At 40.7% G+C, this 57,671-nt stretch carries 49 protein-coding genes, 19 tRNA genes, 3 rRNA genes and 3 pseudogenes (2 of these 74 cut by a window edge); 13 read left to right on the top strand and 61 right to left on the bottom strand.

The genetic code is table 11. From position 1 onward, the window contains the following. The 4 genes in view from KX728_RS02280 to KX728_RS02265 are tightly spaced (at most 17 nt apart) and all read right to left on the bottom strand, a layout consistent with a single transcriptional unit that may run on beyond the window. Positions 1–1,181, bottom strand: partial view of an endonuclease gene (locus KX728_RS02280; protein WP_215804929.1) — the 5' portion only. Its footprint begins 475 nt before the window's first position; the window shows 1,181 of its 1,656 coding nt (coding positions 1–1,181); the start codon lies at positions 1,179–1,181; the stop codon falls past the left edge of the window. Beyond that, positions 1,174–2,109: a dsDNA nuclease domain-containing protein gene (locus KX728_RS02275; RefSeq protein ID WP_215804930.1), complete on the bottom strand. Its 936-nt coding sequence runs from the start codon at positions 2,107–2,109 to the stop codon at positions 1,174–1,176. The genes KX728_RS02280 and KX728_RS02275 overlap by 8 nt, the downstream gene beginning before the upstream one ends. 17 nt (positions 2,110–2,126) lie before the next feature. Further along, positions 2,127–3,347 (bottom strand): MvaI/BcnI family restriction endonuclease, encoded by a 1,221-nt coding sequence (locus KX728_RS02270; RefSeq protein WP_215804931.1) that lies wholly within the window; start codon positions 3,345–3,347, stop codon positions 2,127–2,129. Beyond that, complete coding sequence (locus tag KX728_RS02265) at positions 3,347–3,808, bottom strand: helix-turn-helix domain-containing protein (protein ID WP_125441198.1); 462 nt, start codon at positions 3,806–3,808, stop codon at positions 3,347–3,349. Before KX728_RS02265 ends, KX728_RS02270 begins: the two co-directional genes overlap by 1 nt. Positions 3,809–3,997: 189 nt before the next feature. Here KX728_RS02265 and KX728_RS02260 point away from each other — a divergent pair, with 189 nt between their 5' ends. Beyond that, positions 3,998–5,545: a DNA cytosine methyltransferase gene (locus KX728_RS02260; protein WP_215804932.1), complete on the top strand. Its 1,548-nt coding sequence runs from the start codon at positions 3,998–4,000 to the stop codon at positions 5,543–5,545. Positions 5,546–5,802: 257 nt separating this feature from the next. Here KX728_RS02260 and KX728_RS02255 read toward each other — a convergent pair whose 3' ends face one another. From KX728_RS02255 to KX728_RS02240, 4 genes are all read right to left on the bottom strand, one after another. Continuing rightward, a complete protein-coding gene (locus tag KX728_RS02255) occupies positions 5,803–6,207 on the bottom strand; it encodes a PaaI family thioesterase (protein WP_000651224.1) in 405 nt (134 codons plus the stop codon). A 69-nt stretch (positions 6,208–6,276) separates the two neighbouring features. Next, entirely contained in the window at positions 6,277–7,764 is a 1,488-nt protein-coding gene (locus KX728_RS02250) for a UDP-glucose--hexose-1-phosphate uridylyltransferase (protein WP_215804933.1), read from the bottom strand. Next, positions 7,761–8,420: an HAD family hydrolase gene (locus KX728_RS02245; RefSeq protein ID WP_042902624.1), complete on the bottom strand. Its 660-nt coding sequence runs from the start codon at positions 8,418–8,420 to the stop codon at positions 7,761–7,763. Before KX728_RS02245 ends, KX728_RS02250 begins: the two co-directional genes overlap by 4 nt. 11 nt (positions 8,421–8,431) lie before the next feature. Beyond that, entirely contained in the window at positions 8,432–9,610 is a 1,179-nt protein-coding gene (locus KX728_RS02240; protein ID WP_042902623.1) for a galactokinase, read from the bottom strand. Positions 9,611–9,775: 165 nt separating this feature from the next. On the opposite strand from KX728_RS02240, the gene galR reads away from it, so the two are divergent. After that, entirely contained in the window at positions 9,776–10,780 is a 1,005-nt protein-coding gene (galR, locus tag KX728_RS02235) for a DNA-binding transcriptional regulator GalR (RefSeq protein ID WP_000212497.1), read from the top strand. A gap of 35 nt (positions 10,781–10,815) precedes the next feature. Here the strand turns inward: galR and KX728_RS02230 are convergent, their stop codons facing one another. Beyond that, positions 10,816–11,706: a cation diffusion facilitator family transporter gene (locus tag KX728_RS02230; RefSeq protein ID WP_215804934.1), complete on the bottom strand. Its 891-nt coding sequence runs from the start codon at positions 11,704–11,706 to the stop codon at positions 10,816–10,818. A 132-nt stretch (positions 11,707–11,838) separates the two neighbouring features. On the opposite strand from KX728_RS02230, the gene KX728_RS02225 reads away from it, so the two are divergent. Beyond that, entirely contained in the window at positions 11,839–12,393 is a 555-nt protein-coding gene (locus KX728_RS02225) for a TetR/AcrR family transcriptional regulator (RefSeq protein WP_219108663.1), read from the top strand. A 26-nt stretch (positions 12,394–12,419) separates the two neighbouring features. Then, the gene (locus KX728_RS02220) at positions 12,420–12,752 is read left to right on the top strand and encodes a glucuronide permease (RefSeq protein WP_215804936.1); all 333 of its coding nucleotides are present in this window, start codon (positions 12,420–12,422) and stop codon (positions 12,750–12,752) included. A 34-nt stretch (positions 12,753–12,786) separates the two neighbouring features. On the opposite strand, the pseudogene pnuC reads toward KX728_RS02220, so the two are convergent. Then, positions 12,787–13,293, bottom strand: a pseudogene (gene pnuC / locus KX728_RS02215) (nicotinamide riboside transporter PnuC); the annotation flags it as partial. Positions 13,294–13,332: 39 nt separating this feature from the next. Between pnuC and KX728_RS02210 the strand changes: the two are divergent. The 5 genes and pseudogenes from KX728_RS02210 to KX728_RS02190 all read left to right on the top strand — a co-directional run. Beyond that, positions 13,333–13,682, top strand: a pseudogene (locus KX728_RS02210) (IS6 family transposase); the annotation flags it as partial. Positions 13,683–13,706: 24 nt separating this feature from the next. Continuing rightward, positions 13,707–14,027 (top strand): annotated as a pseudogene (locus KX728_RS02205) (DNA replication protein); the annotation flags it as partial. Then, the gene (locus KX728_RS02200) at positions 14,020–14,256 is read left to right on the top strand and encodes a hypothetical protein (protein WP_057489284.1); all 237 of its coding nucleotides are present in this window, start codon (positions 14,020–14,022) and stop codon (positions 14,254–14,256) included. The pseudogene KX728_RS02205 and the gene KX728_RS02200, both read left to right, overlap by 8 nt. Positions 14,257–14,268: 12 nt before the next feature. Next, positions 14,269–14,496 carry a hypothetical protein gene (locus KX728_RS02195; protein ID WP_001152920.1) on the top strand — a complete coding sequence of 76 codons (228 nt, stop codon included), beginning with the start codon at positions 14,269–14,271 and terminating at the stop codon, positions 14,494–14,496. Continuing rightward, entirely contained in the window at positions 14,484–14,645 is a 162-nt protein-coding gene (locus KX728_RS02190) for a hypothetical protein (RefSeq protein WP_001062367.1), read from the top strand. The genes KX728_RS02195 and KX728_RS02190 overlap by 13 nt, the downstream gene beginning before the upstream one ends. Before the next feature lie 224 nt (positions 14,646–14,869). On the opposite strand, the gene KX728_RS02185 is transcribed toward KX728_RS02190, so the two are convergent. From KX728_RS02185 to KX728_RS02125, 13 genes are all read right to left on the bottom strand, one after another. Then, positions 14,870–15,670, bottom strand: a complete 801-nt coding sequence (locus KX728_RS02185) for an energy-coupling factor ABC transporter ATP-binding protein (protein WP_215804938.1) — start codon at positions 15,668–15,670, stop codon at positions 14,870–14,872. Next, positions 15,657–16,493 carry an ABC transporter ATP-binding protein gene (locus tag KX728_RS02180; protein ID WP_084852522.1) on the bottom strand — a complete coding sequence of 279 codons (837 nt, stop codon included), beginning with the start codon at positions 16,491–16,493 and terminating at the stop codon, positions 15,657–15,659. Before KX728_RS02180 ends, KX728_RS02185 begins: the two co-directional genes overlap by 14 nt. Further along, positions 16,469–17,203, bottom strand: a complete 735-nt coding sequence (locus KX728_RS02175; RefSeq protein ID WP_012000351.1) for an energy-coupling factor transporter transmembrane component T — start codon at positions 17,201–17,203, stop codon at positions 16,469–16,471. The genes KX728_RS02180 and KX728_RS02175 overlap by 25 nt, the downstream gene beginning before the upstream one ends. A 56-nt stretch (positions 17,204–17,259) precedes the next feature. Next, entirely contained in the window at positions 17,260–17,862 is a 603-nt protein-coding gene (locus KX728_RS02170) for a hypothetical protein (RefSeq protein ID WP_000846130.1), read from the bottom strand. A gap of 443 nt (positions 17,863–18,305) precedes the next feature. Further along, positions 18,306–19,826: an ABC transporter permease/substrate-binding protein gene (locus tag KX728_RS02165; protein WP_084873468.1), complete on the bottom strand. Its 1,521-nt coding sequence runs from the start codon at positions 19,824–19,826 to the stop codon at positions 18,306–18,308. Continuing rightward, positions 19,819–20,547 carry an ATP-binding cassette domain-containing protein gene (locus KX728_RS02160; RefSeq protein WP_084873470.1) on the bottom strand — a complete coding sequence of 243 codons (729 nt, stop codon included), beginning with the start codon at positions 20,545–20,547 and terminating at the stop codon, positions 19,819–19,821. Before KX728_RS02160 ends, KX728_RS02165 begins: the two co-directional genes overlap by 8 nt. Before the next feature lie 78 nt (positions 20,548–20,625). Continuing rightward, positions 20,626–21,063 (bottom strand): MarR family winged helix-turn-helix transcriptional regulator, encoded by a 438-nt coding sequence (locus tag KX728_RS02155; protein ID WP_215804939.1) that lies wholly within the window; start codon positions 21,061–21,063, stop codon positions 20,626–20,628. Positions 21,064–21,205: 142 nt separating this feature from the next. Continuing rightward, entirely contained in the window at positions 21,206–22,399 is a 1,194-nt protein-coding gene (locus KX728_RS02150) for an O-antigen ligase family protein (protein WP_215804975.1), read from the bottom strand. A 131-nt stretch (positions 22,400–22,530) separates the two neighbouring features. Beyond that, complete coding sequence (gene gtfA, locus KX728_RS02145) at positions 22,531–23,973, bottom strand: sucrose phosphorylase (RefSeq protein WP_215804940.1); 1,443 nt, start codon at positions 23,971–23,973, stop codon at positions 22,531–22,533. 206 nt (positions 23,974–24,179) lie between these two features. Further along, positions 24,180–25,013: a carbohydrate ABC transporter permease gene (locus KX728_RS02140; RefSeq protein ID WP_000711267.1), complete on the bottom strand. Its 834-nt coding sequence runs from the start codon at positions 25,011–25,013 to the stop codon at positions 24,180–24,182. Between the two features lie 16 nt (positions 25,014–25,029). Then, positions 25,030–25,902 (bottom strand): carbohydrate ABC transporter permease, encoded by an 873-nt coding sequence (locus KX728_RS02135; protein WP_215804941.1) that lies wholly within the window; start codon positions 25,900–25,902, stop codon positions 25,030–25,032. A gap of 18 nt (positions 25,903–25,920) precedes the next feature. Then, complete coding sequence (locus KX728_RS02130; RefSeq protein ID WP_215804942.1) at positions 25,921–27,171, bottom strand: extracellular solute-binding protein; 1,251 nt, start codon at positions 27,169–27,171, stop codon at positions 25,921–25,923. Between the two features lie 34 nt (positions 27,172–27,205). Then, on the bottom strand, positions 27,206–29,368 hold the full coding sequence (locus KX728_RS02125) for an alpha-galactosidase (RefSeq protein WP_215804976.1): 2,163 nt from the start codon (positions 29,366–29,368) through the stop codon (positions 27,206–27,208). Between the two features lie 107 nt (positions 29,369–29,475). On the opposite strand from KX728_RS02125, the gene KX728_RS02120 reads away from it, so the two are divergent. Both KX728_RS02120 and birA read left to right on the top strand, forming a co-directional pair. Further along, positions 29,476–30,336 (top strand): AraC family transcriptional regulator, encoded by an 861-nt coding sequence (locus KX728_RS02120; RefSeq protein ID WP_215804943.1) that lies wholly within the window; start codon positions 29,476–29,478, stop codon positions 30,334–30,336. Continuing rightward, positions 30,333–31,268 carry a bifunctional biotin--[acetyl-CoA-carboxylase] ligase/biotin operon repressor BirA gene (gene birA / locus KX728_RS02115; RefSeq protein ID WP_215804944.1) on the top strand — a complete coding sequence of 312 codons (936 nt, stop codon included), beginning with the start codon at positions 30,333–30,335 and terminating at the stop codon, positions 31,266–31,268. The genes KX728_RS02120 and birA overlap by 4 nt, the downstream gene beginning before the upstream one ends. A gap of 74 nt (positions 31,269–31,342) precedes the next feature. Here birA and KX728_RS02110 read toward each other — a convergent pair. The 23 genes from KX728_RS02110 to rlmD form a co-directional block, all read right to left on the bottom strand. Beyond that, positions 31,343–31,430, bottom strand: a tRNA-Ser gene (locus tag KX728_RS02110). Between the two features lie 6 nt (positions 31,431–31,436). Then, positions 31,437–31,510, bottom strand: a tRNA-Ile gene (locus KX728_RS02105). Positions 31,511–31,543: 33 nt separating this feature from the next. Further along, positions 31,544–31,614, bottom strand: a tRNA-Gly gene (locus tag KX728_RS02100). A 16-nt stretch (positions 31,615–31,630) separates the two neighbouring features. After that, positions 31,631–31,703, bottom strand: a tRNA-Phe gene (locus KX728_RS02095). 3 nt (positions 31,704–31,706) lie between these two features. After that, positions 31,707–31,780, bottom strand: a tRNA-Met gene (locus tag KX728_RS02090). Positions 31,781–31,791: 11 nt separating this feature from the next. After that, positions 31,792–31,881: transfer RNA gene (locus tag KX728_RS02085), tRNA-Ser, on the bottom strand. Positions 31,882–31,892: 11 nt separating this feature from the next. After that, positions 31,893–31,966: transfer RNA gene (locus tag KX728_RS02080), tRNA-Ile, on the bottom strand. A 13-nt stretch (positions 31,967–31,979) separates the two neighbouring features. After that, a tRNA-Met gene (locus KX728_RS02075) sits at positions 31,980–32,053 on the bottom strand. Between the two features lie 5 nt (positions 32,054–32,058). Continuing rightward, positions 32,059–32,132, bottom strand: a tRNA-Pro gene (locus KX728_RS02070). A 15-nt stretch (positions 32,133–32,147) separates the two neighbouring features. Beyond that, positions 32,148–32,221, bottom strand: a tRNA-Arg gene (locus KX728_RS02065). A gap of 11 nt (positions 32,222–32,232) precedes the next feature. Beyond that, positions 32,233–32,318, bottom strand: a tRNA-Leu gene (locus KX728_RS02060). Between the two features lie 7 nt (positions 32,319–32,325). Continuing rightward, a tRNA-Gly gene (locus KX728_RS02055) sits at positions 32,326–32,397 on the bottom strand. Positions 32,398–32,424: 27 nt separating this feature from the next. Then, positions 32,425–32,497: transfer RNA gene (locus tag KX728_RS02050), tRNA-Thr, on the bottom strand. Between the two features lie 12 nt (positions 32,498–32,509). Continuing rightward, a tRNA-Leu gene (locus tag KX728_RS02045) sits at positions 32,510–32,591 on the bottom strand. Positions 32,592–32,596: 5 nt separating this feature from the next. Then, positions 32,597–32,669 (bottom strand) — tRNA-Lys (locus KX728_RS02040). A gap of 24 nt (positions 32,670–32,693) precedes the next feature. Then, positions 32,694–32,766 (bottom strand) — tRNA-Asp (locus tag KX728_RS02035). A 2-nt stretch (positions 32,767–32,768) separates the two neighbouring features. After that, positions 32,769–32,841 (bottom strand) — tRNA-Val (locus KX728_RS02030). Between the two features lie 29 nt (positions 32,842–32,870). After that, positions 32,871–32,986, bottom strand: a 5S ribosomal RNA gene (rrf, locus tag KX728_RS02025). Between the two features lie 76 nt (positions 32,987–33,062). Continuing rightward, positions 33,063–35,965, bottom strand: a 23S ribosomal RNA gene (locus tag KX728_RS02020). A gap of 122 nt (positions 35,966–36,087) precedes the next feature. Further along, positions 36,088–36,160: transfer RNA gene (locus KX728_RS02015), tRNA-Ala, on the bottom strand. Positions 36,161–36,211: 51 nt separating this feature from the next. Continuing rightward, a 16S ribosomal RNA gene (locus tag KX728_RS02010) occupies positions 36,212–37,758 on the bottom strand. The 16S, 23S and 5S rRNA genes sit together here with 19 tRNA genes alongside, the layout of an rRNA operon. A gap of 228 nt (positions 37,759–37,986) precedes the next feature. Further along, positions 37,987–38,058, bottom strand: a tRNA-Glu gene (locus KX728_RS02005). 45 nt (positions 38,059–38,103) lie between these two features. After that, positions 38,104–39,483: a 23S rRNA (uracil(1939)-C(5))-methyltransferase RlmD gene (gene rlmD / locus KX728_RS02000; RefSeq protein ID WP_219108660.1), complete on the bottom strand. Its 1,380-nt coding sequence runs from the start codon at positions 39,481–39,483 to the stop codon at positions 38,104–38,106. Between the two features lie 37 nt (positions 39,484–39,520). Here rlmD and recX point away from each other — a divergent pair, with 37 nt between their 5' ends. Further along, positions 39,521–40,297 carry a recombination regulator RecX gene (recX, locus tag KX728_RS01995; RefSeq protein ID WP_049519799.1) on the top strand — a complete coding sequence of 259 codons (777 nt, stop codon included), beginning with the start codon at positions 39,521–39,523 and terminating at the stop codon, positions 40,295–40,297. A gap of 88 nt (positions 40,298–40,385) precedes the next feature. Beyond that, the gene (gene ntdP, locus KX728_RS01990) at positions 40,386–40,919 is read left to right on the top strand and encodes a nucleoside tri-diphosphate phosphatase (protein WP_000775318.1); all 534 of its coding nucleotides are present in this window, start codon (positions 40,386–40,388) and stop codon (positions 40,917–40,919) included. Between the two features lie 69 nt (positions 40,920–40,988). On the opposite strand, the gene KX728_RS01985 is transcribed toward ntdP, so the two are convergent. The 15 genes from KX728_RS01985 to KX728_RS01915 form a co-directional block, all read right to left on the bottom strand. Beyond that, on the bottom strand, positions 40,989–41,756 hold the full coding sequence (locus KX728_RS01985) for an epoxyqueuosine reductase QueH (protein WP_049519800.1): 768 nt from the start codon (positions 41,754–41,756) through the stop codon (positions 40,989–40,991). A 124-nt stretch (positions 41,757–41,880) separates the two neighbouring features. Further along, entirely contained in the window at positions 41,881–43,503 is a 1,623-nt protein-coding gene (gene groL, locus KX728_RS01980; protein WP_215804980.1) for a chaperonin GroEL, read from the bottom strand. Between the two features lie 15 nt (positions 43,504–43,518). Next, positions 43,519–43,803, bottom strand: coding sequence for a co-chaperone GroES (gene groES, locus KX728_RS01975; protein WP_000917320.1), 285 nt, complete (start codon positions 43,801–43,803; stop codon positions 43,519–43,521). Positions 43,804–43,959: 156 nt separating this feature from the next. Beyond that, complete coding sequence (locus KX728_RS01970) at positions 43,960–44,355, bottom strand: single-stranded DNA-binding protein (RefSeq protein WP_000282459.1); 396 nt, start codon at positions 44,353–44,355, stop codon at positions 43,960–43,962. A gap of 77 nt (positions 44,356–44,432) precedes the next feature. Next, the gene (locus KX728_RS01965; RefSeq protein WP_215804981.1) at positions 44,433–45,197 is read right to left on the bottom strand and encodes an SDR family NAD(P)-dependent oxidoreductase; all 765 of its coding nucleotides are present in this window, start codon (positions 45,195–45,197) and stop codon (positions 44,433–44,435) included. A gap of 41 nt (positions 45,198–45,238) precedes the next feature. Further along, positions 45,239–45,865 carry a YtpR family tRNA-binding protein gene (gene ytpR / locus KX728_RS01960; protein WP_215804982.1) on the bottom strand — a complete coding sequence of 209 codons (627 nt, stop codon included), beginning with the start codon at positions 45,863–45,865 and terminating at the stop codon, positions 45,239–45,241. A 15-nt stretch (positions 45,866–45,880) separates the two neighbouring features. Further along, on the bottom strand, positions 45,881–46,198 hold the full coding sequence (locus KX728_RS01955; protein ID WP_215804983.1) for a thioredoxin family protein: 318 nt from the start codon (positions 46,196–46,198) through the stop codon (positions 45,881–45,883). Continuing rightward, complete coding sequence (locus KX728_RS01950) at positions 46,195–46,494, bottom strand: DUF4651 domain-containing protein (protein WP_215804984.1); 300 nt, start codon at positions 46,492–46,494, stop codon at positions 46,195–46,197. The genes KX728_RS01955 and KX728_RS01950 overlap by 4 nt, the downstream gene beginning before the upstream one ends. Before the next feature lie 166 nt (positions 46,495–46,660). Further along, entirely contained in the window at positions 46,661–48,268 is a 1,608-nt protein-coding gene (pyrG, locus tag KX728_RS01945; RefSeq protein WP_215804985.1) for a CTP synthase, read from the bottom strand. Positions 48,269–48,585: 317 nt separating this feature from the next. Beyond that, positions 48,586–49,176 carry a DNA-directed RNA polymerase subunit delta gene (rpoE, locus tag KX728_RS01940; protein ID WP_000418415.1) on the bottom strand — a complete coding sequence of 197 codons (591 nt, stop codon included), beginning with the start codon at positions 49,174–49,176 and terminating at the stop codon, positions 48,586–48,588. A 216-nt stretch (positions 49,177–49,392) separates the two neighbouring features. Continuing rightward, on the bottom strand, positions 49,393–50,202 hold the full coding sequence (locus KX728_RS01935) for a hypothetical protein (protein WP_215804986.1): 810 nt from the start codon (positions 50,200–50,202) through the stop codon (positions 49,393–49,395). A 6-nt stretch (positions 50,203–50,208) separates the two neighbouring features. Next, complete coding sequence (locus KX728_RS01930; protein ID WP_215804987.1) at positions 50,209–52,275, bottom strand: ATP-binding protein; 2,067 nt, start codon at positions 52,273–52,275, stop codon at positions 50,209–50,211. Between the two features lie 12 nt (positions 52,276–52,287). After that, positions 52,288–53,451 carry a DNA cytosine methyltransferase gene (locus KX728_RS01925; protein WP_215804988.1) on the bottom strand — a complete coding sequence of 388 codons (1,164 nt, stop codon included), beginning with the start codon at positions 53,449–53,451 and terminating at the stop codon, positions 52,288–52,290. Positions 53,452–53,526: 75 nt separating this feature from the next. Next, entirely contained in the window at positions 53,527–56,178 is a 2,652-nt protein-coding gene (locus KX728_RS01920; protein WP_215804989.1) for a valine--tRNA ligase, read from the bottom strand. 13 nt (positions 56,179–56,191) lie between these two features. Continuing rightward, positions 56,192–57,671, bottom strand: the final stretch of a protein-coding gene (locus KX728_RS01915; protein ID WP_215804990.1) for a DEAD/DEAH box helicase. The gene runs 1,538 nt beyond the window's last position; 1,480 of the gene's 3,018 nt are visible here — the last part of the coding sequence; its start codon lies beyond the right edge, outside the window — the gene reads right to left on this strand; the stop codon is at positions 56,192–56,194.

The raw sequence follows: 57,671 nt of genomic DNA, 5'->3' as shown, positions 1-57,671 counted from the left end.
AATTTGTCAAGATTTGATTTTTCCAAAGTTTCTTGAATCTCTAACTTTTTTAGTTCAGATAAAACATTTTGATTCACATACTCATCAATATCAGATAATTGTCTCAGTTCAGTTAAACGTTCATGATATTGATTAAACTGTTCTTGTAGGTGTTTTATATCTTCTTCTTTTTCTTGAACTATTCTTTTAGATTTCATAATTTGCTGAGAAATACTATCTATTCGACTCTTGATTGCAAGTTCATTGTCTTCCAGTTCTAAACGTGTTAAGGATTGTTGTCTAGTTAAGATAGAATGGCAATAAACACATTCATGTCTAATTTCAGAAAATCTCTCCTTAATCTTACTTGATAACTTTTTGAGCTCTTCTAAATCTTGATTTAATATATCAAGTTTTATCTTTTCTTTAGATAATTCCCCAGTCTTATCGGTAATTTTTATAGAAAACTTATCTGTTTCGGTAATATAAAAATCTAATTCTTTTTGTAGGTCTTTGAAATCTTTAGGAACTGTCTCAGTAATTTTATTTTTAGTACGGTATGTTTTATATACCGATTGAACCTGATTGATTCTTCCATTTACTAACTCTAATTGCCTTAAATACTCATTTTTTTTACTTTCTTTATCAACGATTTGACTATCAGAGATGCCTAAATAATAATCAAAAACATTTTTGGGAAAATCATTTGATTTATACCGTCCTAAACTTTCAAATGAATCTTTAAATAATTTACCATCCCATGCTTTATCCTGATCAATATACATTGGACTAAAAAGGGCTTCAACAGAAGCTAAACTTGCTTTATCGCTGCTTTTGTTGACTAATTCCAGCCTCATTTTAAGTTTCTCTTGAAACCACAAATAGTATTCTGCAAAGTTTTCAAACAGTTTGACTTCATTATTATCTAAAACAGAAATCACTTTATTATGTCTCTTGATCAAAAATTCATTACCATCAATAAAAACTTCTAATTGGAAAATAAAATTGTCCGCATTCCAACCCTTGGGAAATGATTTGAGGTTTGCTCCTAAGGCATAGTAAATTGATTTAACTAGACTAGATTTCCCTTCACCATTCGTACTACTAACTATTAGGTTTGCTGAATCAGAAAATACAAATTTGTTCGCTTTTTCGTTCTCGTAATCTGCTATTAAAAGACTTTTTATGGTCATCTTACTCATTAGCAATTCCCTCCAAAATATCGCAATACGCCGATATTCCTACAGCATATCTACTGTTTTCTGATAATGTTTCCATTTCAGGTAACATAAATGTTTTAGGTATTAATGTTGTTACCGATTCATTTTCTAAACTATTTTCATCACTGTTCAAAAAATTGACGACAGATTTTTTAGCAGTTATATATTCTAATATAATCTTTTTTTCTTCTTTCTTTATTTTCTCATTCTTAATTTCAGTAAAACCAAATTTATCAAGTTCTTTATCAAATCGTGCCTTTGCAGTTACTTTTTGTAAGATTAAATTTAGCTCTTCTGATGTAATCTTTTTGAGTTCTTTATCTGCAATCGTATGCACTTCTTTTTCAGATTTTTGGACAATTTGCTGCAATAATTCGTTAATAATTACATCATCTCTATTATCAATAGAGACCCTTTGATTTGCCATCTCTCCCTTTAAAAATGTTTTAGCATCGATAATGTTATTATCAAAAGCAGTTTTTACCAAAGCAAAATTATCTACCCTCGGATTATTAACTTCCTTCTTTTGATTATCAGATAACAGCCATGAACTAGAAAAAAGTTCTTCTGTATCTATCTGTTCTTGCATTTCATTTAAATCGCTTTCTTTAAAATTATATACTACAATTTTATAAATAGAATCGTTTGTCCCTGAAGAAAGATTCTTTTCAAAGATAGAAGGTCGTTCCTTTGTTTCTTGTAATAACTTTTTGAGACTCATGTTTTTCTGACCTTTGACCTGTATATAAGCATGATAGCTATCATCATAAGTAACTTCAAAATCCTCATCCGTCTCAACATATATTGAAAAATTGGACTTATTATAGTTTCTAATCGCAACTAAAGATATAACGCAATTTTGATAATTAAAGCCTTTTTGCGCAATTGATCCCCCATTATCTTTTACCATAAAATTTCTCCAACTTACTAAATATTTAAGTCAATAATTTCCGTACTACCAAACAACAAACTTCTTTGCTTATTTTTTATCCTCCAAGCATTACCATGATTCTTACCAGCATACTTACCCGATGGAGTCGTATAGCCACGCCAGTCATATGTAATTGCGCCTGATTTTATCAAAGAAAGAAAAGTCATAAATTGTGGTGAGCGAGTTAACTCCGCTTCAATATACTTGAATTGACCTACTTCACCGTCCATTTTAGATTCAACTTTCACCCACAAAGTAGCCGGGTGTTTTTTATGCAATTCTTCCTCTAATGCTTTGAATGTCCAAAAAGCAGCTAAGATAGTCTTCTTATTTTCTTGTTTTCGCAATTCAACAATATTATCTCTATCATTAACTTCCAGATAAAAACCCTGATTATTTTGAGGATTTTCTTCTGAACCTATTGTAATATATAAACTCTTATATCCTAAATGCTTATCTGAATCATAACCATATAAGCGAGAAAATGCTGACACTCTACTTCTATCATTCGTTTCAAACTCTGCAACAGGTGTTCCTTCAAAATCTGGGCGTAGGGTAAATAAGGTATCTAACGTTTTGGAGGATTTTGATTTTAGCTCAATAATTCCTTCAAAATCAGCTTCTTGACTGTTATTGGTTTTAATTCCCAAAAGCGACTCTAGAGTATCCCCGGCATCCTTCGGTGCAATCTTACCTACACCTTTTGAATTTCTATGAAAACCTTGTTTTGCTATGAGTCTGATCCGTGGAATCAATCTATTTAATGAATCTTCGACCTTATCTTGTCCAAATAGCTGTATGATAGTACTGTTTTGAGGAATACTTCTCGTCACATTAAATAGAGTAAGTTCTTTTCGATTGTCTACAGTAATATAGATTAAATCGTTAACATTGATTTGAGATGATCTAATGAACTCTCCCAATCCAGATATCCAAAATCGCTCATCGCCTCTTTTATTGGCTTTATAGAAACTTATTTTCACTTCATGTTGCTGGTCTTCCAATACAAGATTAGCCGTTAAATAAACTTTGTCAGTCAATTTTTCGAAATCCAATAAATCATTATCTAACAACATTTTCCTTAAAAAACCATTTGCATCGATAATACTTTTACTTAACATAGTTTGCGTCAGTCTGATAACAGTATAATCATTAGAATTATACTTATGTATAGCGTTGATAACTTCTAATTCGTCGTCATATGGAATAAATTGCATTAGTTTTCTCCTCTCTTAAATAAATCAGCCAGCGAAACTCCCATTTCATCTGCAAGACTTTCTATTGTTGAAAAATAAATATCTGAATATTTACCATTTACAAGATTGCTTATAGTAGACTCTCTAACTCCATCTGAAGTACTCAATGAAAATTGATTCCATCTTCTCAAATATAGCTTGACATTTTGTATAAGAATATTTTGATATTCCTCCACAGAATTAGAAAAAAATTCTTTGGAAGCACTTATCTTGTCGGTTCTAATCAAAAGTTCTGGAAAATTGATTGATAAAGCATTAGCAATCACTACCAAGGTTGAAAGTTTAGGACTATAATTAGTATTTGGAGATAATAATTTGTTAATCGTCTGCCTGCTAAGTCCTGTCTTTTTCGATAACTCACTTTGCGATAGTTTACTCGAATAAAGTAATCGCTCAATATTTTCTTTGATATAACGCTCCATAACAATTCTCCAATTATCATTTTCTTTATTTTATAACTTCCAACATAAATAAAATTCATTTTAATTTACATTTTTACTGGTTTTATCAAATGTTTAACGAATATCTATTATAGGGGAGTAACTCCTGGACTTTTCAATAATTTTCTGATATACTACTAAGGTAGCAAAAAACAAAATTCGAGGTAAATTATGCCCTATGCAATAGACTTATTCTGTGGCGCTGGAGGATTTAGCGAAGGAATCCTACAAGCTGGATTTGATATTATCTTCTCCAGCGATAAAAGCCCTATGGTAGAAGAAACATATACAAACCGACATCAACAATTAGGCTTAGTTGACGGGGTTGACACTCACTTTGAACTTGCTGATATAAAAGAACTTACTTCTGACAAAATATTTCAATCAATAAACTCATTGAAATATGGAAATATCTTTGAAAGAGGTTCTGTAGATGTTATTTTTGGTGGTCCTCCTTGTCAAGGCTTTAGCCGTCTAGGGAAAAGAGATTCTAAAGACCCTAGAAACATGCTCTTCCATGAATATTTGCGTATCATTAAAGACGTTATGCCGCGTTATGTCGTTATGGAAAACGTAACAGGTATTTTAGATATGCAGATGCTTGACTTTCCAAGCGTACTTGATGATAGAATTTACAAAGGACAGAATTTAGTTCAATCCATTCTTAGAAATGAGTTAGACGAGTTAGGATATACTCTACTTGATGTTCAGGTTCTAAATGCTGCAAACTTCGGTGTTCCACAACAAAGAAATCGAGTTGTATTTTTAGCATACCGTAACGATGTAACTCCTATCGAATATCCAGAAAGTGACAACGATATTCCAAGCGTTACTGTTTATGATGCTTTAGGTGATCTTTATGACGGGGAATTTGATTACGAAACAGATTATTCCGTACAAAGCCGATTAGGAAGAACTCCTAACACTGATGGACAACCTATTATAAATGCTAATCCGTTAAATATGGAATTCTCAAGACATGATGATATTGTCACACAGCGATTTTCACTATATCAGCAAGGTGAGAACAGAGCAAAAGCTGCTAATAGAATCCAATTGGAAGGATTGGAATTACAAAGAGATTGCCCAAATCTATTCACAGAAAGTTTATTTCAACTTAATGGTAAAACAAACCAACCTATCATTCTAAAGCAACTAAAAAAACAAGATTTGCTTCAAGAAAATTTTCAATCTGAAAAATGGCTACAATTTACAAATCGCCAACTAGGTTTATTGTCTATGAATGATAATGACAAATTAAGAAAACACCATATTTTAAAATCACTTGCTCTTAGATTAAAAACATCATTTGAAGATGCAGAACTCTTTTGGAATGAAATCAAAAATCGGTTGAATACAGAAATCACTGAAAATCAATTTTCAAACATGTTGAGAAATGGAGAATTAACTCCTGCAGCAATTGAAGCAATCTTTACTAAAAAGAGTATTCGAGTTCGTCTTAACCAAGATACCGTTTCTCCAACCATGGTAACATTACCAGATGACTATATCCACCCATTTTTTAACCGTGTGTTGACTGTAAGAGAAATGGCGCGTCTACAATCATTTGACGATAGTTTTGTATTTCTAGGAAAGCGTACTACTGGGGGCGATAAGCGAGCAAAAGAAACACCTCAATTTACTCAGGTAGGTAACGCTGTCCCACCGTTGCTAGCTAAAGCAATTGCTGAACAAGTCATGATAGCAATGAATCAATAACAATATAGATAGAGGATTGGGGATTCTCCCAAAAATAAAATAGAACCATTAGTCCAAAAGTGTCATTCTGACCTTTACTGATAGTTCTATTTTTATGATAGTGTGTATACACTATCTGAACTCGCAAAGCCTGAAATCATATTTTTAGGTCAATTCTAAATTTTCCGTGCCAGACACGGTGGATGACATTGTCAGACCACCATTTCATCGGAAGAACACAATAAGAAAAAGAGGTGTAGACCTCTTTTTTTGTTTCTCTATATCCTTACCTGTCTTTCTTCAGACCGCTGGCCTGTGACAAACATGGTAAAGGTGGCTTTGCAGACATTTCTGCCTTCTTGATTGGTAATATCCACATCCACGACACAGGTTGTGCGACCTTGATGGACACATTCTCCTTTAATGGTCAGCACATCGTCGAGTTTTCCTGCTTTGAGGTAGTTGATAGAGGACTGAAGCGTCACTCCATCAAGCCCTAGTGAAATGACCACCAAACCACTGATCTGGTCACAAAGAGTGAAGAGATAGCCACCATGGGCATTGCCATAATAGTTGAGCGACGAGTCCACTACTTTGGTCGTCACCACAACGTGACCATCTCTCATTTGTTCAATTTCGTAATTTTCAAAGGCCGATATAGCGTCAAAATGAAAATCTTTCATCGTTTCCTCCTGATAGTTCAAACGACACTATGATACTACTTTTTATAGGACTGTGCAAGGAGAAAGCTCCTAGTCTGGTAAAATTCCTACCTGTTCTACAAAGCGCATAAAGGCTACCTGTCCTTGTTCCGTCTGCTTGTAAACCCCTGCGTCCTCCAAAACACGCGCAAAAATAGCGCCCACAGAGTCCTTGACGATTTCAAGGGCTTTTTCTTTATCCGCTAGGTCCGGATGTTGATCTTTGAGCTGGTCTGCCCATTCCTGATGATAAGAGGCAACTGCTTCATCATCGCCTACAAGATAGCTGGCAACTTGCTCCACTTCTGCTTTCAGACGTGGTGGTAAGATAGCCAAGCCCATGACCTCAATCAAGCCGATATTTTCCTTCTTGATATGTTGGACATCCTTGTGGGGATGATAGATGCCATCCGGATGCTCTACCGAAGTCTGATTGTCCCGCAAGACCAAGTCCAATTCAAACTGTCCATCTCGTTTACGGGCAATGGGTGTAATGGTGTGATGCGGTGTCCCGTCTGTCTCTGCTAAAATCTGGACTTCAGGGGCTGAATACTGGCGCCATTCCTGCAATATCTTATCAGCCAAGTTGATCAAATCCTCTTTAGAATCCGAGGTCAAACGCAGCACTGACATAGGCCACTTGACAATCCCAGCCTTGACTTGCTCAAATCCAGCAAAACAGAAAGTCTTTTGCATGGGAGCCAATTCCATAGGAAATACGTGACGGCCTCCCTGATAGTGATCATGAGTCAGAATAGAGCCTCCCACGATTGGAAGGTCGGCATTCGAACCTGCAAAATAGCCTGGAAATTGCTCTACAATCGCCAGCAGGCGCTCAAAACTCTGACGACTAATGGCCATGGGACGGTGCTGGCCGTCTAAGAAAATACAGTGCTCATTAAAATAAGCATAGGGCGAATACTGGAAGCCCCACTCCTGACCCACCATTTCGAAACGGATAATGCGGTGATTGCTGCGAGCTGGGTGGTTTATCCGACCATGGTAGCCCTCATTCTCTAGACAAAGCTGACACTGAGGATAATTGCTAGCTTGCACCAACTTAGCTGCCGCAATCTCCTTTGGATCCTTTTCAGGTTTAGAGAGGTTAATGGTAATCTCAAGCTCCCCATAGTCTGATGGAACGCGATAAGCAATATTTTTAGCAATGGCCTTGAGTTTGATGTAGTCATTTTTCTGACTGAGCTGATAAAAATCCCCTATCGCCTGCTCAGGAGAGTGAGCATAGGTTTCCCAAAAGTTACGATTAACCTGACTTGGACAAGGGGTCACCAAGTCCATCAGTTCAGCACCAAGGATTTCACGCGCAGTCTGACTATCCTCAATCGTCTCTAATCGAACCGCCTCCTCGACAAGCTGGTCCTTGAGGTCAATCACTTTATCCAAATCCGTCTCAATTTCCAAAACACCTTCGCCTACTCGTGCTAAAACACGATTGGTCAGGTAGATTCGATCCATTTCTTCGAATGAACTTTCAGAAATGACTTCCGTGATAAATGCATCTAGAACTCCTTGACTCATTGATTCTCCTTCTTACTTTCTAAATAGTCTCTGACAGCATCTAAATCCTGAAAAACTTGTTCTGTTTTATTTAAGAAAGACTGTGCTGGCATTTTCAAGTCTGGAATACAAATAACTGGTATCCCAGCTCTATACGCTGCTTCAATCCCTGCTTCACTATCCTCTAATACTAAGCAATTCTCTGGTAAAACATTCAAATCACTACAGGCCTTTAAAAATATATCAGGGTAAGGTTTGCTTCGCTTTACATCTTTTGCAAAAACTAAATGGTCAAATAGGGACAGTATACCATTACTATCCAAAATCATTCTAGCTCTAGATTCAACACTTGAAGTTGCTAGAGCGATTGGAATACCTTCTCTTTGCAAAAAAGCAAGCAAATTTTTAGCACCTTTTTTTAAATTTACACCTTTGACCAATATTCGAGCTTCCAGTTCATAAACTTTTTCCAAGGTTTGGTCAAAGTTCCAAGGTAAATCATAGGTATCTAAAAATCGTTGAACATTCTCCTCTTCCCTATGTCCACTGTATTCTCTAGAATATGTTTCTTCTGTGAAAGGAATTCCAAAATCTTTAAGCAATTCTTGATAAACTTTTAGAGAAATGATCTCAGTATCAGCTAATAAGCCATCTAAATCAAATATTACAGCGTCCATTTACTTCTCTCCTAGTCTAAAACGCGAGTGCCACCTGCAACTTCAGCGATATAGAAGCTTGGAGCATATCCAACGACTTCCTCGTAGTGCTTGCCTACAGCTTCCTTAAAGGCCTCAACAACATCTTTTTGCACCAAGGCAATGGCACAGCCACCAAATCCTGCCCCTGTCATACGAGCACCAAGAACACCTTCCTGAGTCCAAGCTGTGTGAACGAGGGTATCCAATTCCAAGCCAGTTACTTCATAGTCATGTTCTAGAGAAACGTGAGAAGCATTCATTAAGCGACCAAATGTTTTCAAATCACCTGCTTGAAGTGCTGCTTGAGCTTTAAGAGTACGTTGGTTTTCAAGCACAGCATGGCGAGCACGTTTTAAGCGATTTTCATCTTTAATCAGATAGCTGTATTGGTCAAAGGCCCACTCGTCCAATTCACCCAAGGTCTGAATATCCAAGGCAGCTTGCAATTCTTCCACAGCTTTTTCACACTCAGCACGGCGTTCATTGTACTTAGAGTCCGCCAATTCACGACGTTTATTAGTGTTCATGATAACAACAACATTGTCCTTCAAATCAAGTGGCACCAAGTCATATTCTAACGTATTGGTATCCAGGTAAATGGCACGTTGGTCAGCACCCATACCGATAGCAAACTGGTCCATAATACCAGAATTCACTCCGATAAAGTTATTTTCTGTTTGTTTTCCGATTTTAACCAAATCCAGACGGTCTAGTTTTAAACCAAAGAGATGCTCTGCCACAACACCAGTCAAGAGTTCCAAAGATGCTGAAGAGGACAAGCCTGCACCATTGGGGATATTTCCATAAACATAAAAATCAAACCCTTTGTCAATCACGTGTCCAGCTTCTTGCAAGAAATGAAGAACCCCTTTTGGATAGTTGGTCCAGCTGTGATCTTTTTCAAATTTGAGGTCAGCAAGAGGCACTTCGATGATACCCTTGTCCTCAAAGTTGGCTGAGTAGAAACGCAAGACTTGGTCGTCACGTTTGCGAGCCGCCCCATAAGTTCCCAAGGAAATAGCTGCTGGGAAAACGTGCCCACCATTGTAATCCGTGTGTTCACCAATCAGATTGATACGACCTGGTGAAAAGAAAGTTTGCTCTGCTTCTTGACCAAAAACGGCAAGAAAGTCTTTGCGAAGGGCTTCAGCAGTAAGATCTTGTGTCATATGAATTCTCCTTTGACTGTCCGTTAAGTCACCTTAACGTGTAATCGTTTTCTTCTATTGTATCCAAGGCTTTTACCAAGGTCAATCCTTTTTACTAAAGTTTTACTAAACTATCGGTAAAAAGAAGAAAAATATGATATACTAACTTAAAAAGGAGGAGGATTTATGGCTACCTTAAAAGACATTGCACAGCTAGCCTCTGTCTCTATCGCGACCGTATCTCGTGTCCTCAATCGCGACCAGAGCCTATCTGTTACAGAAGAAACCAGACACCGTATTTTAACTGTCGCTGAAGAGCTGGGCTATACTAAGCATCTAAAGACAGGCGAATCCCACAAACCCAAGCAAAAGATTGCCATTATCCAATGGGTCAGCGAACAAGGGGAGTTGGACGACCTTTACTACTATCAGATTCGTCTCGGTATTGAAAAAAGAGCCCAAGAGTTGGACTATGACATCTTGCGCTATTTTAATGACCATCCTTTTACCCTGAGCGAGGAAGTGATTGGCATTCTCTGTATCGGAAAGTTCAGCCGAGCTCAGATTTCTGCCTTTGAAGAATACCAAAAACCTTTAGTCTTTATAGACAGCGATACCCTCTCATTAGGTCATACCTGTATTATCACGGATTTTTACACTGCTGTGAAACAAGTTGTAGACCATTTCCTCGGTCAGGGACTGGATCGGATTAGCATTCTAACAGGCCTTGAAGAAACAACCGACCAGGAAGAAATTATTCAGGATAAGCGACTAGAAAATTTCAAAGACTATACCCAAGCAAAAGGTATCTACCATGAAGAACTGGTCTTTCAGGGGAGCTTTATTGCCCAGTCTGGCTATGACTTGATGAAGGAGGCCATTCACAAGCTAGGAGAACAACTCCCACCAGCCTTTTTCGCTGCCAGCGATAGTTTAGCCATCGGTGCCCTCCGTGCCCTTCAAGAAGCTGGAATTAGCCTACCAGACCGCGTCAGCCTCATTTCTTTCAACGACACTAGCCTGACCAAGCAGGTCTATCCTCCTCTTTCAAGCATCACTGTCTATACCGAGGAAATGGGCCGAGCAGGTATGGATATTCTTAATAAAGAAGTCCTTCATGGACGAAAAATTCCTAGCCTGACCATGCTGGGAACCAGACTGACTCTGAGAGAAAGTACGAGAAATGAATAAGATATTAAAACGACCTCAACAAGAGGTCGTTTTTTCTAGTGATGATGAGGATGGTTCTGCTCTAAGGCTGTTATCCTCCGTTTATGTTGCGCATGATTGCTTTGACTGCTATCCACTTCAATAGTGATATTCTGCACGCCTCTTTCTTCTAAAAATTGACGCACCACTTCTTTGGTTTCCATCATCTGTTCCCAGTCCTTAATACAAATGTGGACAATAGCATTATTCTCTAGACCGTCCATGGACCAAATGCTAAGTTGATTGACACTTTTGACATTGATCAGAGCCTCCAAATCCTTCTCCAAATCCCCTGTCTCTACTCCTTCTGGCACAGCATCCAAGAAAATCTTGAGTGCACTCCAAAAGCGAGGAATGGCTTTTGTTAGAATGAAGATAGAAATGACAAGAGATAAGAGTGGATCAAGGATATACCAATCTGTAAATTTGAGGATGATCGCCATTAGAATGACAGCCAACCAACCAAGAGTGTCTTCCAAAAAATGCAAGCTCAAAATTGACTCGTTCTTTGTCTTTCCTTTACGAACTACCAGACTAGCTAGCACATTGATACTTACTGCAATGATTCCCAGCCAGAGAATCCCTTCCTGATTAACGGGTTGCGGGTGAGCGATCTTTGTGACATTTTCCAAAATCACTAGGACAGACCCTATCATAAGAATCACAGCCGTTAGCATGGCTCCTAAAAGACTAAAACGTTTGTAACCCAAGGTGTACTGCCTATCTTCTTCACGATTGGAGATTGTTTCTAGGAGGGCAGATAGGCCAATGGCTATAGCATCCCCCAGGTCATGAACAGAATCAGCAAGAACTGCACTCGAACCAAAGATTCCTCCTGCGATAAACTCAACAATCGCATAGCTTAAATTTAAGAAAAAAGCTAACCAGATAGATGTTTTAGAACTCATTTCTCTCCCTCCTTTGGTATAATGGGTATATACATACTTCTTTCATTTGTATTATCTAATAAAATCCAAAGAAAGGATAGAAGCAAACAGTCAGTCCTGTTCAGTTCTGAACAGTTTGTCTCAAGTGTCTATATGCCAAAAAGAGACCGTCGAGTCAGCAAGACGAAAAAAGCCATCTATCAAGCTTTTTTACAACTTTTGAACGATAAAGGCTATGATGCTACTACTGTCCAAGATATCATTGACTTGGCAGATGTTGGGCGTTCAACCTTTTACTGTCACTACGAGAGCAAGGAACTGCTTTTAGATGAACTCTGTCGCTACCTCTTTCATCATCTCTTTGAAAGGGAAGAACACTTTACTACCGAGGACTACCTCGCACATATCTTTTTACATTTTCAGAAAAACCAGGACCATGTCACCAGTCTCCTTTTTTCCAAAAATGACTACTTCCTCCGCCAACTACACAAGGAACTCGAACACCACGTTTATCCCATGGTGGCGGACGACTTACAAGAGGCCTATCCAAACATTCCGGCCTCCTACCTCCAGCATTTTGTTGTGACGAACTTTATCGAGACCCTAACTTGGTGGCTAAAAAAAGGAAAATCCTATACCGAAGACCAAGTGGTGAGATTTTACCTTGATGTAATCGAGATGACCTCTATAACTCCACTTGATAACTAAGCCTGTAACTCAGAAAGGAACCAACTATGTTAACTTCGATGATTCTAGGAATACTAACAATCGTACTAGCTCTCGCCTTCTCACTGCTTCACCTTGCTGCTGCTTTTTCAGCCATGAAACAAAAGAACTACAGTCTGGGAAACACATGCATCTTGGCCGGCAGTTGCCTCACTTCTCTGGCTCTAGCCATCTTTTACTTCGTCCCACTTGCAACCATTCTACTATGGATTGTGGGTTCGAGTATCGTCTGCTATGGTGCCTACTGGAACGGCCAACAGAAAGAAAAACAACATATCTCGCACCACATCGTTCGTATAACGAGCGCTATTGTCATTACGGTATTATTCATTTTGCTATAACACAAAAAAGGATCATCTGATCCTTTTTTACTTTTTAAGCACTCTTTGCTGCCTTGCTCCACTGATACCAACCAACGAGACTATTGATCAAGTAAATCAGGTATTTTCCTTGAATTTGCAAGCTTTCTCCCCACCAGAGATAGATTGAAAAGACATTGGTAGCTGCCCAGAATATCCATTGCTCACGGTAAACAGCTGTCATGAGAATTTGCCCAACCCCATTGGTCGCATCAGTGATGGAATCTCGATAAGGACGGTTGGCTCCGATAGACTGATAAATGAATCCAAATACCAACCACCAAAGAACACTAATGGAAAGATACTTGGTCCAACCTTTACCGTCCAGTTTACGCGCGACAAACTCTTGTTGTTCTTTCTTAAACTGGGCTTGATAAATCCAAACCAAGAGACCAATTGGCTGCATAATTGTAAAATAGAGAGTTGTTAAAACCTCACCATAGAAGCCTTTTTGAAGGGCAAGCACCAGATAAATGATGGAATTAATCAAACCAAATAGGTAGTTACTAGCACGACCTTCAGCTTCTCAAAGAGCAGAAAAAAGGTTAGTAAGGCTTGAGAGATGAATCATTTTAAAAGCAAACAATTCCAACAAGACGTCATCATTGTCGCTGTTGGTTATTACCTACGTTACAATCTGAGCTATCGTGAAGTTCAGGAATTGCTTTATGACCGTGGAATAAATGTTTGCCACACTACGATTTATCGGTGGGTTCAAGAATACAGTAAAATCCTCTATCATCTCTGGAAAAGAAAAATAAACAGTCCTTCTATTCGTGGAAAATGGATGAAACCTATATCAAAATTAAGGGGCGTTGGCATTATCTCTATCGAGCGATTGATGCGGACGGTTTAACATTGGATATCTGGTTACGAAAGAAACGTCGAGCAGACGATAACAGCTATAAGTTAGAAGATACCGCCTATCAAGAAGATAAAGCACGCAAAGCAGAAACCGAAGATAAGCTAGCTATTGAAGCAATGAAAAGCAAGTACACCACGCTATTGCTAGAAAATATGTTGCTAAGTCCGTTTGAAATGCAAGATACAAAAATCATGGCAGGATTGCAAGTCCATGTTTACCCCCTCTATGACGAACTGAAAGAATTAAGAGGGCTAAATAGTGTCAAAGACCACTTGTCTTATGTTGCCAGCAGACGTGAAGAATATTCTAAGCATAATATCGCACGCTACCTCAAAAAAGCCATTGAACAATATCTACAAACGGTTAAAAGGCAGGACTTAAACCATGAGTGAAGACTTAAAAAAGATCAAAGAGCTGGCGGATGAGTTGAGTGTTACAAAACAAAATATTCAATATCACTACCAAAGGTTACCAAAAGAATTACAGCTTAAAAATTCCAATGGGTCTAATCTAATAAATTCTAAAGCAGAAAAAATAATTTTAGGTAAAGTAGAAAGTAGTAGCAAATCAAATACCAAAGACCAACAAATAGAAAAACTAACTAATTTGTTAGACCAGTAACAACGATTAGCCTTGCAAGATAAAAAGTTGCTAGAAGAATACAAGGCGGAAAATGATAACTTAAAAGCCCTCAAAATGCCCTCACAGGAAACAGAATTCAAACACTTAGACAATCAATATAAAGATGAAGTGAACGCTCTTAAAGAGAAGTTGGAAAATTTGCAGGAACAAATCAAAGATCAAAAAAGGATAGAAGAACAAGAAAAACCAATAAAATGGTGGGGACTATGGCGAAAATAGATGATTCAGTTAAAAAGAAAGTTCCAGAATTGCGATTTAAAGGATTCACGGATGAATGGGAACAGCGTAAGTTGGGAGACGAAGTTCGAATAGTGATGGGACAGTCTCCTAATTCAGAAAATTATACTGATGATCCTAATGGCCGCTAAAAATGCGAAGACCTATGAAGACCTATTTTGTATTAGTCAAACAAAAAATCCAAAAGAAATGGTATATGATTATGACCATGAAACAAAGTAAAATCAAACCGAGTGATCTGAGGAAGCACCCGATGATCATGAAACGTTATTAAACACAAAAGTCACCCATGTGAGTTCTTGCCAGAAGCTGAAGTTAATCCTTCAACCTGGAAAACCTGCAGAGGTGACTTTTTCTATACATCTCGATTTTTCTGGCAATAATCATTAACCGATAAATATGTCTGTGAATCACCCAGCGACTCCGCTATGTCCATAATCCGCGGTGGTAGTAATCCCACTCGCTGGACAAGTTCGTGATTGCTGAACAATTCCCGTGGACTGCCGGCGAAGCCAAACTTCCCGTGTTCCATAACATACACCGACTCAAACTCGGCGGCGACCCAATCCATGTCATGGGTGATGGTCACAACTTGGTGGCCCGAATCAGCCAACTGATGGAAAATTGCGGTCAACTTGCGCCGGCTTTCCCAATCAAGCGACATCATCGGCTCATCAAATAAATAAATCGCCGGATCCACTGCCAAAACTGTGGCAACGCTCAACAGCTTGCGTTCCGACAATGACAGGTCATATGGACTTTCAGCTGTTTTATCATCCAAGCCAACTCTTTTTAGAGCCGCTAAAGCCCGCCTCGTAATCGTGTCGTGGTCATCCATGACCTGCGCGACATTCCACTCCACCTCTCGTTGAACGGTCGGGTTGAAAAGCTGATCGTCAGGATTCTGAAAAGTAATCCCAACCTTCAGTAACTTTTCGACTGGTTTAAGATCATTAAAATTTTCTCCATCGATCTTAATCACACCGGTTTGTGGTGTCAGCAAGCCCGTCAACAATTTGAAGAGCGTTGATTTGCCGGCACCATTTTGGCCGACAATCGCCACCATCGGATCGGCGAAGTGTTTGTCTTCAACATCCAAGCTAAAGGACCGTTCCGGATAAGTGAAAGTCAGGTGGCTCAGTTTAATTGTGGACATAACGAACCTCCTTCAGATCAGCGTAATTCACCGGATACCGGCCATCAGCCAAGTGCCAATCCATTTTTTGAGCAAGTTGCTGGATTGTCGGGGCTGGAATCTGCCAGTCAGCTGCCAAATGATTAAACACCTCACCCGGCCTGCCCTGGGCCACCATTTGACCCTCGTGCAGCACCCACACAACGTCGGCGACTTCGCACAAATCGTCAATTTCACTGGTGACAATGAAGACAGTCGTCTCTTTGACTTGGGCCAGCCATTGGAAAAATTGCCGGCGGCCAAGGGGATCCATCTCACTGGTCGGATCATCCATAATCAAAACAGCCGGATTAGCCACAATCGCCGTGGCAATTGCCAACCGCTGGATCTGACCACCGGAAAGGCTCTCGGGACGAAAATTCAGCTGTTCAATCAGCCCCATTTGCGTGGCAACTTCTTCAACCCGTTTTTGAATCAGTCCTTCAGCCATTCCCTGATTAATCAAGTCAAAGGCGATTTCATCGGCAACCGTGTCTGCCAACCCGCTTAGTTGGCCAGCTGGATTTTGCAGTACAACTCCATTCATGGCATTATAAACGGGCCAATTGTCGGACACTCGCTGGCCAAACATGTGCCAATCGCCCTCAATCTCAGCAGACACAATTTTGGGAATGACCCCTGCCAGCACACGGCACAAAGTCGATTTGCCGGAGTGGCTATTCCCGATAATCCCAACCACCTGGCCGGTATGAACCTCCGCGTTAATCTGACGCAGTTGTGGTTGCTCAGTACCCGGATAACGGGTGGTCAAATTTTCAATTACAATCCGTTTATCTTCGTCCATATCTTCCACCCAATCAATAAAATTGCCAATCCAGTCAGACCAATGTGCAGCGTCCGCGACAGGCGATACACTCGCTGGGAGGTTCTGACAGTCCGGTTGAGATTATCAAAACCTCTCAGTTGGAGAGAAATCGACCGCGTCATCGATTGATCCAAGGTCTTAATCACCAATGGAATTAGAACCGGCAGGACTGACTTTAATTTCTGAATCAACGTTTTTTGCGGATTGGTTCCGCGAACTTTTTGTGCCTGCTGGATTTTCCGCATATTGCGCATCATTTCCGGCAAAATATAACACACCGACATCAGAACGTAGACGGTTTTATAAGACAATCCGGACAGTTCCAAATAGGCCGCGTTTTCTGAAATACTCGTGGTCACCATAAAAAAGCCACTGGTCAAAATAATCACCAATACTCGACAACCTAGAGTGGTGGCGTAAATCAGGCCTTCTTTGTAGAACGACACCCCAAGCACAGAAAACAGCACAGTTTGATTCCGACTGTAAAATAACCCTTGGATGATCAGCATGGTGCAAATCAGAAACAGGCTGAATCCCAGCGCCTTAAAGGTGGTAGAACTCAATTTGGAAAATAACAATAGCAGAGTTGCGACAAGAATTAATCCGGCCTGAAGCAATAAATTCATACTGGCAAAGCTCAACAACGTCATGTCCAAGATGAACAAGAGCTTAGTAATCGGATCGATCACCTGGTACTACTTGAGCTTGACCCGTGGCGCTCCAGAAATCAATGTTTGATCAGTCATCATTTATCATCGCTAAAGAAGTGCACCATCCGCTTCGGCAGCTGACGATAGATGAAGAATGCCAGGTAGGCCACGCAGACTTTATCCAAAATATCCAAGACAAACTCATCGGTAAATGAGGCCAGCCACACTGGTGCATGATTGGCGACCATTACCGCAAACAATGAGTCACCCCAAGCGATACCGGTCTGACCACCCCAAAAGATGACGTTGAGTGGCGTTGAAATGACAGCTGAAACGATGGCAATAATAATAGCAGAAACAAATACTCGTCGCGCTGACGAGAACCACCCATTGGCGTGCAAAACTCCTACAGCAATCCCAATTCCGATGCTGGTAATCGCATACACGGTTGAAATTGGCGATAAGGTCAGCCCATAGATCACGTTGTTGATGAAACCACTAATGGCACCGGCAACCGGCCCAGCCAACATGCTGGTAAGAAAGGTTCCCAAAGACCCCAGCCAAACGGGCAACTTTAACCCCTCCGCCAATGCTTTGGCAACATAGTTAATCCCCACGGCAGCGGGAATCAAAGTCATGGTGGCAGCACTTAACTTAAATTTCCACATACTGGTACGATGAATCGGTTCTGTTTTCATAATCTTCTCCTTTTGTTTTTAAAGAGCCGTGTCTGGATAGACTTTCGGACGCAACGCTCTATTATATATCTACTGAACTGTCTATACACAAGATTTCCATCCTTAGTCGACATGAGCTGGAAATCTTTATTTGTTAAGTAGTTCACAACACATTATACACCTATTTTGTGAATAGTCAAGTGTATTTACAGTAAAAATCTAGAAAATCCTGAAAATTTCCTCTTATACTCTTCGAAAATCAAATTCAAACTACGTCAGCGTCGCCTTACCGTACTCAAGTACAGCCTGCGGCTAGCTTCCTAGTTTGCTCTTTGATTTTCATTGAGTATTATTTCCCATTTTAAATGACATTTAGTAACTCTAATACCAAAAAAGCCCAGACAAGATTGTCTGAGCATTTTTCTATATGGTCATTTAAAGAAGTTGAGTTTGACATTTTCAATCTATTTCTTCAACAATCCTTGTTCTTGGAGAAACTCCTTGGCTACTTGTTCTGCTGACTTGCCTTCAACACCGACTTGGTAGTTGAGCTGGCTCATCTGGCTTTCAGTAATTTTACCAGCCAATTTATTGAGAACTGGCTCCAACTCAGGATGTTTCTTGAGAAGAGCTTCTTTCATCAGAGGTGCCCCTTGATAAGGTGGGAAGAGTTGCTTGTCATCTTCCAAGACCTGTAAATCATAACGCGCCAATTCTGCATCCGTCGAATAGGCATCTGTGATTTGAATATCGCTCGACTGAATTGCCTGATAGCGAAGCGCTGGCTCCATGGTCGCTACGTTGAGATTGAGACCATACATTGATTGCAAGCCCTTATTACCATCTTCACGGTCATTAAACTCGAGTGTAAAACCTGCCTTCAGCTGCCCTTCTACCTTTTTCAAGTCAGAGATGGTCTTCAAACCGTATTCTTGAGCAATTTTTCTCGGAACAGCTACAGCGTAGGTATTTTGATAAGACATAGGTTTGAGATAGGCTAGTTGATCCTGTTTGGCAATACCATCACGCGCCACTTGATAAACCTGATCTGGTTCATGACCTACCTTGGGTGATGGCTGAAGCAAACTTTCAGTCACCGTACCGGTAAATTCAGGATAGATGTCAATATCCCCTTTTTTCAGAGCTTCATAGAGGAAGCTTGTTTTCCCAAAATTCGGCTTAACAGTCGCAGTCATACTGGTATTTTCTTCAATCAGCAACTTATACATATTAGCCAAAATTTCTGGTTCCGGTCCCAATTTCCCAGCAATCACCAAGTTTTCTTTCTCTTTTTGAGCCAAAAGGGCTGGACTATAAGACAGACCGAGCAATATGGTCACCAAGGCAAAACCAGAGAAAATCGTCCGCAATTTTGCTTTTTCCATCACTTTTAGTAGGAAGTTAAAGGCAATGGCCAGCACTGCAGAAGAAAGTGCCCCAATCAAAATCAGACTGGTATTATTGCGGTCAATTCCCAAAAGGATAAAGGAACCCAGTCCCCCTGCACCAATCAAGGCAGCCAAGGTCGCCGTACCGATAATCAAGACAGCCGCTGTCCGAATCCCAGACATAATGACGGGCATAGCAAGTGGAATTTCAAACTTCTTGAGACGCTCCCACCTGGTCATCCCAAAGGCAATTCCAGCCTCTTGTAGACTTGGATCAATTCCCTTCAGCCCAGTGATGGTATTTTGTAAAATCGGAAAAATCGCATAAATCACCAGAGCAGTCAAAGCAGGCAAAGTTCCAATTCCCATCAAGGGGATAAAGAGTCCCAACAAGGCCAGAGACGGGATAGTCTGGAAAATTCCTGCAATCTGCAAGACCCAGTCCGCCAACTTCTCATGATAGCGAAGATAAACAGCCAAAGGAATAGCAATAAAAATAGCTAGTAACAAGGTCAAAAGCGACAACTGCAAATGTTGAGATAGAGCTGTTACCCAATCACCAAAACGATCCTGAAAAGTTGATATCAAATTAGTCATGAACACTACCTCCAAACAAGTCTGCTACAAACTCTGTGGCAGGAGCTTTTAAAATGGTCTCGGGATTCGCCACCTGACGAATCTCTCCGTCCTGCAAAACAGCAATACGGTCCGCCAATTTCAAAGCTTCATCCGTATCATGGGTCACAAAAATCGTTGTCATTCCAAACTCTTTATGCAATTCTTTCGTCAGAACCTGTAGCTGTTTTCTCGAAATAGCATCCAAAGCCGAAAAAGGTTCATCCATGAGGAGAATCTTAGGCTGACCAATCATAGCACGAACAATACCAACCCGTTGCTGTTCTCCACCAGATAATTCACTAGGTAAGCGATGCCCATACTCAGCTACCGGTAAACCAACCTTAGCTAAAAGCTCTTCTGTTTTCTGAGCAATTTCTTCCTTAGTCCAGCCCTTCATCTCCGGAATGAGAGCAATATTTTCCGCAACCGTTAGATTGGGAAAAAGAGCAATGGCCTGTAAAACATAACCAGTAGAGAGACGAAGCTCACGCTCATCATAGTCTTTGATGCGCTTGCCATCCATATATATATTTCCATCAGTTGGTTCCAAAAGACGGTTAATGATCTTAATCATGGTCGTCTTACCGGACCCAGAAGGCCCAACTAAAACCATAAATTCCCCATTCTCAATCCGTAAATTAACATCTCTCAAAACATCTTTTTCTGTATAGCGTAGCGCTACATTTTTGTATTCAATCATTCTTTGTCCTCAATTTAAAACTTTCCTCGATTGGTCAAGTTACCAAACTTTTAATAACTAATTTACCCCATTCTAAGCCTAATTTTCCTTCTCTTTCAGATTGTTCAAAATGCGTTCCTGATAACTTTCAAACTGGCGAATTTCTTCCTCTGAGAAACCTTTATAAAAAATAGCATCCAGTCTTTGACTAACACGATGGCCAACTTCTTTCTGGGACCAACCTTGCTCTGTCAACTTGACATATTTCTTTCTCTTATCTATTCCACATGGGCTAATGATGACCAGGTTTTGCTCCTCAAGTTTCTTAATCATGGTTGTGAGCGTATTGTTGGTGAGACCAGTCGCAAGTGCAATATCTGTCGCCGTAGCGCAACCCGTTTCACTCTTCCATAACACCGTGAGAATCTTTCCCTGTTCACTCCGATAAAGAGCCTCAGGATCCTGACTCAGTAACTTTTGAAAAATCCGCCCATTCAACAAACGAATATGATGGGCTACCAAATGACTATCTTTCATGACTTCTCCAATTTATTTCCATATCGAATTATATTTCATTGTAATACTTATCATTTCATCTGTCAACTATTTCGATTTAGAAATAAATTCGCAATTAAAAAAATCTTCTACTCAAGGTAGAAGATCTTCAATCTTTATAAACTTAGTCGGTCATGTCCGCTACTAAGGTACGATGTTCCAACGGTAGGCTACACATAACCAGCAAGAAGATGAAGCCTGACTGAATCCAGAAGAGAGCCAAATCAAAAATTCCATGTACAGCGACTACTGTAAGGAAGGAGAGATAAAGACCGATAATTGGTCGTTTGCCCGACTCCTGACTCATATCCATCATCATGTGAACCGGGATAACCGAAGAAATGGATAGGAGAATGGTTCCAATCAAACCATAACTCAAAATAGTATCGATGTAAAGACTATGCGCGTGCTCGTGGTAAGGTGCATGAATTCTCGGAAAAGAATTCATATAGGTCAGCGGACCTTCTCCCCAGATCGGATTTTGTTTAAACAAAGTCATACCCGCATTCCAGATTGAAACACGCTCCTCCATTGAAGAATCTAGCGTTCCCATACGGACACCCAAATCGCTTGAGAAGAGGAAACAAAGGCCAATCCCGAAAACTCCAATACTGAGCCAGAAGGCGCGCCAGTTTTTAATGGTTGTAAAGAGATAAATGATGGCACCAGCGATGATGGCAGGAAAGGCTGTTCTATTTTGCGTAAAATTCAAACCAAATAGATTCACAAAACCTGCTAGCACACAAAAGACTTTCAACCATCTTAACTTCGTCGTTGTAAAGAGATAAAAGGCAATCATGATACAGAAGCAACAGATAATCCCATAGTAGTTAGGATTAAAGAATGTGACCTCCGCACGGTTTTGGTGCCATACTTGCATATTAGGCGAAAGAAAGGCGTAGTTAAATTTCTTTACAATTTGGAAATGCTCCAAAGTAGCAAAAACAGCAGAGAGCACACTACCAAACAAGATTGTCTGCAGTATCAGTCGAAAGAAAGCATGTGTCAGACGTTTCTGGTAAAAACTAAAGAAAATGAGGAAGAGAAACATCAGTAAAGATGCAACCAATCCAAGCCAGTTCTTGGCGACGATAGAGATGATACTACTGTAGGCAATAAAAAAGAGAAGTACAGGATGTTTGGCCAATCCTTTGATAATTCCCTTCATCTCCCCAGTAACAAGTAAACCTATCAAATATAAAGCAAAGAGGGCTAAGAACAAATAAAAAGGTAAAAAGATACTTATGATCATCAAATATAAAAAGAAATCTTTTTTCGAAAGCCCTCTTATCTTATCCAGTAATCCAATTGATTTCAAAACGGATCCTTTCTGTTCTGGATTTCTCCAGAAGATAAATGCTAAACTATCTTTATATTCTACCATTTTTTCCGTCATTTGGGAACAATGAACACGTTTTCACTACAAAAAATTCTGTCATCAATATAGCACTAGAACTGAATTTTTCTGCCGTTTTCCACTACTTGATAGGTCTGACTTTGCAGATCAATTTCTGCTACTGCTGTTACGGACTTGTCTTTATTTTGACGTTTGATTACAATGCTGTGAGCTGTTGGTGTTTCAATATCAATAGTCCCTTCTAGGTCAAAGGCCTCTGATTGATTACGGAAAGAAAATAGATTGAGAAGGGACTTCACCACAGGCCGTTGAACTTCTTCTGCTATTTCTTCATTGCTATAGTAATGACGATTAATATTTCGACCTTCTTTGGTTTCTTCTAACAATTTCAAGTCATTTTTTCCTGCTAATAGACCCACATAGTAAACCTGAGGAATGCCTGGAGCAAAAGCTTGAATCAGACGAGCGAGGAAGTACTTGACATCATCATCTCCAAGCGCAGAATAGTAGGTTGAATTGATTTGGTAGATATCTAGATTGTTATACTCTGCACTGGAGTACTTCCGTTTGACATTCGCTCCAACCTTATAGAGCTCATTTGAAGCATAGTCAACTTCCTCATCAGTCAGGATATCTTTGACATCCACCACTCCAATTCCATCATGAGTATCTAGTGTCGTAAATTGCTTCATCGGGCTCATCTTTAACCACTTTGCCAAGCGCTCTGTTCTGGAACTGTAAAGAGTATAAAGGGTCACCATTGGAAGGGCAAAATCGTAAACATAGTAATCATGGTCCGCTATTTTAAACTGAATCGAATAGTGTTCATGAATCTCAGGTAAGAGCTCTGTCCCATACTCAGCAGCGATATCTCGAACTTTGTCCAATAAATCCCAAATATCTGGTTCTACAAAGAAATCATTGGTATCCAATTTCTTCACTGCATAAGCAAAGGCATCTAGACGAATCAAATCACACCCGTTACTTGCTAGATGTTGAATCGTCTTACGGATAAATGACATCGTTACTTCTTTGGTCACATCAAGATCAATCTGCTCCTCACCAAAAGTATTCCACAAATGTTCTACTGAACCATCTGCAAAAAGAATCTCTTGCTTTGGTGCACGGTCCTTACGCTTGTAAATTAAATCTACATCAGCTTGTGTCGGACGATTTTCCGGCCAAAACTTATCCCAGTTTAAAAAGAGATCTTTAAATTCACTAGCTTCATGTTTTTCTTGATAGTCCTTATAATATTTCGATTGACGAGAAATATGGTTAATCATAAAGTCAAACATAAGATAATATTTCTCACCTAAACGCTTAACATCCTCCCAATCACCAAACGCTGGATCCACTTCATCATAGTCAACTGGTGCAAATCCACGATCACCTGTTGACGGGAAAAATGGTAGAAGGTGCACTCCCCCAATAGCATCGCCAAAATATTCTTCCAAATTCTCATACAAGACTTTAAGGTTATTTCCAAGACTATCTGAGTAAGTAATCAACATAGTTTTATTTTGAATGGTCATATATGGTCTCCTTTTTCTGATGAAAGCCAAGTCTTATATGACCTGGCTTCGTAAATGAAAGATATTTTTAGGTTTTTGTTCACATCGAACTCGTACTAATATAGACTGCACGTAACTAAGTACTACTTTCTTGTTTTCTACATAGAATTGTAAACAAGCTGAACTGTTCCTCTATGTATGGAATTATAAATTCCCTAAGCACTTTTTTACTTCACTGCCCCGTTACTCATTCCTGAAATGATATGTTTTTGGAAGATGAGGTAGACAATGGTTATCGTTACAATTCCCACAATATAAGATGCAAAACTTGGGCCATAGTCATTGAAGTACTGACCTTGGTAGTTGTATTGGAAGAGAGGTAAAGTCCACATCTTGGAATCCTTATTCAGAATCAAGAGTGGCAACATAAAGTCATTCCAGAACCAGAGAGCATTGATAATCAAAGTTGTCGCATGCATGGGCTTCAACATTGGAAAAATGATTCGACGATAAGTTGTAAAACGATCAGCCCCATCAATTTCTGCAGCTTCATCTAAACTATCTGGTATACTGATTTTAATATAACCAACATACAAGAAGAGAGTCTGTGGAATTGCATAAGTTAGATAGAGTATTACCAACCCCCACATATTTGCTAGACCGAGTTTACTCATCATAACTGTGATGGGAATCATAATCACCTGAAATGGAACAAATATCCCTAAGATCAAGAGCGAATACATAATTGCAAAGGCTTTTTTCTTAGACATATTTCGAGCAATGGAATAAGCTGCAGCTGGTATAAAGAAAGCTACTACAATCAATGATAACACCGTAATAACTGCTGAATTCCAGAAATAGCCTCCAATTCCATCCGAAATCAATCGTTCATAATTACTTAAGGTAAAAGGATTGGGCAAACTAAAGAAATGATTCATGATATCCTTGGTTGTCTTGAAGGAACTGAATACCGTTACCAACAAAGGAACAAGTATAAGAATACCACCGACTATCAAGAGGACATATTTCCAAAACTGATTCAATTTTTCTTCTTTTTTCATGTGTAGGACTCCTCTATTAGATTTCAAATTTCTTTGATAGCTTGATTTGGATAAGAGAAACAATTCCAATAATTAAGAATAAAATCAAGGCAATTGCATTCGCATATCCATATTGATTACTCTTGAAAGCATAGTTGTAGACTAAAAGTCCAAGAGACGTTGTAGCATTATTTGGACCACCACTCGTCAAGGCAAAAATTTGGTCAAAGGCTGTCAAACCAGACTTAAGAGCCAAGATAAAAACCATTGAGATCGTTGGCAGTAAATAGGGCAATTCAATCTTCCAAAAGGTTTGTTTACTTGTTGCACCGTCAATTGATGCTGCCTCCAAAATATCACTTGGAATACTCTGAAGACCAGCAAGAAAGAGGATGATTGGCATTGCTACTCCTTGCCATAGAAGAACGAAAATAGTTGCCACTACCGCACCGACAGGTGTTCCTAATAGACTCTCTTGTAAAAAACCAACCCCTAAAATTCTTCCAATCGTTGGAAGACCATAGTTGAAAAATTGTTTAAAAATCAAGGAAACTGTCAAACCAGATAAAACAGCCGGGAAAAAGAACCAAGCTCTAAAGAAGGTCTGTCCTTTCATCTTAGAATTTAAGGCTCGTGCCACAACCATCCCAATTGTAATCTCTCCAACAATCAATGCCAGAGTTAAAATCAAAGTAAAAGCTATGGCTGTGAAGAATTTCCCATCAATCATCAACAATTTGTAGTTATTTAAACCAACAAATTTATAATTATAGGTCAATCCAGTCCAGTTAGTCAAACTATAGAAAGCACCTTGTACCATTGGAAAGTAAAAGAAGATAGCTTGTAAAGCAAGCGGGATTAGCAAAAATGTCCAACCCCAGTATTTATTTAAAAATTTTCGAATAGCCATATCATCTTAACTCCTATTCTAGTCCAAATCTGCCTTCATTGGATTAAAGAAAGCATTGAGATTGTTTGCCATATTTTTCAGATTTTTATCCATCAGGTAACCTGCACTTAGATTAAAAAAATCTTCTTCAGAATTCCAGTGTTGACCCAACCAAACATAATGTTTATCCGTAAATGCCAGTTTAGAAATCTCTGCAAGTGCTGAATCTTCTTTTTCTTGTATACCTTTTACAGCAACTGGTGATCCATCTACATCATAATATGATTGCATAGCTTTTGGACTAGTCATATAGCTGATAAATTCCTCGGTTTCTTTAGGATGTTTAGTAGTAGCTGAAGTTGATAATGCCATGTCCCCTGCACCAACAGTGGCTTCTTTTCCTACTTCTTCTCCAGGAAAAGCAAACATCCCCACCTCAAATTTTGGATCCTGTTGATTAATTGCGGCTAATGCCCATGATCCTTGTGGCATCATCAAGGCTTTTTCACTCGAAAATGCTACCACCGCATCATTATAAGAGGCACCACGCCAACCATCTTGAGCATTATCTGCTAATAAATCGAGTCGTTCTGCATCTGCTTTTAAAATAGCATCATCTGCAGAGATTGCGTTTGGTTTTGAAAAGCGAAGATAGTTATTAGCCGCGTCTCCACTACCCGTAAGGGTAATGAGAGAAAGTTGGTGGTAACCATTTAGTGTCCAGCCTTCATTGCCTGCAACCGCAAACGGAGAATTTCCACTATCTTTTATCTTTTTGACAATCTCTTGAAACTCTTTAAAAGTCTTCGGTTCCTCAAGTCCTAATTCTTTAAACTTCGTTTTATTGTAATAGATTCCATAAAGGTTGGCCGTTAAAGGCACACTATAAATCTTGTTATTGATTGCATACTTTTCGGCATAGTCATTCTTGATGTTCTCAAGATAGGGTTTTCCTGTCATATCTGCAAAATAGCCTGCCTTCGCCCACTCCTGAAAATCCATATTTTGAGGATAGATATTAATAATATCTGGAACATCTCCTGATAAAATCCGAGTCTTCAGAACAATTCCAGCTGCCGGAACAGTCGTCAACTTCACATCAATATTAGGGTGTTCCTTTTCAAAATCATCCACAATCTTTTGCAAGGTATCTGCCATCTCGGTCTTCTGGTTAAAAAACTCAATCGTTACCTTACCATCAGTTGATTGATTGTTCTGACCACAAGCCACTAGGCCTAGTAAACTTGCCCCAGCTACTAAAAGAAAACCTGCTTTCTTATACCATTTCATTGGAATGCCTCCTTGATAAATTTATACGCTTTTATTATAGTCTTTTGAATTTATACTGTCTACTCAAAAAATCTCCTGGTGATAGGGTAACAGTTAAACCTGCATACATGAGCTCTGCACCCGAATAAACAATGTTTGTCCCTTCCAGCTCATAAAGCACTTCCACTTCTAAGTCTTTCAGTTTCAAGGTGGTTTCCATTGTTTCCACAACTGATAGGACTCGGACGTAGGTTACGATCGTCTGATTTCCATAGTTAAATTGCACAGCTGCTTCATTGGATTCAGCATTGGGATTGATTAACCTATACTGATTTCCCAACTGGACTACTGGTCGCAATTCTTTATACAAGTTCACCTGATTAGCGATCTCATCCTTCTCTTCATCTGATAAACTTGTCAAATCAAGCTCATACCCCAGATTTCCCATCATGGCTACATGACCACGAGTTTCCAATGGTGTCATTCGTCCCATCTGATGATTTGGTACTGCTGACACATGAGCCCCCATAGAAATGGTTGGATAGAGATAGGATGAACCGTATTGAATTAGTAAACGTGCAATAGCATCTGTATTATCACTAGCCCAGACCTGTGGGAAATAACGCATCATACCAAGATCATTTCGTCCACCACCACCAGAACAGGACTCAAAGAGAATATGGCTATGCTTCTCTGTCAGATAAGAAACGAGTTCGTAAAGCCCCAGCATGTACTGATGAGATTGCATCTGGGTTTCCAAGTAGGCTGAACCATTCCCCAGATTAGTGATATTGCGGTTCATATCCCATTTGATGTAGTCAATTTTATGATGAGAGAGAAGTTCATCTAAAACATTTTTCAAATATTCTACTACCTGAGGATTGGCAAGATTAAGTACTAATTGATTTCGAGAGTAAGTATGCTCATAACCTGGAACCTGAATAGCCCAGTCAGGATGTTTGCGATACAAGTCGCTATCAACAGAAATCATCTCCGGTTCTAACCAAAGCCCAAACTGCAAACCTCTTTCATGGACAGCTGAAATCAGACTTTCTAGACTTCCACCCAGCTTTTTCTCATTAACAACCCAATCACCTAAAGCACGATTATCATCAAAGCGATTACCAAACCACCCATCATCTAATACAAAAAGTTCAATACCAACTTTCTTAGCTTCATCAGCTAGTTCTAACAATTTTTCTCTCTGAAAGTCAAAGTAGGTAGCTTCCCAGTTATTGATTAGAATTGGACGCTCTTTTTTAGAAAAGTTACTTGGCATAATGTGCTTAAGTACAAAATTCTGACTTTCATGACTAATACCAGTTAATCCCTCGTCTGAATAGGTCACTAAAGCTACCGGTGTTTCAAAGTCTTCCTCAGAATCTAACTTCCAAGAAAAGTTTTCTGGATTAATTCCAATAGCCACCCGAACTTCATTCAGTTGATTCTTTTGGACAAAAGCTTCGAAGTTTCCACTATACATCAGTTGTAGAGCAAACACATTCCCAGCATCCTCTGTAACTCCTTGATCACATAATAGAAGAGCTGGTGTTTGAGCATGCCCAGAAGCTCCACGGTTCGAACTAATCGAAAAGATTCCTTGTTCTACCTGTTGACGTCGGACAGTCTTTTCACGAGCATAAGCTCCCTGCAAAGTTACTATTTCGTAAGCTGCAGCAGGAAAATCAGCCATGAAAGAAAAGTCCTTATGAATGACAACTTCCTGATTACTATTATTCTCCAATTTGCTGTAACTAGCAATTGTCGCATCATTATCAAAAGCTGTATAATACAAAGTCAGACTAAGTTTAGCTTGAGGATCTTTTAAAATCAAGGCAAGCGTCTCTGTACCATCCATGCTGTGAGGAGAAGGTAAGCCCTGTGGACCATTCTGACCTTTTAAAATCTTTGCTTCTACAAATCGAAAGTCTGTTACTTCAGTTGCATCATGTTGAACCTGTATAGTTGGTTTTCTAAAGTCACCCAAACCATGTTGTCCAAAAATTTGACGTTGCGTATCCAAACTAAAGGTTCGATTAGTAGCTGTTGGATTACCAGAAAAAGCATGATCGCGTTCGTAAACACTATTAGCCCCTCTATAGTTCTTAATAGTCTTTCCTAAATGTTTTAATAATAAGAACCCATCCCTATTTTCAATAATCAAACTTAAACCTTTACTCTCAACGTAAAATAGATTATTCTCTATCCGAATTCCCATAAATTGTACCTCATCGATTTCTTGATAAAATTTTATCACATAAAAGCGCTTTCTAAAATAGAAAAATGTCTCTAAAGTATGGTAAAATGTTAGGTAGGAGGTGACCCATGCTCGTTTTTTCAGAATACCAGACTGGAACAATTGATCTTTCTCTTAGCTTCTACGGTTATGAAGAATGCACGCCTAACTACTCTTTTGGCCCAGCTATTCGAGATACCTATGTACTCCATTACATTACTAAAGGAAAAGGTCAATTCCATTATAAGGGGAAAATTGTTGATTTAAAGGCAGGAGATTTCTTTTTACTAAAACCAGATGAATTAACATTCTATCAAGCAGATAGCCAGGATCCTTGGGCTTACTACTGGTTGGGGATCACTGGAGGGAGGGCACCTGACTACTTTGTTCTATCTCAAATTTCTGACCAATCCTACCTCACCCAGTCAAATAACTGTCATACACAAACAACTGCAAAACTTGTTGAAAATATTGTCCGTTTCGCTCAGATTACAAAATCAAATGAATTGGCTCAACTCCACATCATGGGACAACTCCATGAACTAATGTTTCATCTAGGAACGATTGCTCCCAATCAGAAAAAAGAGAATATTTCATCAACTCACCAGCTCTATCTTGACTGCAAACAATTAATTGATAGTCACTATCCACGATCGCTCACCATTCAAGATTTAGCTAAAGAGCTATCGGTTCATAGAAGTTACTTAACTAGTGTGTTTAAAGAATTTCACCAACTCTCTCCAAAAGAGTATTTACTTTTCGTTCGAATGAACCGTGCGCAACAGTTACTAGAACACACCAATGAAACGATCAAAGTCATTGCGTATTCTGTGGGTTTTTCAGATCCATTACATTTCTCAAAAGCCTTCAAGCAGTTTTTTCATAAAACACCTAGTCAAACTCGAAAGGAATACTCTCACTCCCTCTTAGCTAGAAAGGAAAATCAATGAAATCACACCAACTAGTCTACCAAATATTAGCTAGAGAAAACGATTATGTTAGCGGAGAAAAAATCGGAGAAGAACTGAATTTAAGCCGTACATCCATATGGAAAGCGATCCAACGTCTTCAACAAGAAGGCCTAGAAATTGACAGTATCAAAAATAGAGGATACAAGCTTATTCAAGGCGATCTGATATTGCCTGATTTGATTCAGGAGAAAACCAACTTAATCATTCGCTACAAACCTGAGACCAAATCAACACAAACAGATGCAAAAGAAGGGATTGAGGCTGGAAATAAAGGAAATACACTCTATCTTTCAACCTGTCAAACAGCAGGTCGTGGCCGCTTTCAGCGTCCCTACTATTCTCCATCTCAGGGTGGGATCTATATGTCCCTGCATATTCAACCCAATCTTCCCTATGAAAAACTCCCATCCTATACTCTCCTTGTAGCTGCTGCAGTCTACAAAGCCATTAAAAATCTAACTATGATAGAAGTAGATATCAAATGGGTAAATGACATCTACTTAAAAAATAAAAAGATGGCGGGTATCCTCACCGAAGCAATGACATCAGTAGAGACAGGATTGGTTACAGATGTCATTATCGGACTTGGTATTAATTTTTCCATAACAGACTTTCCAGATGACCTAAAAGAAAAAGCAGGCAGCCTATTTATGGCACCTGCACCAATTAGTCGTAATGGGCTCATCTGTGAAATATGGAATTGTTTCTACAATACGGATCCAGATGAGTTACTTTATATCTATAAAGAAAGATCATTAGTTCTTGGAAAAGAAGTTACCTTCCAGCTAGACGGAAAATTGAAAAAAGGACTTGCAAAAGAAATCTCAGAATCTGGTCAACTACACGTCGAACTTGAAGATAAACATACTATCTGGCTAAATAGCGGAGAAATATCACTAACAAATTGGTAATAAACAAATCCCCTTTTAATGATTTAGAAGGGGGATTTACATACAAAAAAAAGAGCCTAGCAGCTCTCAACGTACGGAGAATGGGGGATTCGAACCCCCGCGCCGGTTACCCGACCTAACGATTTAGCAAACCGTCCTCTTCAGCCTCTTGAGTAATTCTCCTATTAATGGGCACGAGTGGACTCGAACCACCGACCTCACGCTTATCAGGCGTGCGCTCTAACCACCTGAGCTACGCGCCCAAGTTCAAAAACTTGGTATGAACTTTCGTTCAAAGCGGGTGACGAGAATCGAACTCGCGACAACAGCTTGGAAGGCTGTAGTTTTACCACTAAACTACACCCGCTTAATAAAATAAAATATGGCGCGAGACGGAATCGAACCGCCGACACATGGAGCTTCAATCCATTGCTCTACCAACTGAGCTACCGAGCCAAATTGCGGGAGCAGGATTTGAACCTACGACCTTCGGGTTATGAGCCCGACGAGCTACCGAGCTGCTCCATCCCGCGTTAATATAAAAAGGAGGATGTGGGATTCGAACCCACGCACGCTTTTACACGCCTGACGGTTTTCAAGACCGTTCCCTTCAGCCGGACTTGGGTAATCCTCCATTATTTACAATGGACCTTGTAGGACTTGAACCTACGACCACTCGGTTATGAGCCGAGAGCTCTAACCAGCTGAGCTAAAGGTCCAACAAGATCAATATAGCGGCGAAGGGGATCGAACCCCCGACCTCCCGGGTATGAACCGGACGCTCTAGCCAGCTGAGCTACACCGCCATGAATCGAGAAGACAGGATTCGAACCTGCGACACCTTGGTCCCAAACCAAGTACTCTACCAAGCTGAGCTACTTCCCGCGTTAAATAAAAAAATGCACCCTAGAGGAGTCGAACCTCTAACCGCCTGATTCGTAGTCAGGTACTCTATCCAGTTGAGCTAAGGGTGCTCATCATTATATGCCGAGGACCGGAATCGAACCGGTACGATCGTTACCAATCGCAGGATTTTAAGTCCTGTGCGTCTGCCAGTTCCGCCACCCCGGCCTCTCTAAGCGAACGACGGGATTCGAACCCGCGACCCCCACCTTGGCAAGGTGGTGTTCTACCACTGAACTACGTTCGCATCGACCTCTTATTCTATATAAAAAAATGCCGGCTACATGACTTGAACACGCGACCCTCTGATTACAAATCAGATGCTCTACCAACTGAGCTAAGCCGGCTACTTTCTATTATGCGGGTTAAGGGACTTGAACCCCCACGCCGTTAAGCGCCAGATCCTAAATCTGGTGCGTCTGCCAATTCCGCCAAACCCGCAAATATGACCCGTACTGGGCTCGAACCAGTGACCCATTGATTAAAAGTCAATTGCTCTACCAACTGAGCTAACGAGTCTAAAATAACTGCCGTTATCTTAAACGGTCCCGACGGGAATCGAACCCGCGATCTTCGCCGTGACAGGGCGACGTGATAACCGCTACACTACGGGACCTATGGGAGTTAACGGGATCGAACCGCTGACCCTCTGCTTGTAAGGCAGATGCTCTCCCAGCTGAGCTAAACTCCCAAAAAGGAAGTCTCTAAACTTCCTATTCTGCTAAGCGACTTCCATATCTCACAGGGGGCAACCCCCAACTACTTCCGGCGTTCTAGGGCTTAACTGCTGTGTTCGGCATGGGTACAGGTGTATCTCCTAGGCTATCGTCACTTAACTCTGAGTAATACCTACTCAAAATTGAATATCTATCAAATACAAAGAAAACCTCACACTTCGTATTCTCAGTTACTTTGGATAAGTCCTCGAGCTATTAGTATTAGTCCGCTACATGTGTCGCCACACTTCCACTTCTAACCTATCTACCTGATCATCTCTCAGGGCTCTTACTGATATAAAATCATGGGAAATCTCATCTTGAGGTGGGTTTCACACTTAGATGCTTTCAGCGTTTATCCCTTCCCTACATAGCTACCCAGCGATGCCTTTGGCAAGACAACTGGTACACCAGCGGTAAGTCCACTCTGGTCCTCTCGTACTAGGAGCAGATCCTCTCAAATTTCCTACGCCCGCGACGGATAGGGACCGAACTGTCTCACGACGTTCTGAACCCAGCTCGCGTGCCGCTTTAATGGGCGAACAGCCCAACCCTTGGGACCGACTACAGCCCCAGGATGCGACGAGCCGACATCGAGGTGCCAAACCTCCCCGTCGATGTGAACTCTTGGGGGAGATAAGCCTGTTATCCCCAGGGTAGCTTTTATCCGTTGAGCGATGGCCCTTCCATACGGAACCACCGGATCACTAAGCCCGACTTTCGTCCCTGCTCGAGTTGTAGCTCTCGCAGTCAAGCTCCCTTATACCTTTACACTCTGCGAATGATTTCCAACCATTCTGAGGGAACCTTTGGGCGCCTCCGTTACCTTTTAGGAGGCGACCGCCCCAGTCAAACTGCCCGTCAGACACTGTCTCCGATAGGGATAACCTATCCGGGTTAGAGTGGCCATAACACAAGGGTAGTATCCCAAGAACGTCTCCTTCGAAACTGGCGTCCCGATCTCATAGACTCCTACCTATCCTGTACATGTGGTACAGACACTCAATATCAAACTGCAGTAAAGCTCCATGGGGTCTTTCCGTCCTGTCGCGGGTAACCTGCATCTTCACAGGTACTAAAATTTCACCGAGTCTCTCGTTGAGACAGTGCCCAAATCATTACGCCTTTCGTGCGGGTCGGAACTTACCCGACAAGGAATTTCGCTACCTTAGGACCGTTATAGTTACGGCCGCCGTTTACTGGGGCTTCAATTCATACCTTCGGATTACTCCTAAGCACTCCTCTTAACCTTCCAGCACCGGGCAGGCGTCACCCCCTATACATCATCTTACGATTTAGCAGAGAGCTGTGTTTTTGATAAACAGTTGCTTGGGCCTATTCACTGCGGCTGACGTAAAGTCAGCACCCCTTCTCCCGAAGTTACGGGGTCATTTTGCCGAGTTCCTTAACGAGAGTTCTCTCGCTCACCTGAGGCTACTCGCCTCGACTACCTGTGTCGGTTTGCGGTACGGGTAGAGTATGTTTAAACGCTAGAAGCTTTTCTTGGCAGTGTGACGTCACTAACTTCGCTACTAAACTTCGCTCCCCATCACAGCTCAATGTTATAGATATAAGCATTTGACTCATATCACACCTCACTGCTTAGACAGACTCTTCCATTCGTCTGCTTTAGTTAGCCTACTGCGTCCCTCCATCACTACATACTCTAGTACAGGAATATCAACCTGTTGTCCATCGGATACACCTTTCGGTCTCTCCTTAGGTCCCGACTAACCCAGGGCGGACGAGCCTTCCCCTGGAAACCTTAGTCTTACGGTGGACAGGATTCTCACCTGTCTTTCGCTACTCATACCGGCATTCTCACTTCTATGCGTTCCAGCACTCCTCACGGTATACCTTCTTCACACATAGAACGCTCTCCTACCATACCTATAAAGGTATCCACAGCTTCGGTAAATTGTTTTAGCCCCGGTACATTTTCGGCGCAGGGTCACTCGACTAGTGAGCTATTACGCACTCTTTGAATGAATAGCTGCTTCTAAGCTAACATCCTAGTTGTCTGTGCAACCCCACATCCTTTTCCACTTAACAATTATTTTGGGACCTTAGCTGGTGGTCTGGGCTGTTTCCCTTTCGACTACGGATCTTAGCACTCGCAGTCTGACTGCCGACCATAATTCATTGGCATTCGGAGTTTATCTGAGATTGGTAATCCGGGATGGACCCCTCACCCAAACAGTGCTCTACCTCCAAGAATCTTTATGTCGACGCTAGCCCTAAAGCTATTTCGGAGAGAACCAGCTATCTCCAAGTTCGTTTGGAATTTCTCCGCTACCCACAAGTCATCCAAGCACTTTTCAACGTGCCCTGGTTCGGTCCTCCAGTGCGTCTTACCGCACCTTCAACCTGCTCATGGGTAGGTCACATGGTTTCGGGTCTACGACATGATACTAATGCGCCCTATTCAGACTCGGTTTCCCTGCGGCTCCGTCTCTTCAACTTAACCTCGCATCATATCGTAACTCGCCGGTTCATTCTACAAAAGGCACGCTCTCACCCATTAACGGGCTCGAACTTGTTGTAGGCACACGGTTTCAGGTTCTATTTCACTCCCCTCCCGGGGTGCTTTTCACCTTTCCCTCACGGTACTGGTTCACTATCGGTCACTAGGGAGTATTTAGGGTTGGGAGATGGTCCTCCCAGATTCCGACGGGATTTCACGTGTCCCGCCGTACTCAGGATACTGCTAGGTACAAAGACTATTTTAAATACGAGGCTATTACTCTCTTTGGCTGATCTTCCCAAATCATTCTTCTATAATCTTTGAGTCCACATTGCAGTCCTACAACCCCGAAGAGTAAACTCTTCGGTTTGCCCTCCTGCCGTTTCGCTCGCCGCTACTAAGGCAATCGCTTTTGCTTTCTCTTCCTGCAGCTACTTAGATGTTTCAGTTCACTGCGTCTTCCTCCTCACATCCTTAACAGATGCGGGTAACAGGTAGTACCTGTTGGGTTCCCCCATTCGGAAATCCCTGGATCATCGCTTACTTACAGCTACCCAAGGCATATCGTCGTTTGTCACGTCCTTCTTCGGCTCCTAGTGCCAAGGCATCCACCGTGCGCCCTTATTAACTTAACCTTATTTTTTGACCTTTCAGTCATAAACTCTTTTAATACTACAGCGTTTCGGTTTATTTTCTTGTTACTATTTGATATAGATATTCAATTTTCAATGTGCATTACTTGGTGATCTCTCACCAATGGAGCCTAGCGGGATCGAACCGCTGACCTCCTGCGTGCAAAGCAGGCGCTCTCCCAGCTGAGCTAAGGCCCCACAAGACCTCTCAAGACTAAACAAGACCAATGTGCAGTTCCTTATCCTTAGAAAGGAGGTGATCCAGCCGCACCTTCCGATACGGCTACCTTGTTACGACTTCACCCCAATCATCTATCCCACCTTAGGCGGCTGGCTCCTAAAAGGTTACCTCACCGACTTCGGGTGTTACAAACTCTCGTGGTGTGACGGGCGGTGTGTACAAGGCCCGGGAACGTATTCACCGCGGCGTGCTGATCCGCGATTACTAGCGATTCCGACTTCATGTAGGCGAGTTGCAGCCTACAATCCGAACTGAGACTGGCTTTAAGAGATTAGCTTGCCGTCACCGGCTTGCGACTCGTTGTACCAGCCATTGTAGCACGTGTGTAGCCCAGGTCATAAGGGGCATGATGATTTGACGTCATCCCCACCTTCCTCCGGTTTATTACCGGCAGTCTCGCTAGAGTGCCCAACTGAATGATGGCAACTAACAATAGGGGTTGCGCTCGTTGCGGGACTTAACCCAACATCTCACGACACGAGCTGACGACAACCATGCACCACCTGTCACCTCTGTCCCGAAGGAAAACTCTATCTCTAGAGCGGTCAGAGGGATGTCAAGACCTGGTAAGGTTCTTCGCGTTGCTTCGAATTAAACCACATGCTCCACCGCTTGTGCGGGCCCCCGTCAATTCCTTTGAGTTTCAACCTTGCGGTCGTACTCCCCAGGCGGAGTGCTTAATGCGTTAGCTGCGGCACTAAACCCCGGAAAGGGTCTAACACCTAGCACTCATCGTTTACGGCGTGGACTACCAGGGTATCTAATCCTGTTTGCTCCCCACGCTTTCGAGCCTCAGCGTCAGTTACAAGCCAGAGAGCCGCTTTCGCCACCGGTGTTCCTCCATATATCTACGCATTTCACCGCTACACATGGAATTCCACTCTCCCCTCTTGCACTCAAGTTAAACAGTTTCCAAAGCGTACTATGGTTAAGCCACAGCCTTTAACTTCAGACTTATCTAACCGCCTGCGCTCGCTTTACGCCCAATAAATCCGGACAACGCTCGGGACCTACGTATTACCGCGGCTGCTGGCACGTAGTTAGCCGTCCCTTTCTGGTAAGATACCGTCACAGTGTGAACTTTCCACTCTCACACTCGTTCTTCTCTTACAACAGAGCTTTACGATCCGAAAACCTTCTTCACTCACGCGGCGTTGCTCGGTCAGACTTCCGTCCATTGCCGAAGATTCCCTACTGCTGCCTCCCGTAGGAGTCTGGGCCGTGTCTCAGTCCCAGTGTGGCCGATCACCCTCTCAGGTCGGCTATGTATCGTTGCCTTGGTGAGCCGTTACCTCACCAACTAGCTAATACAACGCAGGTCCATCTGGTAGTGATGCATTTGCACCTTTTAAGCAAATGTCATGCAACATCTACTCTTATGCGGTATTAGCTATCGTTTCCAATAGTTATCCCCCGCTACCAGGCAGGTTACCTACGCGTTACTCACCCGTTCGCAACTCATCCAGAGAAGCAAGCTCCTCCTTCAGCGTTCTACTTGCATGTATTAGGCACGCCGCCAGCGTTCGTCCTGAGCCAGGATCAAACTCTCATTAAAAGTTTGAGTTCTCACTCATTTCTGTCACTGACAGATTTATTGTTTTTTCATTGTTCAGTACTATAACTTCTGTTATAGTGCCCTGCACATTGGTTCGTCTTGTTCAGTTTTCAAAGGTCTTTGTCACTCATTCTCTCAAGCGACAACTATATTAGTATATCACAGCTACCTGTCTCTGTCAACAGATTTTTTAAACTTTTTTCAAGTTTTTTTAACCGCAATACACCATAGTCCGTACGGGATTCGAACCCGTGTTACCGCCGTGAAAAGGCGGTGTCTTAACCCCTTGACCAACGGACCTTGAGCTTTTCAACTCTTTCTATTATACCTACTTTTTTACCTTTGTCAAGAACTTTTTTCAGTGAAGTTGGGTTTTTTCTTCACTAACTTAACCACTGCTTCTGTCCGTGCAGTGTGGGGAAACATATCGACCGACTGGATATACTGGAGGTCATAGACTTTTACTAGTTTAACTAAGTCTCGTGACAAGGTCGAAACATTACAGGATACATAGACCATTTTTTCTGGGACATAGGTCAGGATGGTATCCAGTAGCTTATCATCTAAACCTGTACGAGGAGGGTCGACTATCAGGGCATCTGCTCGGTAGCCTTCTTGATACCAGCGTGGAATAATTTCTTCAGCTGTTCCCACTTCGTAATGGGTATTGTCAAATCCCATTTTTTTAGCATTTCGCTTGGCATCTTCTATGGCTTCTGGGATAATGTCCATCCCTCTGAGACTCTTGACCTTAGTTGCGAAGGCAAATCCGATCGTCCCAACACCACAATACGCATCAATCAGATGGTCTTCTTTACTGACATCCAGGGCCTTAACTGCTTCACTATAGAGAATTTCTGTCTGCTCAGGATTAAGCTGATAAAAAGCTCGGGGCGAGAGAGAAAACTCATAGTCGAGTACTCCTTCTTGAATACTCTCTTGGCCCCAGATAATTTCTGTCTTTTCACCATAGATTTCACTTGTTTTTGCTGTATTTGTATTGACAGCAACCGTGACAACTTCTGGAAAATCATTAACTAGGTCTTTGACTAGTTGATTCAAATTTAGCTGGCGATTCGTGACAACAATAATCTGAACTTGCCCCGTTTTTCTTGCTCTGCGTACCATGATGGTGCGAACACCTAGTATTTTTCTCTCATCTGTAATTGGAATTTGGTGGTAAGTAAGAAGTTCAGCTAGGCGATTCGCTATTACTTGGGTTTCCTTATCTTGCACCAAACAGTCTTTCAACTCTACGAGGTAATGAGAGTTTTGCGCATACAAACCTGCCTTGACCTGATTTTTAAATTTTCGAGTCTGGAATTGAAGCTTAGCACGGTAGTACTTTGGTTCCTGCATTCCGATAGTTGGACGGATTTCATAGTTTTCATATCCTGCAGGAGCAAATTTTTTCAGGGCTTGGTGGAGTAAATCCGTTTTAAACTCTAACTGTTTATCGTAGTGGAGGTGCATGATTTGGCAGCCACCACATTCATTATAAATCGTACAAGCTGGTACGACTCGAAATTTTGACTTCTTATTAACCTTTAGCAATTTGGCTTCGACAAAGTTTCGTTTAATAGAAGTAATCTGACAATAGATGTCTTCTCCTTTGAGGGCGCCTGACACAAAAACGAGGGTTTTCTGATAGAAACCGATTCCCTCACCATTGATGCCCATCCGCTTGATTTTTAAAGGTATTTTTTGTTTGACTTTCAGATTCATACCCCTATCTTATCACATTTTAGGGTATAATAGAACTATGAAAATCACAAAACTTGAAAAGAAAAAACGTCTCTACTTGATGGAGTTAGATGGACAGCAAACCTCTTATATCACGGAAGATACCATTGTCCGTTTTATGTTGTCTAAAGATAAGGTGGTTAGCAAGGAAGAATTAATCGAGATACAAGGCTTTGCTCAGTTTTCTTATGGTAAGAATCTCGCTCTCTACCATTTATCCTTCAAGGCTCGTACTGAAAAGGAAGTGAGAGAGTATCTGAAAAAGTATGATCTTGATGAAAAAATCACTAGTCAAGTTATCGCTAATCTTAAAGAAGATAACTGGATTAATGATCTTCAGTATGCCTGCTCTATCATCAATGCAAATCAACTTTCTGGAGATAAGGGACCCTATTTGCTAGCTCAAAAACTGTCTCAAAAAGGAATTGCCAAATCAACTATTGATGATGTTTTAAAGATTTTTGATTTTTCAGAAGTTGCTCAACGGGTAGCTGAGAAACTGCTTAAAAAATACACCGGAAAGCTTCCTGCTCGTGGCTTGCAGGATAAGATCATTCAAAGCTTGACGAACAAAGGCTTCTCCTATCCCGATGCTAAAAGTGCCTTTGATGACTTGGACAGTCAAGTCGACCAAGAAACGACTCAAGAACTCATTTTTAAAGAGCTAGACAAACAATATGCTAAGTATGCTCGTAAATATGAAGGTTACGAACTTAAACAGCGTTTAACCCAAGTTTTAGCTAGAAAAGGCTATGATTTTTCGGATATAGCCAGCGCTCTCAGAGAATATCTTTAATATTTTCGTGTAAAATTCAAAAAAATTAGACCAATTTATGATATAATAGTAAACGATAAACTTATAAATTGTAGAAAGTTGGTTAGTTATGAAACTTCCAAAAGAAGGCGACTTTATTACAATTCAAAGTTATAAGCATGATGGGAGTCTTCACCGTACTTGGCGGGACACCATGGTACTAAAAACAACAGAGAACGCCATTATTGGCGTCAACGACCACACACTTGTTACCGAAAGTGACGGTCGTCGTTGGGTGACTCGAGAACCGGCTATTGTTTACTTTCACAAAAAATATTGGTTTAATATCATTGCTATGATTCGCGATAATGGAATTTCCTACTATTGCAATATGGCCAGCCCCTACTATCTAGATGAGGAAGCCCTGAAATACATTGATTATGATTTGGATGTCAAGGTCTTCACTGATGGTGAAAAACGTCTCTTGGACGTTGAAGAATATGAGCGCCATAAACGCAAAATGAAGTATTCTGATGATTTAGACTATATTTTGAAAGAGCATGTTAAAATCCTTGTTGATTGGATCAACAATGGACGCGGTCCTTTCTCAGAGGCCTATGTCAACATTTGGTACAAACGCTACATAGAACTAAAGAATCGGTAAAGTTGTCAAACCGGGGTGAGAGCCCTGGTTTTTTATTTAAAAAACCCAGCCTGGAAGCTGGGTTAATTGCTATATATCTAATTTAGTGACAGTAAACTTGATATGAGAATAGTCTTTTTCAACATCCTTATCCAACAAGAAAGCCGTGGCATCCTTCTTAATCTGAACAAGATCAATATTCTGAACTTGAGCTGCATAGACGCACCCACAATAACATTGACGATAAATATCATACTCCTCGCACATCTCCACCGAACGCTTATAGCCTTGATTTTTCTTGAAATCACTTGGGAGATAGTGGGTGGTATAAATCTTTTGCACATCGATTCCGATGCTGTTGATGGTTTGAGAATTCTTATGGGGACTAATGGTCAAGGCTGAACCAAAGTAGTCAAAGCCCAAATCCATAGCCACTTGCGCTGTTTTGTCCAAACGGTAATCAAAACAAACCTTGCAACGGTCGCCACCTTCGGGTTCTTCTTCCAGTCCTCTGACTAACTTCCGGTATTCATTTGGTTCATAGGGAGCTTCTAGGTACTGGACTGTATTGCCTGTTCGCTCATTGAAATCACTGACAAATTTCTTGGTGACGTAAGCTCGCTTGTGGTATTCTGCCTTAGGATGGATATTGGAATTGGCAAAATAGATGGTCACATCAGCGTATTTTGTCAGGTATTCTAGGGTGTAGGTACTACAAGGAGCACAGCAAACATGCATGAGAATAGTTGGCCGTTCCTCATTTTTTTCCCAAACCTGAACCATTTTCTGCATAACACGGTCATAATTAATCTTCTGATTGGGATTCATCTTGCTCAGAATTTCTTCTACATCAATCATGTTCTTCTCCTTCTTCTAGTCTTATTTTATCATATAAGTTAGGAGAGCTCAAATCTATTTAGAAGAGGAAACCATAAAAGGAGGGATGCATGTTCCCTCCTTTTGTGTTTTTTATAAGTTACTTTTACATCATCCCGCCCATCATGCTTGGATCCATTGCTGGATCTGGGGCTACTGGTTCTGGTTTATTGGCTACGACTGCTTCTGTTGTTAAAATCAAGCTAGCTACAGAGGCTGCATTTTGAAGGGCAGAACGACTAACCTTAACTGGGTCGATAATTCCTTCTTCAATCATATTAACCCACTCACCAGTTGCTGCGTTGAATCCTGTACCAACTTCAGCATTTTTCAAACGATCGATAACGATAGACCCTTCGAATCCTGCATTGTGGGCGATTTGACGAACAGGTTCTTCCAAGGCACGGAGAACGATACTACGTCCTGTTGCTTCATCACCTGTCAATTCCAAGGCAGCAACAGCTGGAATCACATTGGCAAGAGCAGTTCCACCACCTGCAACGATTCCTTCTTCAACGGCTGCACGAGTAGCGTTGAGGGCATCTTCGATACGAAGTTTCATTTCTTTCAACTCAGTTTCAGTTGCAGCTCCGACCTTGATGACTGCGACGCCACCTGACAATTTTGCCAAGCGTTCTTGGAGTTTTTCACGGTCAAATTCAGAAGTTGTAGTTTCGATTTGAGACTTGATAACCGCAACACGGTGAGAAATAGCTTCAGGATTTCCTGCACCTTCTACGATAACCGTGCTATCTTTGTCCACAGTTACTCTCGCTGCTTGACCAAGCGCCTCAATCGTCGCGTCTTTCAACTCAAGACCAAGATCTTCTGTGATAACTGTTCCTCCTGTCAAGATGGCGATGTCTTCAAGCATGGCTTTACGACGGTCACCAAAGCCAGGAGCTTTGACAGCAACGACGTTGAAGGTTCCACGAATCTTGTTCAAGACAAGAGTTGGCAGAGCTTCGCCATCCACATCATCTGCAATAATCAAGAGTGGACGATTGCTTTGGAGAATGCTTTCTAGAAGTGGCAAGATTTCTTGGATATTGGAGATCTTCTTGTCTGTAATCAAGATGTATGGATTTTCAAGGTCAGCCACCATCTTTTCGCTATCTGTCACCATGTACTGTGAAAGGTAACCGCGGTCAAACTGCATTCCTTCTACAACTTCAAGCTCTGTTTCCATCCCACGTGACTCTTCAATGGTGATAACTCCATCCTTGCCAACTTTTTCCATGGCTTCAGAGATGTATTCGCCGACTTTTTCAGAACGAGAAGATACAGCAGCAACCTGAGCGATGGCTTCTTTATTGGCAACAGGGATGGCATTGTTTTTCAAGGCTTCTACTGCAGCAGCAACTGCTGCTTCAATCCCCCGACGAATGCCGATTGGGTTGGCACCTGCTGTGACGTTCTTGATTCCTTCACGTACGATAGCTTGAGTCAAAACAGTTGCAGTTGTCGTTCCGTCACCTGCGATATCATTGGTTTTTGAAGCTACTTCTGATACCAATTTGGCACCCATATTTTCAAAATGGTCTTCTAGTTCAATTTCTTTGGCAATAGTAACACCGTCATTGGTGATGAGTGGTGAGCCAAATGATTTTTCCAACACGACATTACGACCTTTTGGTCCCAAGGTTACTTTAACAGTGTCTGCAAGGATATCGACACCGCGGACCATAGCTGAACGAGCATCAGATGAAAATTTAATTTCTTTTGACATACTTACTTTCTCCTTCTATTCTTCAATGATTGCCAAGATGTTAGCTTCACCAACGATGATATACTTTTCATCTCCATCTTTGACATCAATACCCGCGTGGGCTTCAACTAAGACACGGTCTCCAGCTTTAACGCTTGGAGCTACCAAGTCACCGTTCAAGGTACGAACACCTTGTCCAGTAGCTACAACTTGGGCTGTTTTTGTTTTTTCTTGGGCTGAGCCTGCAAGGACAAAGCCTCCAACAGTTTGTTCTTTTTCTTCGATTTTCAAGACCACACGGTCTCCTAATGGTTTCAACATCTGTTTTCCTCCATGATGAACTACATATTATTAGCACTCTTTATATCTGAGTGCTAATTTATAGTTCTATTGTATCACTTGGTCAGAAATAGTCAAGAAAAAAGTCTGACTTTCTCAAGATAAAAAAGCCTAAGATTGACTCAGGCTTTTCTATGCTTAAAATGGCAATTCCTCCTCTTCCAAAACCAAGTCTGCCAAATCCTGTCCAGCGTTATTTTCACGCATAGCACGTTGGGCGCGGCTTTCCAAAAGTTGGAATCCTGTGGCAAGAACTTCAGTCACATAGTTCATTTGACCATTTTTCTCAAAGCGACGGGTACGAAGTTCTCCATCCACAGAGATAAGACTACCTTTGGTTGCGTAGCTTGCCAAGGTTTCAGCCAATTTCCCCCAAAGAACAAGATTGACAAAGTCAGCTTCACGTTCCCCATTTTGGTCTTTGTAACGACGGTTCACAGCAATAGTTGCGCGAGCTACTGACTTGTCGTTGTTGGTTTTGTGCAATTCTGGTGTAGACGTCAAGCGCCCAATCATGATAACTTTATTATACATATTTTCTTCCTCCTACTTATCTATTCGCAGGAAATCAAAAAAAGTTACAGAAATTTGTAACTTTCGAGGAAAATTTTTTATTTTTTATGAACTATAAATCCAGTCGCCTGTTGATTGGCCATAATGGTCATATCTGTAATCTGCACACGACGAGGCTGACTGGTCACATAGACCACTGTGTCTGCAATATCCTGAGCTTGCAAGGCTTCGATTCCCTGATAGACCGCCTCAGCTCGCTCTTTGTCACCATGAAAACGAATTGTAGAGAAATCTGTTTCGACAATTCCTGGCTGAATGGTGGTCACCTTGATGTCTGTCGCAATGGTATCAATTCGCAGTCCATCTGAAAAAGTCTTGACTGCAGCCTTGGTGGCTGAGTAAACAGCTGCCCCAGCATAAGCATAGATTCCTGCGGTCGATCCCATGTTGATAATATGGCCTTGATTTGCTGCAACCATGGAAGGCAAGAAAGAACGAGTGACTGCCATCAAACCTTTGACATTGGTATCCAACATAGTTAGCATATCCAACTCTTCATAGTCTTGATAGGGAGCTAAACCACCAAGAGCCAGCCCGGCGTTATTGACCAAGATATCAATCTGTCCTATCGTTTCTAGAATATCGGAACAAACAGTCTTTACCATGGTCATATCCGTCACATCAAGTGGGGAAATCCAAACTGTTTGATTTGGAAACGTTTCTGCAAACTCTGACTTGAGGGCCACTAGTCTGTCTGTCCGTCGCCCTGTTAGAACGACATTCTCCCCCTGCTCCAGATAAGCACGTGCAATCGCTTCACCGATTCCTGAAGTCGCCCCTGTAATCACTACATTTTTTGCCATCTTATCCCCCTCTATCTGGTCTATCAAATACTGACAATTTCCTAGGCAGTCCAGTGTTTGGCTGGGTCAAATGGAGTTCCGACAACTTGGTCTTCTGATAATTCAATAACCCCACGTTTTTGCGGAGCATTTGGTAGATGCAATTCACGAGGACTGCACATCATGCCAAAACTCTTTTCGCCACGAAGTTCGCCTGGGAAAATGAGATTACCTTTTGGCATCATAGCTCCAGGAAGAGCCACAATGGTTTTCAACCCAACACGCGCATTAGGTGCTCCTGCAACGATTTGCACTGTCTTGTCACTTGCGACTGCAACTTGGCAGATGTTGAGGTGATCACTATCAGGATGAGCCACCATCTCGACAATTTCACCAACAACAAACTTAGGTTCCTTGTCATTGACAATTTCTTCTGTAAAGCCTTCCGCCTGCAATTCTTGGTTCAAACGTTCTACTTGCTCATCTGATAAAAAGACTTGACCACGCTCTGCAATTTCAAACAAACTTGAAAGGTCGAAAATATTCCAAGCCACTGTTTCCCCATTTTCTTTGAGGAACACACGGGCTATCTTGCCTTTACGCTCCACGTCCAGTTTGGCAACTCCGCTGTTTTTCACGATGACCATAAGGACATCGCCAACATGTTCTTTGTTATATGTAAAAATCATTGTTTTCTTTTTCTCCTATTTCAGTCCTGCTAAAAAGTCATTAATTTGTTGCTTGCTTTTACGGTCGCGATTGACAAATCGGCCGATTTCCTTGTCCTTTTCTAGCACAACAAGGCTAGGAATCCCGTACACATCCCAGAGTTTGGCTAGATCCATGTACTGGTCACGGTCCACTCGAATAAAGGTGAACTCTGGATTTGTCTCCTCAATCTCTGGCAAGGCAGGATAGATATAACGACAATCGCCACACCAGTCCGCCACAAAAAGGAAGACCTTCTTGCCATCTTGCTCGACAAAACCTGCTAGCTCTTCTATATTACTGGGAATAATCATAAGGCTTCCTCCTCATAGACTAGATCTTCATTTTCATAGACAAAGGTATAGTGACGACCATCCTCAAAAATGACTCCTCCGACCAGTCGCTCTAGGCTACTTTCGTAGACTTGAACATAGAGAGTCGCGATCTCTCCCATATCTGAGAAAAGTTCGCGCACGATAGCGGCCAACTCTTCCTGAGTCTTCATAAGTTTGTGGTTATCTGCTGCTTTTTTGGCACCCAAAGCGAGGGCACTTAGACCAGCCATTGTCAAGCCAGTCATCCATAATTTCTTAGCTTTCATACCATTCATTGTAACACAAAAAGGGCTCTAGGACAAATGAGGAAGTAGCAGAAAAACAAGTAAAACTCCTCTTCCCTCGGTGAAGGAAAAAGCGTTCTGATTCTTATTGCCAAGCGCCTGAGTTCCTGAATGAATTAAAAAACCTCTGAGATTATTCTCAAAGGTTCGAATTTTGCTAATTGCTGTTCTCAACTGCTGCAGTGACAAAGGCAGTGTAGAGTTCTTCTGGACGGTTCGGACGACTGGAAAGTTCAGGGTGATACTGACAAGCCACAAAGAATTTATTTTCAGGAATTTCCACGATTTCTACCAAACGATTGTCTGGAGAAACACCTGAGAAGACAAAACCTGCTGCCTCAAACTGTTCACGAAAGGCATTGTTAAACTCATAACGGTGACGGTGACGGCGTTGCACCACTTCTTGATTGTGATAAGCAGCCGCTGCTTTAGAACCACGTTTCAACTTAGATGGATAAAGTCCCAAACGAAGGGTTCCGCCCATATCCTCAACATCAACTTGGTCACGCATGATATCAATGATAGGATATTTTGTATCAGGATCAAGCTCTGCAGAATTGGCACCTTCAAGACCTAAAACGTTACGAGCAAACTCGATACAAGTCAACTGCATTCCCAAGCAGACTCCCAACATTGGAATATCATTCTCACGCGCATAACGGATGGCTTGAATTTTTCCTTCCGTACCACGTTGGCCAAAACCTCCTGGTACGATGATTCCGTCCGCATCAGACAAGAGTTCTGCCACATTCTCTACTGTCACATCATTGGCGTTGATCCAATTAATCTTCACTTCTGCGTCGTTGGCATAACCAGAGTGTTTCAAGGCTTCAACCACTGAGATGTAGGCATCTTGCAACTCCACATACTTACCGACAAGGGAAATTTTAACTTGTTTTTTCAGGTTCATGACCTTGTCCACCATAGCTGACCATTCTGTCATATCCGCTGCTGGTGCGTCTAGTTTCAAATGGTCACAGACAATTTGGTCCATGCCTTGACCCTGCAAGTTCAATGGAATTTGGTAAAGGTGTTCGACATCCAAAGACTCGATAACAGCTTCTGGAGCTACGTCACAGAACTGAGCTAGTTTATTTTTAATTCCTTGACCAGCTGGTTTTTCTGTACGAATGACCAACATATTTGGCTGGATTCCCAAACCACGCAATTCTTTTACAGAATGCTGAGTCGGCTTGGTCTTCATCTCACCAGCAGCCTTGAGGTAAGGAAGCAAGGTTGTATGGATGTACATGACGTTATCTGCCCCCACATCTGCCTTCATCTGACGAAGGGCCTCTAGGAATGGCAAGGACTCGATATCTCCAACAGTTCCACCAACCTCTGTGATAATGACATCCGAGTCTGTCGTTACAGCAGCACGCTTGATTTTCTCTTTCAAAGCATCTGTGATATGAGGAATGACTTGGACAGTTGCCCCAAGGTATTCGCCACGGCGTTCCTTACGAAGAACTTCACTGTAGATTTTACCAGTTGTCACGTTGGAATATTTGTTGAGATTGATATCGATGAAACGTTCATAGTGGCCCAAGTCCAAATCGGTCTCAGCCCCATCATCTGTCACAAAGACTTCCCCGTGCTGGTAAGGACTCATAGTTCCCGGGTCGATATTGATATAAGGGTCAAACTTCTGAATAGTTACTTTGAGACCACGATTTTTCAAGAGGCGGCCCAGACTTGCTGCGACAATCCCTTTCCCAATAGACGATACCACACCACCAGTTACAAAAATATATTTCGTTGACATAGATTCCTCTTTCTAAAATGCTCAAGGCCTTGTTGACTACGAGGGGAGATAGAGAACAAGACCTTTATGGATAACGACTTTTCAAGAAAAACTTCCTGAAAAAACAAAAATAGCTCCCTAGTAACTAGGGAGCCCCGACCTCTAAAAGAGGTGCCCGAACAATATAATACCTCAAAGCAGAACATTTGTCAATCCGAATCGGTAAAACATGAAAAAAGAAGATTGTTTTCAGAAAACAAATTAAAGATCCGCATCCAAACGGATGACCTGCTCAAGGAATAAAAAAGGAGATCTTACGATCTCCTCTGCGAAGTCTTTTACTCTTCTTCACTCGTTTCAGCATCATCGTCAGAAAACTCGTCGTCTTCTTCGTTAAGATCCACGTCTTCACCCAAGTCATCAGGAGCGATTTCGTTGATTTCTGCATCGTAAGCTTCCACTTCATTTTTCTCATCATCTGGATTTTCATCATCATATGAAAGAGCTGGATCTGCTTCGTATGCATCTTCGTCTTCTGGATCATCCGCATTGTAGTCAATGGCATCTGAATCACCATCCATAAAGGCATTGACACGTTTTTTCTTAGCTTTTGGTGCTACTTCATCGTCGTCACTTTCTTCAAGAGCGATGATTTCTTCGTCGATTTCGTCCACACCATACCATGAACGAAGCCCCCATTTGTTGTCTCCAAGAGAGATGAAGCTACCGTCAAAGTTCAACTCTGTGTAGAACAAAGGCAAAGCTTCGCGGATATCGCTGTTTGATGTTCCAAGGTAGTTTTGAATTTCGTTTACAAGATCGCTAAAATGCATCTCATGATCGCGACCACGAAGTTCCAAGATAGCACGCGCTACCTCAATCATAGATAGTTCACTTTTTTCTTGCCCAGCAAATACTTCTAATTCCAAAGCGTTTCTCCTCATTTTTACTACTATCGCCAGAGCGAACAGACTCTGACCTCATTTTATCATGTACTCTTTATTGTACGATAATTTTGCGGAATAGTCAAAGGTTAAATGGGAGAAAGTGGCAGGACTTTTTATTTCTTTGCTACCCAGCCGATGGCATCGTGAGGTGGAGATATAGAAGCAAATTGACTAAATTTGTTATACAGCTTCCTACTTCTATAAATCTAGTTTCTCTCTCAAATCTCTTAACTTACTTCTGTGTGTATCTAAATCATTTTCAAATATTTTTATCCTGGGATCTTCATTAGATACAATATAGAAGCATTTTTTTCTATGATCAAATGCTTCCCTAACATGTGCTAAAGCGTTTCGAATCTTTCTTTGTTCATTCCACAATGTATGAATATCTTGAGGAATATTCTCTTTTGTACAAAAATAACCTATCTGTTCATCATACTTGCCAGCTATCCCTTTTTCTCTTAAATGATATTCGATCTCAGCATGTTCACACATATACATTCCTCGAATAGCGTTTAATTCGTCCCATCTAGCTAATCCAATATCTATAGAATCTTTAAATTTCTGCTTAACATGTTCAATCGTATACTTATCATCTGTCGCAACAGATATAAATGAAAAATTAGTAAATAGATTAATATTCTCCTCATCTTGTAATTTTTCAACAACTTTTTGAGAGATCGTAGAATACTCATTTCGAGAATATAATACAAAAAAACGCTTATAATTTTTTGATTTTCTCACTTCAACTAAATAGTCTAATCCCTTTTCAGCATCTGTTCCTCCCCCTAAATCAAAGTCAGAAATAAAAAAGTCATATCGTTCTTCTCCACCTCTTATCGTCAATAAGCGTTTTGCTTCTTTAATATCAGTAACAACTGTGATATTAGGTTGATATCCTTTAGATTCTATATGTTCTTTTACTGCTTCAAATCTTGTTTGATGAGGCCTCTTATTTATACCACTTATAGAATCTTCCAACCAAATCACTCTCACTTCATTTCTCAATTTCAGTTACTCCATTTTTATTTCAAAATTTACATTTGATGCGTCTTGCGATACATCTATTTTCCAATTATACTCGTCACAAATTTCTTTAACCAAGTATAATCCGACACCTGTCCCAAAATTTTTTGAACTGACTCCTAGGTCAAATATTTTTTCAATAGGTGCTATCTTGATTGGTGCTGTGTCTGAGCTAATAACTAATTTATTTTCATTATCTAAAAAAGAAAAATTTATAAAAGTTGCATTGTTATCAATAGCATTTGAAATTAAATTGTCTACTAAAATTGCAAACTCAAAAACATCTATTTCTCTTCCAAATTCTCCAGGACTTATCTCATCAATAATCCTTTTTCTATGCGGGCTAACTTTAAGATAGCTCTTTAAATATGACTTAATGTCAATTAGTTGCTTACCTATTAAATCATATGTACCTAATTTCAAAAACTGTCTTTTTATAGTACTAAGACGATCCGCACTTCTTTTGAAATCAATAATATATTCACTGACCCTATCATATTCTTTAGTTTTTCGAAAATCTTCAGCTAGATCACTGATGGTATAAACCAAGTTATCGCTGATTGTATTTAATTCATGAACAAATAATTCCTGTTTTTCTGGATCATTTTCTTGTAGCATTACTTTTTGAATAGTATTTTGTGTTTCTAATTGAGCATTTGCTTCTATCAAGTGTTCATTTTTTTGTTCCAGTATCTCAGCCTTTTGTTCAGCTATTCTTTTTTCTCTTTCTTCTTGTCGCCGAGCCTCTCTTTCTTTTCTTCTTTCTTCCCTCTCTTTTTCGAGCCTTCGTTCATCTTCCATGCGATCTTCAGCACTAATTTGCGTAGCAATTTTATTTCTTTCACTAATCAACTTACTAATAATTGGTTTCAAAATACTAATTAGTAGCTTAACTCGTTCATCTTCTCTTGAAAATCCTTCACGAGAAGATGTTGAAATATCTTCAAGTTCATCATTATCCAAGATATCAAAGGATATTTCTCCTTCTAAATAGACTCTCATTGCTTGAGTATTATCTAAATACTCGAGAAAATTTTCCACTGCTAACTTATCACGGACATATAATTTCAACCTGTTAGGTTTATGAACATCATTTTTTACAAAATTTGGATCATTTTGCTTAGCCTCATTTGTATTTATTGTCGAATGGATACCAATCCAACCTTTTAATTCATAAGGAAAAAACTTAGATTTTCCAGAAGTAGTTATGAACCTTTCTCTACCTTCTATATTTTTAAAATCTTCTTTTGAAAATTTGACAACATCCCTTCGTTTGGTCCTAAAATCTTCATATTTGCTATTTGGAATTACTACACTTTCCGATAATTTATTGGATAAATTATTTTCTAAATCATTTTCAAAAAAGGCAAAAAAGTTTTTGAACGCTATTTTTTTCTCTACTTTTTCAAATGTTGCTCTTTTTCGAGAATCAGTAATATAGGCTACTTCTATACTTGCATTAATATTATCTAAAAGATAGTAATCGGCCAAGCGAAGTTTTAAAGATTCGAATTTTGTCTCAGCAAATCCTGACATATTTACATCAACTAATTTAACAAGAGTTCCTGTATCATATTGTTCCCATAATTCTCTATTTTCAATCCCAACTTCTGAAGCATCTACTCTTATTAGTTCTGGAACATCATTATCATTTTTATCAGTTGAATCTAACATCCATGCAGTTGTGACACCAGCTTTTTTTGAAACAATATAGTACTTTTTAGATAGAAACAACGTAGCTAGTTTACCTATCCCCTTGCGTCCTTTAATTTTATCTGACAATTCATTTTCAGACAAACGCTTATTCCTGCCTATTAATGCATATTTTGTAGCCAAGTCATTATAAGACATGCCACTTCCATTATCTATTATCTCCAAAATAGATTTTTTCTTATTAATAGAATTAATATATAACTTTACATTTGTTGCACCAGCATCTAATCCATTTGCTACAAGTTCAGAAATAGCACTCCATCTATTAGTATACATTTGTTTACCAAGTAAATTTAAAGCATAGTATGAAAAATTGAATTGTATTGTATTTTTTTCTGACATATTAATTCCTTTTTACAAATTATTTTCTTTAAAGAAATCTTTAATTCTATTAGCTAAATGAATACTTAAAATTGGAGGAACAGCATTACCAATCTGAGTATTAATTGCTTGTAGACCTCCGACAAACTTATAATTATCTGGAAAAGACTGTATTCTTGCACCTTCCCTTGCAGTCAAAGCTCTATTTTGACTAGGATGAATGCAACGTAAGGAGGATGGAGTTGATAAATTATTTGTGATGGTAGTTGAAGGTCTATCCCACCACAATCTACCGTAAGTATTATTATAGCCAGAAGTCAGGTATAAATCTTTATCTAAAATACCATCTTCTACCATCCTATTAATATCGTTTTTCCCTTGCCCCTCTCCAAGAGCTCTCATTATTTTTTGTAATCTCTCACCATGATTTCGACTAACATGATTAAGTAGCTCGGTTTGATTTCCTTTTAATAAAGCTTGGTACTCTGTTCTTGGTTCACATATATAATTATTTTTTTGTTCATTATTTCCTAATATAGGTAAATCACTAATTGCGTCTCTTAATGTAATTTCATTATTTAGGGTAGTTTCTTCTGGGAATATCCACTCGAACTTGATTTTTAAATCCTTTCTTATTCCTATCAAAAAGACACGTTCTCTATTTTGAGGAACACCAAAATCTTTTGCATTAATTAATTTAGTATAAACGTCATAACCACTAACATCACCAAAGCTTGATAAATCATTAAAACTTTCTTTTACATTTCTAATGATTGGGCCGTTCTGTTCGTTTTTCATAGTTAAAAGTCCATAAACATTTTCAAAAACAAACATCTTAGGTTGGATAAAAGAAAGTATCCTTCGATATTCTCTATACATTTTAGCTCTTTTATCATATTGTCTCTTACCAACCGTACTAAATGACTGACAAGGTGGTCCACCAATAACTAAATCAACTCTTTTTGAACTGATTCCTTTGGATTTTAAAAAATGTTCATCTATATTAGCAATATCTTCCTCAATCATAGTAACTCTAGGATAATTTTGTCTGAAAGCTTCTGCTGCATCATGATTGAATTCATTTGCAAATCTAATGTTAAAGTCATTTCTGGAAACAAATGTATTATTTTTAATTGTATTCTGAAAGCCAAAAGTCAATCCTCCAGCACCAGAAAATAAGTCTACAACTTCTATCATTTCTTACCTTTTTTCAAAAAATATTCTCATTTTTCATTATACCAAAAACCCCAGCAAATTGCCGAGGTTTATAACTTATTTAACCAACTTCTTCATCTCATCAATACGTGCTACGGTCGCATCGTATTTCGCTTGGTAGTCGGCTTGTTTGTCGCGTTCTTTTTGGACGACTTCTGGTTTGGCATTGGCTACGAAGCGTTCGTTAGAGAGCTTCTTACCAACCATATCCAGTTCTTTTTGCCATTTAGCCAGTTCCTTGTCGAGACGAGCTAGTTCTTCTTCGACATTTAAGAGGTCTGCCAGTGGCAAGTAGATTTCTGCTCCTGTGATGACGCTTGACATAGCGAGTTCAGGTGCAGGGATGGTTGATGCGATTTCCAAGTGTTCTGGATTTGTGAAGCGTTTGATGTAGTTGACATTGCTGTTAAAGAATGCTTCCAAGTCGCTATCGCTTGTCTTAACAAGGATGGTGATTGGCTTGCTTGGAGCAACGTTTACTTCCGCACGCGCATTACGAACGGCACGGATTAAGTCTTTGAGGCTTTCGACACCAGTGTGGGCAGCAAGGTCTTCAAAGGCTGGGTTAACAGTTGGGTATTCTGCTGTAACGATAGAACCTTCTGAGATTTGTCCAAAGATTTCTTCAGTCACGAATGGCATGATTGGGTGAAGGAGACGAAGGATCTTGTCCAAAGTGTAAAGGAGAACAGAACGTGTGATGACTTTCTCTTCTTCGTTGTCGCTATAAAGGACTTCCTTGGTCAACTCAACGTACCAATCCGCAAACTCGTCCCAGATGAAGTTGTAGAGGATATGGCCAGCTACACCAAACTCAAACTTATCAAAGTTTTCAGTGACTTTTCCGATTGTTTCATTGAGGTTGTGGAGAATCCAGCGGTCAGTGACGTTTCCAGCTTCCTTGTTAACCACTTTTTCCACATTGGCAGTTGCTTGCTCAAGGGTCAAGCCTTCATTGTTCATAAGGATGTAGCGAGAGATGTTCCAAATCTTGTTAATGAAGTTCCATGAAGCATCCATTTTTTCATAAGAGAAGCGCACGTCTTGACCTGGCGCAGAACCGTTTGAAAGGAACCAACGAAGGGCATCGGCACCGTATTTCTCGATGACATCCATAGGGTCAATCCCGTTACCGAGAGATTTAGACATCTTGCGTCCTTGCTCATCACGGATAAGGCCGTGGATCAGAACGTTTTGGAATGGCTGACGACCAGTGAATTCCAAGGATTGGAAGATCATACGAGATACCCAGAAGAAGATAATGTCGTAACCTGTTACCAAGGTTGAAGTTGGGAAGTAACGTTTGAAGTCTTCTGAGTCGACATCAGGCCAGCCCATGGTTGAGAATGGCCAAAGAGCAGAACTAAACCACGTATCCAAGACATCTTCGTCCTGAGTCCATCCATCGCCTTCTGGAGCTTCTTCACCGACGTACATTTCTCCCTCAGCATTGTACCAAGCTGGGATTTGGTGACCCCACCAGAGCTGACGAGAGATAACCCAGTCATGGACATTTTCCATCCATTGGAGGAAGGTATCGTTGAAACGAGGTGGGTAGAATTCAACCTTGTCTTCTGTATCTTGGTTGGCAATGGCATTTTTAGCCAATTGGTCCATCTTGACGAACCATTGCGTAGACAAGCGTGGTTCAACCACAACACCTGTACGTTCTGAGTGACCAACGCTGTGGACACGTTTTTCGATTTTGACAAGGGCGCCGATTTCTTCCAACTTAGCCACGACTGCCTTACGAGCTTCAAAACGGTCCATGCCTGCAAATTCGAAAGCCAAGTCGTTCATAGTTCCGTCATCGTTCATGACGTTGACTTGTGGCAAGTTATGGCGTTGACCAACCAAGAAGTCGTTTGGATCATGGGCAGGTGTGATTTTCACGACACCAGTACCAAACTCAGGATCAGCGTGCTCATCTCCAACGATTGGGATCAATTTATTAGCGATAGGAAGGACGACGTTTTTACCAATCAAGTCCTTGTAGCGTGGGTCTTCTGGATTGACCGCAACCGCAACGTCCCCAAACATGGTCTCAGGACGAGTTGTCGCCACTTCAAGGGCGCGTGAGCCGTCTTCCAGCATGTAATTCATGTGGTAGAAGGCACCTTCAACATCCTTATGGATCACCTCGATATCAGAAAGGGCTGTGCGAGCAGCTGGGTCCCAGTTAATGATAAACTCACCACGGTAGATCCATCCTTTTTTGTAAAGGTCCACAAAGACCTTGCGAACGGCTTTAGACAAACCTTCGTCAAGGGTAAAACGCTCGCGAGAGTAGTCTACAGAGAGACCCATCTTACCCCATTGTTCCTTGATGGTAGTGGCATATTCGTCTTTCCATTCCCAGACTTTCTCGAGGAATTTCTCACGACCAAGGTCATAGCGGGAAATGCCCTCACCACGCAAGCGCTCCTCAACCTTAGCCTGAGTGGCAATCCCCGCGTGGTCCATACCTGGAAGCCAAAGCGTATCAAAGCCTTGCATGCGTTTTTGACGGATGATGATGTCTTGTAAAGTCGTATCCCAAGCGTGGCCAAGGTGAAGTTTCCCAGTTACATTTGGTGGTGGAATCACGATTGAATAAGGCTTAGCCTTTTGATCGCCTGAAAGCTTGAAAACATCTTCGTCAAGCCATTTTTGGTAACGACCAGCCTCAACCTCGGCTGGATTGTATTTAGGTGAAAGTTCTTTAGACATGTGTTTGTCCTTTCTAGTTAATTTCTAAGCTACTTTGATAAGAATCTAAAATGTCAATAGTATCTCTTATAATAGGGCTCTGTGTGGCTTTGTAAAGAGATTTATTCCCAATAATATAAAACTCTTCTTTAGCTCTAGTCGCTGCAACGTTTAAAATATTGGGTTCAGAGACAGCCCAGCGAGCAGCCCCCTCACTCATATTATCTGCTCCAAGCACAAAATATACAATCTTATTTTCTTTTCCTTGGAAAGTATGTACCGTCCCTACATTTATAGGTTTTCCATTCTCCCGCTTTGTGAAACCGATTTTATCTAGTTCTTTTGCTAGTTGAACCGATACATTTTTAAAAGGAGTAATGACATAAATATCATCAAATTCCTCATGTCTTTTCTGCAACTCTTCTTTCAAATAATCAGCTTGCTCAGGAACAAATTTATCCTTAGCACCTCCACCAACGTCAAACCATTCTCCCAGACCTCGAGCTTCTTCCTTTCCTTGAACCATTAAATTATCATAAGAAATTTTATTGGAAATACTGAACATCGGATCACTAGAACGACGATGAACCCAGAGAGGAAGTCCTATCCATGTCCCATCTTGTTTTTTAAAACCATATCTACTAGCAGAATCCATCAATTCTTGCGTTGATGACACAAGATATTTAGAGGCTATCTTGTGGTGCTGTGCTAAAAATCCTAAAATATTTTTATCCATAGTCTGTACTGGTTGTATTTGAGAAGGATCCCCAACAGCCATAATATGCTTACTTCTAAAAATAGCCCCCACACTTGCTTGAGGTAATACCTGACCCGCTTCATCAATAAATACATTACCGATACTATTTTCAGGCAAACACCGAAACATGGAATTAAAGCTTGCAAAAGTTGTACTAATAACTGGAACAGTGAAATTGACCCAATTCCACGCAGCTTTATATAAATCACTAGCATTATCTCTCATTGAATAGTTTTGAGGCTTCTCCCAAATCCTTAATGCTTTTTCAAAATGCTTTTTATTGTCATATATAAATTGCTTCCTAACTGCCAGTGCTTTAATAAACAAACGACTCTGCTCTTCTCGATAGTCATCATCAAACCAAAAATTTGATACTTGTAGTTCTTCATATGGAACAGAAAAATTCAACTTTTTAACAGGGTATGTAGCAAGTTCCGATTGTAATTTCAAAATTTTTTCCTGATGACGAATTAATTTATCTTCTTGTTTAGATTTCCATTCATTATACCTCTGTTGCCTTTGACTCAATTGATTTAATTCAAGTTCATGCATTTTTATCTCTTTTTGCAAACCGTGGCAATATTGACTTTCATCATGTACTTTCTTCAGTTCTGCTTTTAGACTTTCATTCGCTTGATTCAATCTCGTAAAATAAGTATCTAATTTCGATGGTGTGAAAAGTCTTTTTAACCATAAGAAACGTGGAGCTTGTAATTTTATCAACTCAACATCTTGTGCTGCTATCTGTTTGTTAACA

This window comes from Streptococcus oralis (assembly GCF_019334565.1).
Taxonomy (GTDB): Bacteria; Bacillota; Bacilli; order Lactobacillales; family Streptococcaceae; genus Streptococcus; species Streptococcus oralis_CR.
Note: the sequence above shows the minus strand (reverse complement) of the source record. Positions and strands in the feature narration are given on the sequence as shown.

Excerpts from the sequence above, each read along its gene's own strand:
- KX728_RS02275 (WP_215804930.1), bottom strand. The coding sequence starts at position 2,109 with ATGGTAAAAGATAATGGGGGATCAATTGCGCAAAAAGGCTTTAATTAT.
- KX728_RS02270 (WP_215804931.1), bottom strand. The coding sequence starts at position 3,347 with ATGCAATTTATTCCATATGACGACGAATTAGAAGTTATCAACGCTATA.
- KX728_RS02265 (WP_125441198.1), bottom strand. The coding sequence starts at position 3,808 with ATGGAGCGTTATATCAAAGAAAATATTGAGCGATTACTTTATTCGAGT.
- KX728_RS02260 (WP_215804932.1), top strand. The coding sequence starts at position 3,998 with ATGCCCTATGCAATAGACTTATTCTGTGGCGCTGGAGGATTTAGCGAA.
- KX728_RS02255 (WP_000651224.1), bottom strand. The coding sequence starts at position 6,207 with ATGAAAGATTTTCATTTTGACGCTATATCGGCCTTTGAAAATTACGAA.
- KX728_RS02250 (WP_215804933.1), bottom strand. The coding sequence starts at position 7,764 with ATGAGTCAAGGAGTTCTAGATGCATTTATCACGGAAGTCATTTCTGAA.
- KX728_RS02245 (WP_042902624.1), bottom strand. The coding sequence starts at position 8,420 with ATGGACGCTGTAATATTTGATTTAGATGGCTTATTAGCTGATACTGAG.
- KX728_RS02240 (WP_042902623.1), bottom strand. The coding sequence starts at position 9,610 with ATGACACAAGATCTTACTGCTGAAGCCCTTCGCAAAGACTTTCTTGCC.
- galR (WP_000212497.1), top strand. The coding sequence starts at position 9,776 with ATGGCTACCTTAAAAGACATTGCACAGCTAGCCTCTGTCTCTATCGCG.
- KX728_RS02230 (WP_215804934.1), bottom strand. The coding sequence starts at position 11,706 with ATGAGTTCTAAAACATCTATCTGGTTAGCTTTTTTCTTAAATTTAAGC.
- KX728_RS02225 (WP_219108663.1), top strand. The coding sequence starts at position 11,839 with ATGCCAAAAAGAGACCGTCGAGTCAGCAAGACGAAAAAAGCCATCTAT.
- KX728_RS02220 (WP_215804936.1), top strand. The coding sequence starts at position 12,420 with ATGTTAACTTCGATGATTCTAGGAATACTAACAATCGTACTAGCTCTC.
- KX728_RS02200 (WP_057489284.1), top strand. The coding sequence starts at position 14,020 with ATGAGTGAAGACTTAAAAAAGATCAAAGAGCTGGCGGATGAGTTGAGT.
- KX728_RS02190 (WP_001062367.1), top strand. The coding sequence starts at position 14,484 with ATGGCGAAAATAGATGATTCAGTTAAAAAGAAAGTTCCAGAATTGCGA.
- KX728_RS02185 (WP_215804938.1), bottom strand. The coding sequence starts at position 15,670 with ATGTCCACAATTAAACTGAGCCACCTGACTTTCACTTATCCGGAACGG.
- KX728_RS02180 (WP_084852522.1), bottom strand. The coding sequence starts at position 16,493 with ATGGACGAAGATAAACGGATTGTAATTGAAAATTTGACCACCCGTTAT.
- KX728_RS02170 (WP_000846130.1), bottom strand. The coding sequence starts at position 17,862 with ATGAAAACAGAACCGATTCATCGTACCAGTATGTGGAAATTTAAGTTA.
- KX728_RS02165 (WP_084873468.1), bottom strand. The coding sequence starts at position 19,826 with ATGACTAATTTGATATCAACTTTTCAGGATCGTTTTGGTGATTGGGTA.
- KX728_RS02160 (WP_084873470.1), bottom strand. The coding sequence starts at position 20,547 with ATGATTGAATACAAAAATGTAGCGCTACGCTATACAGAAAAAGATGTT.
- KX728_RS02155 (WP_215804939.1), bottom strand. The coding sequence starts at position 21,063 with ATGAAAGATAGTCATTTGGTAGCCCATCATATTCGTTTGTTGAATGGG.
- gtfA (WP_215804940.1), bottom strand. The coding sequence starts at position 23,973 with ATGACCATTCAAAATAAAACTATGTTGATTACTTACTCAGATAGTCTT.
- KX728_RS02140 (WP_000711267.1), bottom strand. The coding sequence starts at position 25,013 with ATGAAAAAAGAAGAAAAATTGAATCAGTTTTGGAAATATGTCCTCTTG.
- KX728_RS02135 (WP_215804941.1), bottom strand. The coding sequence starts at position 25,902 with ATGGCTATTCGAAAATTTTTAAATAAATACTGGGGTTGGACATTTTTG.
- KX728_RS02130 (WP_215804942.1), bottom strand. The coding sequence starts at position 27,171 with ATGAAATGGTATAAGAAAGCAGGTTTTCTTTTAGTAGCTGGGGCAAGT.
- KX728_RS02125 (WP_215804976.1), bottom strand. The coding sequence starts at position 29,368 with ATGGGAATTCGGATAGAGAATAATCTATTTTACGTTGAGAGTAAAGGT.
- KX728_RS02120 (WP_215804943.1), top strand. The coding sequence starts at position 29,476 with ATGCTCGTTTTTTCAGAATACCAGACTGGAACAATTGATCTTTCTCTT.
- birA (WP_215804944.1), top strand. The coding sequence starts at position 30,333 with ATGAAATCACACCAACTAGTCTACCAAATATTAGCTAGAGAAAACGAT.
- rlmD (WP_219108660.1), bottom strand. The coding sequence starts at position 39,483 with ATGAATCTGAAAGTCAAACAAAAAATACCTTTAAAAATCAAGCGGATG.
- recX (WP_049519799.1), top strand. The coding sequence starts at position 39,521 with ATGAAAATCACAAAACTTGAAAAGAAAAAACGTCTCTACTTGATGGAG.
- ntdP (WP_000775318.1), top strand. The coding sequence starts at position 40,386 with ATGAAACTTCCAAAAGAAGGCGACTTTATTACAATTCAAAGTTATAAG.
- KX728_RS01985 (WP_049519800.1), bottom strand. The coding sequence starts at position 41,756 with ATGATTGATGTAGAAGAAATTCTGAGCAAGATGAATCCCAATCAGAAG.
- groL (WP_215804980.1), bottom strand. The coding sequence starts at position 43,503 with ATGTCAAAAGAAATTAAATTTTCATCTGATGCTCGTTCAGCTATGGTC.
- groES (WP_000917320.1), bottom strand. The coding sequence starts at position 43,803 with ATGTTGAAACCATTAGGAGACCGTGTGGTCTTGAAAATCGAAGAAAAA.
- KX728_RS01970 (WP_000282459.1), bottom strand. The coding sequence starts at position 44,355 with ATGTATAATAAAGTTATCATGATTGGGCGCTTGACGTCTACACCAGAA.
- KX728_RS01965 (WP_215804981.1), bottom strand. The coding sequence starts at position 45,197 with ATGGCAAAAAATGTAGTGATTACAGGGGCGACTTCAGGAATCGGTGAA.
- ytpR (WP_215804982.1), bottom strand. The coding sequence starts at position 45,865 with ATGATTTTTACATATAACAAAGAACATGTTGGCGATGTCCTTATGGTC.
- KX728_RS01955 (WP_215804983.1), bottom strand. The coding sequence starts at position 46,198 with ATGATTATTCCCAGTAATATAGAAGAGCTAGCAGGTTTTGTCGAGCAA.
- KX728_RS01950 (WP_215804984.1), bottom strand. The coding sequence starts at position 46,494 with ATGAATGGTATGAAAGCTAAGAAATTATGGATGACTGGCTTGACAATG.
- pyrG (WP_215804985.1), bottom strand. The coding sequence starts at position 48,268 with ATGTCAACGAAATATATTTTTGTAACTGGTGGTGTGGTATCGTCTATT.
- KX728_RS01930 (WP_215804987.1), bottom strand. The coding sequence starts at position 52,275 with ATGTCAGAAAAAAATACAATACAATTCAATTTTTCATACTATGCTTTA.
- KX728_RS01925 (WP_215804988.1), bottom strand. The coding sequence starts at position 53,451 with ATGATAGAAGTTGTAGACTTATTTTCTGGTGCTGGAGGATTGACTTTT.
- KX728_RS01920 (WP_215804989.1), bottom strand. The coding sequence starts at position 56,178 with ATGTCTAAAGAACTTTCACCTAAATACAATCCAGCCGAGGTTGAGGCT.